The following is a 57,278-nucleotide window of genomic DNA, read 5'->3' as shown; positions in this document are numbered from 1 at the left end:
ATACGTCGTTAGACATAAAAAACTCCTTTCGATCTGATATGCGGTTGGTAGCCACTATTAGTATATCGAAAGGAGTTTTTTATCGCTAAAGCTATTTCGTCCACGCGTAGAAACGCGCGGTTTTTTTGTTTCGTACGCTACGCGAACGAAACTGACTAAAGTCAATAAATAAGAAAGATACCAACGGCAGCCCAAATGCTTGCCGTTGGTATCTTTTTTTCGATTCTTTAGAGAATGGCATGGGACTTGATATATTCAGTCAGCTTGATGGCATCTTCATTTGTACGGGAAATAACGGCTACTGTATCAAAGCCGGCGAGAGAACAAACTTTCTCAGGCATCGAAACTTCATCTAAAGCCGCTGCTAATAAAGGTGCATTGTCAGGGATCGTATTGATCAGCGTCATAAATTGAACACGATCCACTTTGGTGACGACATCTTCCAGCATATGGATCAGCCGTTGTTCTTCCGCTTTTTCATTTTCTTGAGTATTCATTCCTTGAAAGAGAACAAATTTTGTTTGTCCAGTCTCATCAGGCTGTTTGACGATTTTTAGATCACGGATATCGCGGGAGATCGTTGCCTGCGTAGCGGTTACTCCTTGTGCTTCGAGCAACTGCAGCAGTTCTTCTTGAGTTCCCACACTATGTTCTGCAATAATCTGTTTGATCAATAAATGCCGGTCGGATTTACGCATAAATAGACTCCTTTAATTGAATTCTTCAGCATTATCATAGCAGAAAAAGGATTAAAAACCTAGGCTTTAGTCAGACTGAACAGCCGTTGTTTGTAAGAAAAAAATGTGAAAGCAAATAGCTAGGTTTATGAGGAAAAGCAGTTGCAATTCTGTAGTAGCTACTGTATACTGTTTAAGGCGTGAGTTTTTTGACTCCGCAAATCCACATCTTGTTCCATCTGCGAAGCGGTGCTGATAATCAGTTCTTCGAAGAGCTAAAGAGCAAGAGAGGAAATCAAAAACCAAATTGGAGGAAACACATCATGGCAGTAATCTCAATGAAACAATTGCTAGAAGCCGGCGTACACTTTGGACACCAAACACGTCGCTGGAACCCAAAAATGAAGAAATATATCTTCACAGAAAGAAACGGTATCTACATCATCGACTTACAAAAAACTGTTAAGTTAGTAGATGCAGCATACGACTACATGAAAAACGTTGCTGAAGAAGGCGGAGTTGCTTTGTTCGTAGGAACAAAAAAACAAGCCCAAGAAGCAATCAAAGAAGAAGCAATCCGTTCAGGTCAATACTACGTAAACCATCGTTGGTTAGGTGGAACATTGACGAACTGGGAAACCATCCAAAAACGTGTTGCTCGCTTGAAACAAATCAACAAAATGGAAGAAGATGGCACATTTGATGTCCTTCCTAAAAAAGAAGTTGTTGGTTTGAACAAAGAACGCGAACGTCTTGAAAAATTCTTAGGCGGTATCGCTGATATGCCAAGAATTCCAGATGTAATGTACGTTGTTGACCCACGCAAAGAACGCATTGCGATCCAAGAAGCACGTAAATTAAATATCCCAATCGTAGCGATGGTTGATACAAACTGTGATCCAGATGAGATCGACGTAGTTATCCCATCAAACGATGATGCGATTCGTGCCGTTAAATTGATCACTGCTAAAATGGCAGATGCATTTATCGAAGGCAACCAAGGCGAAGACCAAGTAGTTGAAGAAGATTTTTCTGCTGAATCAACAGAAAATGCTACTTCAATCGAAGAAATCGTTGATGTTGTCGAAGGCGACAATGTATCAGCTGAATAAGAAATGATGGAGCTGTTTCAAAGGCTAGGCGCCAAGCCTCACTCTCCTTTGAAACAGCTTTTTTAAAAGGCAAGTTCAGGCTTGTTAAATGACATTTAGGAGGAAAACAAAAAATGGCAGAAGTAACAGCTAAATTAGTAAAAGAATTGCGCGACATGACTGGTGTAGGTATGATGGATGCAAAACGTGCCTTAGTTGAAGTCGAAGGAGATATCGAAAAAGCCGTTGATCTATTACGTGAAAAAGGAATGGCTAAAGCTGCAAAGAAAAATGATCGTATTGCTGCTGAAGGATTGGCATCTGTTGCTATCAACGGAAATGCTGCTGCAATCGTTGAAGTAAACTCTGAAACAGACTTCGTTTCTAAAAACGAAATGTTCCAAGATTTAGTTAAAGAAATCGCAGAAGTAATCGCTGCAAACAAACCTGCTGACATGGAAGCTGCTTTGCAGTTGGAAACATCAAAAGGTAAAATGGAAGCAGCATTGATCGAAGCAACTCAAGTTATCGGTGAAAAAATCAGCTTCCGTCGTTTTGAAGTTGTTGAAAAAGATGATAACTCTGCTTTCGGTGGCTACTTGCACATGGGCGGACGTATCGCTGTCTTGACTGTTCTTGAAGGAACAACAGACGAATCAGTTGCAAAAGATGTCGCTATGCACGTTGCTGCAATCAATCCTCGCTATGTGAATGAATCTCAAATCTCACAAGAAGAATTGGATCACGAAAAACAAGTTTTAACTGAACAAGCATTGAACGAAGGCAAACCAGCCAATATCGTTGAAAAAATGGTTGAAGGCCGTTTGAAAAAATTCAAAGCAGAAATCGCTTTGGTTGACCAACCATTCGTTAAAGATCCTGACATGACTGTTGAAAAATTTGTTGCTTCAAAAGGCGCAACAGTGAAATCATTTGTTCGTTTTGAAGTCGGCGAAGGTATCGAAAAACGCGAAGATAACTTTGTAGAAGAAGTTATGAGCCAAGTCAAAAAATAATTCTGTTCCTCGAACAGATGGGAACGCATGGAAGTGCGCTCCCTTTTTTTAAGCAAAAACCGATTTTCAAAAAAATTGCACAAATTCAAACAGAATGGCGCCAATATGCTACAATAGTATTGGAGAATGTACGGAGGAATCATCATGGGTAAACCAAAATATCAACGTGTTGTGTTAAAATTGAGCGGCGAAGCATTGGCAGGGGATGAAGGATTTGGTATCAAACCGCCAACGATCCAAGAAATCGTCAAAGAGATCAAAGAAGTCCATGAACTTGGTGTTGAAATGGCGATCGTAGTAGGTGGCGGTAACATTTGGCGTGGTCAGATCGGTGCACAAATGGGCATGGAACGAGCGCAAGCAGACTATATGGGAATGTTGGCAACTGTCATGAATGCATTGGCGTTGCAAGACACTCTTGAGAACGCTGGCGTACCGACTCGCGTCCAAACATCAATCGAAATGCGCCAAATCGCAGAACCTTATATTCGCCGTCGGGCAGAACGTCATCTAGAAAAAGGGCGTGTAGTGATCTTTGCTGGCGGCACAGGGAATCCTTATTTCTCAACAGATACGACGGCTGCCTTAAGAGCGGCTGAAATCAATGCAGATGTGATCTTGATGGCAAAAAATAACGTCGATGGTGTCTACTCAGCAGATCCAAAAATCGATCAAAGTGCAGTGAAGTTTGAAGAACTTACTCATCTAGAAGTGATTTCGAAAGGATTGCAAGTCATGGATTCCACTGCAAGCTCATTAAGCATGGATAATGATATTCCGTTAGTTGTCTTTAACTTAAATGAACAAGGAAATATTCGCCGTGCAATCTTAGGAGAACATATTGGAACGACAGTAAGGGGGAAATAGAATGGCTGACAAAATTTTAACAGAAGCAAAAGATAAAATGAAAAAAGCAGCAGAAAACTTGCAGCGCGAGTTAGGACAAATTCGTGCTGGCCGTGCGAACGCAAGTATTTTAGACCGTGTGATGGTAACCTACTATGGTGTTCCAACACCGCTAAATCAAATGGCATCAATCACGATTCCTGAAGCGCGTATTTTGATGATTACGCCTTTCGACAAAACAATGATCCAAGAAGTCGAAAAAGCGATCATGCAAAGCGATATCGGTATCACACCTGCTAATGATGGTACAGTAATCCGTTTAGTTATTCCGCAATTGACGGAAGAGCGCCGGAAAGAATTGGCAAAAGATGTGAAAAAAGAAGCGGAGAACGCGAAAATTGCTGTCCGTAATATCCGTCGTGATGCGATGGATGCTTACAAGAAGCAAGAAAAATCTGGCGATATCACGGTCGATGATTTGAGAGAATCAGAAAAAGAAGTTCAAACATTGACAGACAACAGTATCAAAGAAATCGATCAGATCGCAGCTGAAAAAGAACAAGAATTATTAGAAGTATAAGAAACAGGGGCGCACAAGCGCCCTTTTTTTATTCCTAACAAAGAGAAAATGTTTTTGTTTTTCTTTAATATAGATTTCTTTTTTTACTTTTCATAGGCAAGAAATATGATTATTGTTATAATGAAAAAGATGAATTTTACGAAATGGAAGAGGAGCGAATCATATGTTGCGTTTTTTTCCACAAAAAGACAAATATGTTAAGGAAGAAACTGAATACGAACTTGATCCGGCATTACCTGTGCCTCAGCATATCGCGATCATTATGGACGGAAATGGCCGCTGGGCACAGAATCGGCGTTTACCGCGAGTGGCAGGGCACAAAGAAGGGATGGAGACAGTGAAGACGATCACGACCCATGCCTCGCGGCTTGGAGTCAAAGTCTTGACATTGTACGCATTCTCAACGGAAAATTGGAAACGACCAAATGAAGAAGTCGATTACTTGATGCAATTACCAGTTGATTTTTTTGACACGTTTGTACCAGAGTTGATCAAAGAAAATGTGAAGGTCCATGTGATGGGCTTTACCGAATATTTGCCTGCTCACACTCAAGATGCTGTCAATCGTGCCATCGAACAGACCAAGGAGAATACAGGAATGGTCCTGAATTTCGCTTTGAACTATGGCAGTCGTGCTGAAATGCTGCAGGCGATCCAAAAGCTGTATGAAGAACTAGACCACACACAGGAGACGGTGGAAATCACCGAAGAAATGATGGATCAGCATCTCATGACTGGTTTCTTGCCTGCTGCACTTCGCGATCCTGAATTGGTGATTCGAACGAGTGGTGAAGAACGGATCAGTAATTTTCTTCTTTGGCAAATTGCTTATAGCGAGCTCTTTTTCACTAAAGCATTGTGGCCTGACTTTGATGCCCAATTGTTAGAAGCTGCCATCGGCAGTTTTCAACAGCGAAATCGGCGTTTTGGCGGGTTGAACAAGAAGGAGGACAAAAAGTGAAACAACGTGTGATCACCGCAGTGGTGGCATTAGCATTTTTTTTACCAGTTATTTATGTCGGTGGAATAGCCATCGAGTTGACGGCAGCTTTACTTGCCGGAATTGGTGTGTTTGAATTATTTCGAATGAAAGGACTAGCGGTTCTCAGTTTTGAAGGGGTTTTATCGATTCTTGGGGCTGTGATCTTAGTCTTACCTAAAGATCCTTGGTTTGCTTTCTTACCAGCAAATACAGATAAAAGTGCCTTGTTTTATCTGATTGTCTTGTTGTTGCTAGGGATCGCTGTCGTTTCCAAAAATATGTACACCATTGATGAGGCAGGTTTCCCCGTTTTAGTCAGTTTGTATGTGGGTGTCGGCTTTGAACGTTTCTTGACGGCTAGATTAGTACCAAACGGATTAGTTGTGCTGATTTTTGGCTTGTTTATTGTTTGGGCGACAGATATTGGTGCTTATATGGTTGGCCGCCGATTCGGCGCACATAAGCTATGGCCGGAGATCTCACCGAACAAGACCATTGAAGGGGCATTGGGCGGAATTGTGTCGGCAGTCGTTGTGGCAGCTCTTTATTTGTTGGCATTCCCAGGCAACGATTACTTTGGCCATGGAAGTCTGATCATGATCGTATTGACGATTATTTTTTCGATTGCTGGTCAGTTTGGTGACCTTGTCGAATCAGCTATCAAGCGGCACTATGGAGTAAAAGATTCAGGCAATATTTTGCCTGGTCACGGCGGGATTCTTGATCGTTTTGACAGTATGCTGTTTGTTTTTCCGATCATGTACTTATTAGGTGTTTTCTAAAGCAATCATTTAGTTAGCCTAGATAAACGAGCAATAATCACTTGCTTGACTAGATAAATGCTAGGTCATTAATTTGTTTGATCAGCTCCGCAGAAAGAAGACAATTTTTAACCTCATTTTAACCTTATTTCAACCTCTAAATGAAGCCTGTTTTCACGGGACTGAACATTTAGAGGTTTTTTAGTTCTCGACTATTTGGCGGTTGAGGCTTTTTTGACGGACCACTGTGAAGAATGCGAGGATAAGGAAAAAAGAACACTCTTCCTGTTAAGAAATGTGTTGTGAGAAAGAGCCACAGTCTTTTTATGCGTGTTAGAGTTTGGTTCTTTAAATTCTTGTTACAATAACGCCGGAAGTTCCTCATTAGGTGTGGGTGTGATAAAATAAAGAAAGGTTTCCCCTTTAGCAAGAGGGAACAGTGAAAGCGAGGAAACAGAATGAAAACGATTCTTGTGTTTATTATCATATTTTCTGTTGTGGTCGTAATCCACGAATTTGGACACTACTTCTTTGCCAAACGTGCAGGGATTTTAGTTCGGGAATTTGCCATTGGAATGGGTCCAAAGCTTTTTGCCCACCAAGGAAAAGATGGAACGACTTACACGATTCGAATGTTGCCATTAGGTGGCTATGTTCAAATGGCAGGCTGGGGTGAAGATGAGACAGAGCTGACGCCAGGTATGCCGATTTCACTTGTGCAAGACAAGGATGGAAAAGTCATCAAGATCAATACTAGCAAAAAGGTGCAGTTGCCTCATGCGATTCCGATGGAAGTGGTAGACTTTGATCTCGAAGAAAAGTTAACGATTGCAGGGTACATCAATGGAAATGAACAAGAAAAAGTTGCTTATGCGGTCGATCATGATGCAACCATTATTCATGAAGACGGTGTTGAAGTAAGGATTGCACCGAAAGATGTTCAATTTCAGTCAGCGAAACTTTGGCAGCGAATGTTGACCAATTTTGCTGGACCGATGAATAACTTCATCTTAGCTTTTGTTTTATTCACAGGGTTAGTGTTTGCACAGGGTGGTGTACAAGATGTGAATACGACCAGCATCTCTGGTATCCAAAGTGGTTCACCAGCCGCTGAGGCAGGCTTGAAAGATGGCGATGAGATCTTAGCAGTCAATGGCAAGACAGTATCCAACTGGCAGGAATTGAGCAGTGAGATCCAAAATTATCCTGACACGAAGATCCCCCTTGAAGTGAAGCGGGGAAGTGATACATTAACGATTGAAGCAACGCCAGAAGGGAAATCTTCTGAAGGAGAAAAAGTAGGATTTATGGGAATCAGTCCTGGCTTGAAAACAAGTCTTGGGGACAAGCTATTAGGTGGCTTGAAATTGACCTTCAACAATGCTTTACTGATTTTCCGAGCTGTCGGTAATTTGATCGTACAACCAGATCTGGACAAATTAGGCGGTCCGGTGGCCATTTTTCAATTGTCCTCACAAGCAGCCTCACAAGGGGTAGCCTCTGTCGTCATGATGATGGCGGCGATCTCCATCAACTTAGGAATCTTCAATTTGTTGCCTATTCCAGGGTTGGATGGCGGCAAACTCGTTTTGAACATTCTTGAAGGTGTCCGAGGTAAACCGATCAGTCAAGAAAAAGAAGGAATCATCACGTTAATTGGGTTTGGTTTTTTGATGTTGCTGATGGTGTTAGTGACTTGGAATGATATTCAGCGCTTTTTCTTTTGATTAGAGGAGCAACTGATATGGGCCAAGCAGGGTGTATGGTATAGCAAAGTGTTTGCAGCAAAGGAGAAAAAAATGAAGCAGTCGAAACTGTTTATTCCGACATTGCGGGAAATACCAAGTGATGCGGAAACATTGAGTCATCAACTTTTAGTTAGAGCCGGTTATATTCGGCAGGTGGCAGCAGGCATCTACATGTATTTGCCTTTAGCCCAGCGGGTGTTGGAGAAAATCAAAAAATTGATGCGGGAAGAATTAGCTAAAATTGATGCAGTAGAAATGACGATGCCAGTTTTATTGCCCTTGGAACTATGGCAAAGTACTGGGCGAGATGGGCTTTATGGACGCTCACTGTATCAGTTAACGGATCGAAACGAGCGGGAGTATGTGTTGGGGCCAACCCATGAAGAGCCTTTTACGGAATTGATCAAAAGTGAGATCTCTTCCTACAAACGTCTGCCGATCAGTTTGTATCAGATTCAGTCAAAATACCGAGACGAACAACGTCCGCGCTTCGGTTTGATTCGCAGTCGCGAATTCATCATGCAAGACGGCTACTCATTTCATGCCGATGCGTCAAGTTTAGATAGGACTTATCGCCGGTATGAAGCAGCCTATCACGCAATTTTGCAGCGTTGTGGGCTGGAGTATCGCGCAGTGATTGGTGATAACGGTCTGATGGGAGGCCATGATTCAAAAGAATTCATGGCGCTGTCGCAGATTGGAGAAGAACTGATTTGCTACTCAACGGAAAGCGACTACGTGGCGAATTGGAAAATGGCCACAAGTTTGTATGTATCAAAGAAATCTCACGAAACCTTTCTTGAGCGCGCAGAGTTGCAGGTTGATCCATCTTATTCTCTGGAAGAAGTAGCTGCAGCTTGTGAGAGTGACTTGACTAAGATCGTTCAGTCCTTTCTTTTGTTTGCTGATGGAGAACCGGTCATGGTTCTTCTTCGTGGCGATCATCAATTGAACGAAGCAAAAGTCAAAAATTTTCTAGAAGCCGATCAATTGAAAATAGCTACACCAGAAGAATTACGTTGCCATCTGCAAACTGAAGCAATCAGTCCAATTGCGCTGTCGGAAAATGTCCGCTTATATGCTGATCAGCATGTACAAGATTTAGCAAATGTGATCGTCTTTGGGAATCAACCGGGCCATTACTATCAAAACGCAAATGTAGGGCGAGATTTTTCCCCATTGGCATTTGCTGATTTTCGATTGGTGCAAGAAGGTGATCCTTCTCCAGATGGCAAAGGGGTCCTAACTTTCACACGAGGAATCGAAGTTGGCCACATTTTCAAGCTAGGAACCAAATACAGTGAAAGACTTGGTGCGACAGTTGTCGATGAGAACGGTCAGGAGACGCCAGTCATGATGGGGTGTTATGGCATCGGTGTATCTCGTCTTCTATCAACAATCGTTGAACAGCACGGCAATGAAGAGGGAATCGATTGGCCGAAAGAGATTGCACCCTATGATATCCATATTATTCAAACCACCATGGAAGACTCGTATCAAACTGCTTTGTGCGAGGAAGTAGAGCAAGCGATGCTTGCTGTCGGTTATGAAGTTTTAGTAGATGATCGGAACGAACGTGCTGGTGTCAAATTTGCGGATGCGGATTTGATAGGCTGTCCGATTCGATTGACTATCGGCAACAAAGCGACAGAAGGGATTGTCGAAATAAAAATCAAACACACAAATGCAACCGTTGAAGTTCGTAAAGAGGAAGTGGCTACGACATTAACGATCTTGTTGACTGCATCTGAATAATCCGTGACAAAAATCGAGGAAGGGGGAGCCCTTTCTCGATTTTTTAATGAAAGACAAAAGAAAAAGAGGTATACTAATTAATACTGAGAAAAAGGAGGATGGTCAATTGTCAAAAGAAAGAGAGACCTTTGAGATCTTATTAGAGCAAATCAATGCTGGTCCTAATTTACGCCAACATCCTTTGATACAGACCGCTCAAATCAAACAAGTCGTGGTCCATCGCCAGTCAAAAGCTTGGACATTTTACTTGCAGTTTGATGCATTGCTACCCGTTATGGTCTATCAATCGTTCAAACAACATTTGGAACTGGCCTTTAAGGAAATCGCTGCGGTGCGAATGATCATTGAAGCCAAGGATAATGCCTTCGATCAACAACTGATCCAAGAGTACTGGCCATTGGCACTCGCAAATCAAAACTGTGATCGTCCGCTAGTACAGCAAGTCATTAAGAATCAGCTACCGGTAGTGAATGAGAAAAAAGTGATCCTGCCTGTTACCAATGAAGCGGTAATCGCGATTTTGCAGCAACAATATTTACCAATCATTGAAGAAAACTATCAAACATTTGGTTTTCAAAAATTTCGTATCATTCCTGAAATGGATGCCGAACAAGCAGAAGAAGCTTTAAAAGAATTGGAAGCTCGTAAAGAAGAACAGACTGCTGCTTTCCAATTACAGGCTGCTGAGAACTTGATCGCCCATGAACAGCGGAAAAAAGAAGTGAAAGCTGTTGAATTTGACGGTCCGATTGCATTGGGAAGGAATATTCCAGCCGATGAACCCGTTACCCCAATGATTAACATCATTGAAGAAGAACGCCGTGTGACGATCCAAGGTTATGTCTTTGATAAAGAAGTTCGGGAATTACGTTCAAAGCGGAAGATCTTGATTCTGAAAATTACGGATTATACGTCATCTTTCAGTGTCAAAAAATTCTCCAACAATGAAAAAGATGAACAAATCTTTGAGGCAATCGCCAAAGGCAGCTGGGTAAAAGTTCGCGGAAGCGTGCAGGAAGATACCTTTATGCGAGATCTTGTTATGAATGCTCAAGACTTGATTGAGGTAAAACACGAGATTCGGAAAGACTATGCACCTGAAGGAGAAAAACGGGTGGAACTCCATCTTCATTCAAATATGAGTACGATGGATGCCACGAATAATATCAGTGATTTAGTCGCACAAGCTGGAAAATGGGGACATAAGGCGATCGCTATTACGGACCATGGTGGCGCGCAAGCTTTCCCAGATGCCCATCATGCGGGTGAAAAAGCTGGTGTTAAGATTTTATATGGGGTTGAAGCCAATATCGTTGATGATGGCGTTGCAGTAGCCTATAATCCTAAACCAGTTCCTTTGACGGATGCAACGTATATTGTGTTTGACGTGGAAACGACGGGGCTATCTGCTGTTTATGATACAATCATCGAATTAGCGGCTGTCCGCATGCATAAAGGCAATGTGGAAGGCTCATTTGATGAATTCATTGATCCAGGACACCCATTGTCTCGCACCACCGTAGAGCTTACAGGGATCACCGATGAAATGGTTCGCGGTTCTAAATCAGAAGAAGAAGTATTGCGACTCTTTAGAGAGTTTTCTGAAGGAGCAATCTTGGTTGCCCACAATGCTTCTTTCGATATGGGCTTTTTAAATACGAGTTATCGAAAATATGGGATTCCAGAAGCCGAAAATCCAGTTATTGATACATTGGAACTGGCACGTTACTTATATCCTGAGTTTAAACGTTTTGGTCTAGGCGTCTTATCTAAAAAATTCGGCGTCAGCTTAGAACAACATCACCGAGCAATCTATGATGCGGAAGCCACGGGCCATTTAGCTTGGATCTTTGTCAAAGAAGCGATGGAAAAGCATGACATGCTGCTGCATGAAGACTTGAACCGCCATGTGGGAGGAGAGAACTCTTTCAAAGCGGCGCGACCATTCCATGCGACGATCTTGGCGAAGACGCAAGCCGGATTAAAAAATTTATTTAAATTGATCTCGATGTCGAACGTGAAATATTTCCATGACAAAGTCCCGAGAATTCCTCGCTCGGAATTGGTGAAGCTGCGGGAAGGATTACTTGTAGGAACCGCCTGTGACAAGGGAGAAGTCTTTGTCGCAATGATGCAAAAAGGGGTGGATGCTGCCCGTAAATTATCAGAGTTCTACGATTATATTGAAGTCATGCCCAAAGAAGTATACGCTCATTTGATTGAAACCGAACTTGTTAAGAATGAATCAGACCTAGAAGACATTATTCGCAATCTGATCGAGATTGGGAACGAATTAGGCAAAGTGGTGGTAGCTACAGGGAATGTTCATTATTTGAATGAAGAAGATGCGATCTATCGTAAGATTTTGATCAATTCAATGGGGGGAGCCAATCCTCTGAATCGCCATAGTCTCCCAGCTGTTCACTTTCGGACGACAGATGAGATGCTGACCGCTTTTCAATTTTTAGGACCAGATACAGCCAAAGAAATCGTCGTGACGAACCCTAACAAAATTGCGGATATGTGTGAAAAGGTCATTCCAGTCAAGGATGATTTGTATACGCCAAAAATCCCAGGTTCCGAACAAGAAATCACAGATCTAAGTTACAATCGTGCCAAAGAATTATATGGGGATCCTTTGCCTGAGATCGTTGAAAAGCGATTGAAAAAAGAATTAGATTCCATTATCGGAAATGGCTTTTCCGTGATTTACCTGATCTCCCAAAAACTGGTACACAAGAGCAATGAAGATGGCTACTTGGTGGGCTCACGGGGATCTGTCGGTTCCAGTTTTGTCGCAACGATGACGGGGATCACTGAAGTGAATCCATTAGCCCCTCATTATTATTGTCCGGACTGTCAGTACTCGGAGTTTTATGAGGACGGGTCATATGGTTCTGGCTATGATATGCCAGAAAAAAAATGTCCTAAATGCGGCACACGTCTAAATAAAGATGGACATGATATCCCATTTGAAACGTTCTTAGGTTTCCATGGAGATAAGGTCCCCGATATCGATTTGAACTTCTCTGGGGAATACCAGCCCGAAGCGCACAATTATACGAAGGTTCTTTTCGGAGAAGATTATGTTTACCGTGCAGGAACGATCGGTACGGTAGCAGACAAAACCGCATTCGGTTTTGTAAAAGGGTTTGAGCGGGATCACAATCTTCATTATCGTGCAGCAGAAGTGGACCGGTTGGCCAAAGGAGCTACCGGAGTGAAGCGTACCACCGGACAGCATCCAGGGGGGATCATTGTAATCCCCGATTATATGGATGTCTATGATTTCACACCGATTCAATACCCAGCCGATGATATGAATTCTGAATGGAAGACGACACACTTTGATTTCCACTCGATCCATGACAACATTTTGAAACTGGATATTTTAGGACATGATGATCCGACAGTGATTCGGATGTTACAGGACTTATCTGGAATTGATCCAAAAACGATCCCTACCGATGATCCAGAAGTTATGCGTATTTTTGGCGGAACGGATGTTTTAGGTGTAACAGAAGAGCAAATTTATTCTAAAACTGGTACCTTAGGGATTCCTGAATTTGGGACCCGTTTCGTACGGGGGATGTTGGAACAGACCCATCCGTCCACCTTCGCAGAGTTGTTGCAGATTTCAGGACTTTCCCACGGAACGGATGTTTGGCTGGGAAATGCCGAGGAACTGATTCGGCGCGGTGATGCCAACTTGGCAGAAGTCATTGGTTGTCGGGATGACATCATGGTCTATCTGATCCATGCAGGATTAGATGACGGTATGGCTTTCAAAATCATGGAGACGGTTCGTAAAGGACAATGGAACAAGATCCCGGATGATTTGCGAGATACGTATCTGCAAGCGATGCGGGAAAATAATGTTCCTGAATGGTATATCGATTCTTGTTCTAAGATCAAGTATATGTTCCCAAAAGCCCATGCGGCAGCCTATGTATTGATGGCATTGCGGGTCGCTTACTTCAAAGTATATTTCCCAATTCTGTATTACTGTGCCTATTTCTCTGTTCGTGCGGACGACTTTGATTTGATCGCCATGTCAAAAGGCAAAGAAGCGGTAAAAGAGCGGATGCAAGAAATCAATGACAAAGGCATGGATGCATCGACAAAAGAAAAAAACTTGCTGACTGTTTTAGAATTGGCCAATGAAATGTTGGAAAGAGGCTATGAATTTGGCATGATCGATTTGTATAAATCGGATGCTGAGAATTTTGTGATCGATGGCAACAAGCTGATCGCACCATTTCGAGCTGTACCAAGTTTGGGTCTAAACGTAGCCAAACAAATCTGTGAAGCGCGTAAAGATGGTCCGTTCTTGTCCAAAGAAGATTTGGCCAACCGAGGAAAAGTTTCCAAAACATTGATCGAATATATGACAGACAATGGTGTCTTGAAAGATTTACCGGATGAAAATCAATTGTCGTTGTTTGATATGCTATAAGGAAGAAATATATTATTAACTATAAAAACGATTCGCAGGCACTATCTTTCTCAGAAATGATAGGTCCTGCGAATCGTTTTTTTGTTTTTATACATCGACACTTTTGCTGCATGTCATAATAAAACCATCAACAATAATGGAATGTAAATCATATAAATCAAAACGGAGTAGCCTAATGAAGAAGCAGCAAACTCTTCATCTCCTTGGTAATTTCTAACTAGGATCGGCACAGAATTTTGAACAGGCATCGATGCTTGGATGATAAAGACTTGCAGCATCAATGAAGGAACCTGTATCCATTGACCAATCAGCCACACGATCAATGGAGAGAGGAGAAAACGACCTGCGAGCACGCCGGCAAGATCCTTGGTCATACGTAAATTCTTGATACCACTATAGTAAACGATGATCCCAATAATGAACATGGAAAGAGGCGTAGTCAACTCAGAAAGATAGCCTCCTAGACCTGCAATAAATTTCGGTAAAGGAAAATCGAAGAGCATCCAGATCAATCCAATAATAAACCCAATCAATGCAGGAGAGAAGATTTTTTTCAACACAACTAAAGGGTGAAAGGAGACTTTTGCTTCTTCGAAACTAGGGCTATCTCGAGCGATTTCATAGATCCCAACCGTCCAAAACAAACTAGTGTTGACAATATAATAAAGCAAGACATAAGGCACAGCCTTTTCGCCAAAAATAGCCAGGTTGATCGGTAATCCAATAAAAATTGTATTGGAAAAAGTAAACATGGTGGAGAAGGATCCATGATGAGTGGGAGCTACTTGAAAGAAACGCTGCCAAAGTTTACTGATCCCATAAGTAATGACAATGGATAATAATGGAATGATCATTCCAGAAAACAATGAAAGGAATTCGTCGCGGGTAAAATTCTTGATGATATTCAAAAACATACTTGCCGGCAGCGAGAGATTCAAAACAAGTTTTGAAAAGGTATCTGCTGTACGATTTGAGAACCATTGTTTAAAAGACAACCAGTAGCCAATAAACATCAAACTAAAAATCACAAAAATATTGCTATATGCTTGGAACATGAACTCACCTCTCTTTCACTATAGCGAATCTTGATTCCATAATCAATTCAATCAGAAAAGAATACCCCAAAAAAGCAATCAAAAAAACTATGACCGAGAAGAGTCGGTCATAGTTCTAAATTTATTTTCGTTGTTGTTTGCCAGCATTACGGCCTTTTGCATTTTTATGATTCAAGTTTTTTGGCGTTGTAGGCTGCGTCTGCTGCGTAGGAGTGACATCTTTACGAGGCGTCACGACCGTTTTAGGCGGATTGGCTTTCATTTCCGCTTCAACTTGCGCACGAATCTTAGGTTTCATGATGACATTTGTAATAAAGGTTTGCAGGCAGCTGAAGACCCCGCCGACAACCCAGTACAACGTTACACCAGCAGGTGCACTTAGCGACATGAAGACGATCATTAATGGCGAAACGATCAACATTGTTTTCATCGTTTTTTTCTGTTCTTCTGGGATTCCAATGGTTGAAATATATCCTTGTATGAGATACGAAATACCAGCAATGGCTACAAATAGGAAACTTGGTTGTCCTAAGGAGATCCCAAAGAATTCCGAATTTTGAATCCCTTGTGTGTAACGAGCAGTAAAATACAAGGCTGAAAATATTGGCATCTGAATCAGCAGCGGCAAGCAACCGATTCCGCCAAACATGCTGACATTATTTTCAGAATAAATTTTTTGCATATCTGCTTGTGCTTGCATTTGTTCTTCACGAGTGGTCGCTTTTTTCAAGTTGGCTTGTGCGATATCTACCTGCGGTTTCAAGAACTGCATTTTTTCACTTTGGATCATCGTTTTCTTCGATTGATGGATCCCAAGCGGTAAGATAATGAGGCGTACAACGATTGTCACAGCGATAATTGCCCAACCATAAGACCAATCGAAGTTTTCTACCAGCATGGTGATCAAATTACCTAATGGTTTCACTAAGAAACGATAGATCATGCCGTTTTCATTCGGTGTTCCATCAGAGTTTGTGCTGACACATCCGGACAAAGTCAGTAAAAGTCCTAACAATCCAGACGAGAGCAGCCATTTATTCATTTTTGACATTCTTTTCTTCCTCTTCACTATAAATTTAGACAAAAATAACTATACTAAAAAAGACCGACTATTTCAATGTACAAAAGGAAATTCATTGAAAAATCAATCTTTCGTCGTAGATTTAGTAACCATATTCAACATCAAAACTTGTTCTTTCCTTAATAGAAGGATCTTCTTGGATCTTTGTACTTGTCACTTTACCAGAAGGAGACGGTGAATCTTTGACCGCTTCAACAAAAGCGTCTACCTGTTTCTCTTCGCCGATAGCTTCGATCGTTACTGAACCATCAGATTCATTTTTGACGGATCCTTGGATCCCCATCCGGTCCGCTAATAATTTTGTCGTGTAACGAAAACCGACTCCTTGGACTCGGCCTTGAACTTGAATGCGTATTTTTTTCATCAAATCATCCCTCGTTTCAGTCAACCTCTATGGTATATGATAGCGTTTTTCTAACGAAAGAACAAGTTTCATCCTTTGACTCATGCTATAATGAGGCGAGGTGAACAGGATGAGGGAAATTCTTTCAAAAAAAAATACATTGATCAAAGAGGTCAAAAAACTCGCACAAAAAAAATACCGCAATCAAACCAATACCTATATAATCGACGGTTGGCATTTGGTACAAGAAGCCATTGCAGCATCAGCAACGATCAATTATCTATTTGTTACTGATAAAGGAATCCAAGAAACCGGCGATCAGTTAAAAGACTATCAAGACAAAGTATTTCGTATCTCCGATGAAGTAGCTGCTTTTCTATCAGATTTACCAACACCCCAAGGGATCTTTGCAGTGATCGAAAAAGAGACGGTTCAAGAAACGATTCATGGAAATTGGCTGATTTTAGATAATGTCCAGGATCCAGGGAATGTTGGGACCATGATTCGTACAGCCGATGCTGCGGGTTTTGCTGGGGTCTTTTTAGGAACCGGCACAGCTGATCGTTACAACACAAAAGTCTTGCGTAGTATGCAAGGCAGCAACTTTCATTTACCGATCCTTGAAGGGGATGTGCCAGCATTCATCCAAAATTTAAAAGCCCAAGGGACTGCTATTTACGGGACTGAATTGAATAAAGAGGCGGTTTCTTATACGGATTTACCTAAGAAAGGCACAGCTGCGTTTATTTTAGGGAACGAAGGACAAGGCGTCCATCCAGATATTTTAGCGTTGACCGATCAAAATGTCTATATTCCTATCTATGGGCAGGCAGAATCACTGAATGTAGCTATTGCTGCTGGTATTTTGATGTACTTTTTTGTCAGTTAGACTTTTTTAAGGAACTGTTAAACTCAAAGCAACTCTTTGGATTCTCCTAGAATTCTGTCTGAGCAGATGCTATACTTCTATTTGTAAGAAATAAGCAGTATCAAAAAGGTGGCAGGCATAAATCTATGACAGAAAAATGGCAAGAAGATAGCGAGTATATGTCTTATGTATCAGATTTGTTAGAGACAGAAGCTGTAAAAAAATTAGCCAATTATGTTCAACATATGAGTTCCACACGTTTAGAACATTCGATCAGCGTTTCTTATTACAGTTATAAATTGGCAAAAAAATGGGGCGGCAATGCTCGTGCAACAGCTCGGGCTGGATTATTGCATGACCTTTTCTATTATGATTGGCGTACAACCAAATTCGATGAAGGAACACATGCCTATATGCATCCGCGAATTGCCGTTAAAAACGCAGAGAAAATTACTGAATTAAGTGATCTTGAGCGGGACATTATTTTGAAACATATGTGGGGAGCAACCATTGCACCACCCCGATATAAAGAAAGTTATATCGTAACTATGGTGGATAAGTATTGTGCGGTGAAGGAAGCATCAGAACCAATGACTCAAGCCATGAAAGCAAAATGGCAACAACGGTTTTGGCATAAACAACGACCAACACATCTCTAATAAAACAGGCAAGCGCCTAGAATCTGAAGTGATTTATCAGATTCCAGGCGCTTTTTTTGTATGGTGGTGAAACAATTGGATCGTGGTGCTCATGATTCCATTCAAAGGGCATACTTACGCTAGTTTCCAAAGAAAAATTCGAGAATAGTCATCAAAAAGATGATGCTTGCAATTCCGCCAATAGCTAACGCATGTCTTTTTTTGTGCATGAACAAAATGGCGATATATTCCCGTAAAAAAGCATTCGGCAAGTAATAGAAGGCTGTGTGTGAGCCAATCCCATCTGCTTTGACATGCGCTTGGTCGGCGTACATCCCTGCCCGGAAAATATGATAGTTATTGGAAGCAAAGATTGCGTGATATCCTTCTGGACGTAACGAATCCATAATTTCTTTGGAGAATTTCATATTTTCGTAAGTCGTTGTCGAATTGGCTTCCACTAAGATTTCACTTTCAGGGATTCCTTGAGAAACGGCATATTCTTTCATGGCCACTGCTTCAGGAATTTTTTCGTCGCTGCCTTGACCACCGGACATCAAAAGACGAGGGGCTGTTTTCTTCGCACGAAATTGAAGATGATAAAAAGCGATGGCTTTATCGATCCGTTGGGCTAATAATGGAGAAACTTTCTCGCCATTAAGGAGTCCTGCCCCTAAAACTATAATGAAGTCCTGGTCATAGCGGGGATGATTGAATTGATAAATAACCGAGATCGACAAAAAGTTAAGAAAAACAACAAAAAAATAAAGCAGCGATGCCGGGAAAATTGTAAATAAAACACTGACCCAACTTGGTAAGGCATGTAAAAAGGAATCCGATACCAACAAGATCGTTAAAACGATAGCTAAAACCAATGTCAGCAGGTTAGCCAATGAGTGGGATTCTCGGCGTAAAACGACGATTGAATTCCAATAGAGGAAAATAATCAATCCATACAAACCAAAAAGAAAAACGAATAGAAAGCCAACTAATGCAACAGCTAAAATCCCGCCGACTAAAATATCTTCTGTCCGATAAAGATTAACGAGCAAATAAATCCCAAAGGTCAAGATGAAGACATTAAAAAGCAAACCATTCACTAAACGATGCTTGTTTTTAAAATAGGAATATAAAAATAATCCGGCCAAACTAAGCGGGGCTAAGATAAAAAAACTGCCAGTACGTAATTCCGAAATGGACAAATAGGCCAATAAAGCGGCAATCGTCCAACAACACTCGAAGAAAAAGATATCTGGGTCATCTTTTTTCTTGCGGTACCAAAAAACAAAAATCGCTCCTAAGATATAAGCGATACTGAAAAGCCCAATTTGTGTAAAATCCATTCTTTTCACTCCTTTAAATCTAAGAACAGTATACCTAATTTTCGCAGAAAAAGCTTGCAGATGTGGTCAAAGTTGCTGAATTTTCTTGAATTCGCTACAATGGATAGAGAAGAAAGAAGGAGGCACAAGCATGGAATTAGGTGAAGTGATCCGAGTAACACTCCCAGCGTTTTATGTTGTCGGAAAAGAAGGGAAAGGTCTTGCTGAAGAAGGCCCTTCATGGGTTCCGGCACTATGGGATCTTGCAACGAAAGATTTTGAAGAAATCGAGTTTTTGCTAGCCGATCAAGAAGCGGAAGATCTGCAGTTCTGGGGATTGATGAGTGACGGAGAGAACTGGCTGGAACCATGGCAAGAAACAGGACGTTACCTTGCGGGTGTCCAAGTCACTACGGATAATTTTCCACCAGTAGATTGGGTCCGTTGGCAAATGCCAGAGATGGAATACATGGTCGTAAAAACAAATGAAGCCAATCTAAACATGATGACAGAGAAGATGTTGAGAAAAGTTCTTCCAGAAAATAATGTTCAACTGGCAGCAGCTATTCAGGAACGCTACCTGCCTAATTTTCAAGAAGGGGAAGTAGAACTGTATTTTCCTATTGAACCGATTGCGCCTGTTGTGACCAAAGAAGAGTTACTCTCTTAACAAAAAACTTCCAGTGTTTTAGTGATCACCGGTCTTACCGGTAACGCCAAACACTGGAAGTTTATTTTTGATTAAAAGAGATTTGTAAAGAAATTGGCAACTGATCGCCAGCCGATAACAAAAATATTTGCTTTTTCAACGGCTTTAGTAGTGATCAGCTCAGTAGTAGGGACTTCTTTGCTACCATCCATATAGCCTAATGTATCTGTAGGAATCGTTGCTGTTACTTTTCCTAAATCCGTTGCTTTGGCAACTGGTGCAGAGACGGTTTCTTCGTTTATTGTTTTGTTATAATCGATTGTTGTGGTGAAGTCTTTTGGATCCATATCTTTACGTACCCAAACAGAAAGATCATTTTTTACCGCTATGGGAACAGTAAGCTCTTTTCCGTTTTTAACAGCGACTGTTTTTGTATCTGCTAACTGATCACCAGCAGATAGAATAGGAACTTGTTCCCACGCATCAAATGAGTAATCCATCAGTTTGCCTGTTTCGGTGAAACGTACACTAGGATTCTCAGCATGACCGTTGACGTTCAACACTACGGTGATAATACGCTGGCCATCTCGCACAGCTGTTCCAACAAAGCAAGCACCTGCTAAATCAGTGGTTCCGGTTTTCAAACCGTCAACACCATCTTTGGCGTTGATAAAACCAGGTAGCATCCAATTCCAGTTGACCATCTCAACTGGTGAGTAGGAACCTTCACCAAATGTTTTGGTAACCGTGCTGGTGACTTCTAATACTTCTGGGAAGTCTTGGAGCAAATGTCTCGCTACGATGGCGACATCTTTTGCAGATAATTCATTTTCATCAGTGGAAGTGGAACCAGGGTAAAGGTTTTCTCCTAGATAGGTGTTATTCAGTCCGGAAGCATTGACGATCTTAGCGTCTGTGATTCCCCATTCAGTGAGTTTGTCTTTCATTTGATCGACAAACGCTGGCTCCGACCCGGCAATTTTCTCTGCGAGGGCAACGACCGCAGCATTAGCTGATTGAATGTAGCTCGCTTCATAAAGGTCTTTGACGGTGTATTGAACATCACGATGCAAAGGAACATTGGACAAATCAGGTGTGACACTGAGGTCGGCTGCATATTGTGAGATTTCAACAGGGTCTTCCCAAGTCAATTTGCCTTCCTTGACTTGTTCTGCTACTAGATACAGACTAATGATTTTTGTCACTGAGGCGATGCCCATCGGGGTTTCTCCCTCTTGGTCATATAAAATCTTGCCTGTATCGAAATCCACTGAAAAAGCAGCTTTTGCATCGATAGAAAAGTTTTTGATTTCTTCAGCGGTAAATGTAGTCTCCTCAGCGTGGGAGATCAATGGTATTCCGGCAATAAAAAAGAGGGTTGCTAGACCCGCAATCAATGAATACCAGATTTTGGATAATTTCTGCATAGGTAAACTCCTTCGTTTCTGTATCTAAATCAAAAGTTTAACAAAGAGTTTCCTGAGTTGCAATACTCTAACAGAAAGTTCAAAAATTCATAAGAACCAGCTTTTTTCTTCTTGCCGAATCACACCATTGATCGCTTTGTCTTGAAACAATAGTTATTTTTAGACACAAAAAAAAGCTTTTCTTTAACGAACAAAGAAAAGCAGTTTTTTTATCTAATAAAACTATCGGCGAATATGATTTCGGGGATCCTCACTTTGCACTTTTACAGGTACTTTCACTGCTCTTGTTTCTTGCTGCATCAATTGGCGAGCAAGAAACAGCGTTCCTCCAAGTAATGCGGCTAAACCAAAGATTGAAAAAAGTGAAACAAACGTCGCTAACATAGAAATCCCTTCTTTCTGTTTTTAATTAATGTGGAAGGTAGGAATCGAACCTACACCTTAAACTATGAACGATCATCTATCACTCAACGGAACACCTTGTTCAACCACTTCTTATTACTATCATAGCATGAACCGTCTAAAAATGCTGGTAGAAAGTCTGAGCATTTTCAGAGGAAATCAAGAATAAATAATGAAGAAACTTTGAAGAAATCATTCGATCTTTGTCAAAGGATATTGCCAATCTTCTGCTTCATCATAAAGGGTGAAGCGCTGGTCCTTTTGTTCGATGATCAAATGGTAACCCAATGTATCTAATAAAACCAATCTTGATGGGGTCAGCTCAACGATCACAGTAGGTGAATGTTTCCCATCAATTATCAGTGAATGCTCCTCCGTGATCTCAATGGATACAGTGTCTTTCATTTTTGAAGTGAACTGCCATTTCCCCACGAATTGTTGGCGGGGCTCAGTTTTTTGCTTTTCTTTTCTTAATATGAGCGAACTGGCAACACCGGTCAAAAGTGACAGACCAATCAACAGTGAACGTTTTTTCACATTTTCACATCCATTCCTACCTATGATGGAACTAGTATACCATGGGGAACAAAGAAATCCTCCTACTTTGGTCGGAACTTTAAAAGTTTTTTATTGACTACATAATCCATTTACCAAATCTTACAGTCCTCAGAATATACCAGAAAATTGCAGCGGCAGCAGATGGCGGCAGCAATGATGCTGACCCAAAGCATTGTTCCATAGCTTATGGTAAAATCAGATAGAAAGTTTTCTGCTTTCTCCTACTTTAATTGAAAGAGAGTCTTTCACTGAGCAATCAGAGCATCATCAATTACTAGATCAACTGATTTAGCGTTTATTTAAGGAAGTCCGGCTGTTTTAAGGCCGAGGTATTAATGGAGAGGGAAAAAGATGGAATATCCAAATAGTCACTTAGCGATATTTATTATTCGGGAAAATCGCTTTATTGCCCGCTGTCGATTGATGTCAGGGGAGGAAGTAATCGTTCACGTCAAAAATACTGGTCGAGGAAAAGAGGTACTTGTTGCTGGTGCGTTAGTCACTTTGCAATACTGGAATAGTCCAAAGAGAAAAACTAATTATGATTTGATCGCAGTAAAAAAGGGCGACCAATGGATCAATATCGACAGTCAAGTCCCAAACCGTTTGGCCTATGAATCCTTATTGGACGGAACGATTCTTTTACCGCAGATCACAGGTAATCTAACTTTACTAAAGAGAGAAGTGACGTATCACCGCTCAAAGTTTGATTTTTATTTTGAAACAGATGCCGGAGAAAAGGGCTTTATAGAAATCAAAGGGATGACTTTGGAAAACAAACGAGTGGGTGCTTTTCCAGATGCGCCCACCAGTCGCGGATTGAAACATGTAAGTGAACTGATAGATGCCAAGAAAGAAGGGTACTATGCCGCGGTATTGTTTGTCGTTCAATTTGAAGACATTGATGTCGCGACGATCCATCGTGCCATGCAACCAGAGCTAGCAAAAAAAATCGGACAAGCAATTGCAGACGGAATCCAAGTTTTCGCGTATAATTGTCTTGTGGATGAAACCAGCATTTCCATTAATAAAGCAGTACCTTTTGATCTTACGGCTGCTTTTGAAGACCCAAACTTATAAGAAAAGAGGGAATATGAATGATTCATTTAGGGATAATCGGTACAAATTGGATCACGGATCAATTTGTACAAGCTGCACATGAAACGGGACGCTACCAACTAACGGCTGTCTATTCTAGAAAACTGGCGACTGCTCAGTCTTTTGCAGAGAAATACGGAGAAGTAACTTGTGTAGATGATTTAACGGCTTTCTTTCAACTTGAAGAATTAGATACGGTATATATTGCATCTCCCAACAGTTTGCATTTTGAACAAGCAAAACAAGGAATTTTGTCAGGAAAAAATGTGATCGTCGAAAAACCTGCCTTTTCGACACCATCAGAAATGGCTGAGATCATTGAATTGGCCAATGAAAATCAAGTTTTATTTTTTGAAGCAGCGCGCAACATTCATGAGAAAAGTTTTGACACCATTGCGTCTGTTTTAACTGAACATGGCAATATCATTGGTGCAAACTTTACCTATATGAAATACTCTTCTCGGTATGATGCAGTGTTAGCAGGAGAGGAGCCAAATATTTTTTCTCCCCATTTTTCTGGCGGCGCATTGGTAGATCTGGGCGTTTATCCCGTTTATGCAGCACTAGCTTGGTTTGGCAGACCACAAAATGTTTATTATTTTGCCCGGAAAATCATGACAGGAGTCGATGGGATCGGTACGATCATTTTACGTTATGAAACTTTTGACGTAACCATTCAAACTGGAAAAATCGGCAACTCTGACTTGAAATCAGAAATATATTTTGAAAATGGAACACTGGAACTAAATGCAGTCAATGCCATTGAACAAGCGGTATTTTATGACCGTACAAATAATGAAACGGTATTACCGGTGACTGCGCAGGCAAATCCGATGGTCGAAGAAGCTGCAGATTTTGCAGAAGTCATCGAAAATAAAGCAGATCCCCAATTGGGTGCGCGCTATGAAGAATGGATCGAATTGGCCCGTGATGTCAATGAAGCGATCTATCTCATGAGAAAACACGCAGAAATCTCCTTTGACGCAGACAAAGAGTAAGGAATGGAATGTATGACAGCAACTTATTTAGCAGAAGTTTGGCAAGAAAAATGGCAAAGCAGCGGCTTTTCTGAGCCTTCACTGATTCAAGAACAAGTTTATCCGCTTTTGAAAGCAGGACAATCAGTAGTAGGCGTTTCGCCGACAGGTTCAGGGAAAACATTGGCCTATTTACTACCTTTATTGGAAACTGTAAAAGTTGGTGCAGGCAATCAGCTCCTGATTTTGACCTCTTCCCAAGAACTGGCCATGCAGGTCACACAGGTCGCACGAGAGTGGGCCCAGCTTTTAGATTTGCAGGTTTTACCACTGATTGGCGGCGCAAATACTAAGCGACAAATTGAAAAGTTGAAGACCAAACCAGAAGTTTTGGTGGGGACACCAGGACGAGTATTGGAATTGATCAAATTAAAAAAAGTCAAAACGCAACAGATCCATGGGATAGTCTTGGATGAAGTGGATCAATTACTGAAAGAGGGGGCCTTTGGGCTCGCTAGCAAAATCTTAACGCTTATTCCAAAACAGGCGACTCGCAGTTTCTTCTCTGCAACTGCCAATGAGGTTCTAAAAGAAATTCAAGAACTGGCTTTTGAAACACCACAGGTCATTGATGTGACAGAGGAAGACCGGAGCAAAGGGGTGATCCATCATTATTATTTGAATTACCCAAGTCGTAAACTAGTGGATGCTTTGCGCCGGTTGGCTTACTTACCAGATTTTCAGGGATTGATTTTTTTCAATGAATTAAGTGCATTAGGTAATGCTGAAGAAAAACTGCTCTTTCACGGTTTGCCAGTCGCCTCCCTTGCTTCAGACCAGAACAAACTGACCCGCCGTGCTTCGCTTGATGGGTTCCGTCAGGGAAAGATTTGTGAATTACTAACGACAGATGTTGCTGCCAGAGGATTGGATGTCGATCAGCTGGGGTATGTGGTCAACACCGAGGTTCCACAAGAGAAAGAATCTTATCTTCACCGAGCAGGTCGTGTGGGACGGATGGGAAATGAGGGCACAGTGATCACAATCGTCCAAGACCATACATTAAAGGACCTGAAGAAAATTGCCGCACAGCTGGATGTAACGCTGCAAGAAGTTTTCTTGCATGGAGGTGCGCTTCATACAGAGCGTCCGGAAGTTAAAAGTGAACCTAAAAAAGAGCAAAGTGTGCAGAAAAATTCCAGAAAAACTTCTGAAAAATTACACACTATGCCAAAGAAAACGAAGAAAAAGCAAAAAAACCAAAAAGATAAAGGCAAAAGACGCCATTGAGCGTCTTTTTGTGTTACCATTAACGGTGGTTAATTACTAGTGTGTAATATTGAGGAGGCATTTTCGTGAATTCAAGGAAAGAAGAAATCTTTCAGACGATCGAACTGCACAAACAAGGTTTGACAGCCTTAGAGGTTGCGGAGATTTTACAAATCGATCGCAGTAATGCAAGCCGTTATCTCAGTGAATTATTTAAAGAAAATAAAATCAGCAAGCGAGCTGGTCGGCCAGTAATCTATGAACCATTGAATGAGGAAGTTCATGTGGATGTGTCCTCCGAGGTTAGTTTTGAAAGTCTGGTGGGAGTTCAAGCTTCTTTGAAAGTTAGTATCCAACAGGCAAAAGCGGCCATTTTATATCCGCCCCGTGGACTGCATACCATTATATTCGGCGAAACCGGGACCGGGAAATCATTATTTGCGGAGTGTATGTATCATTTCGCTGTGGAATCAAAAATGCTGAAAAAAGATGCCCCATTTGTTGCGTTTAATTGTGCGGACTATGCGCAAAATCCCCAATTGCTATTTGGTCATATCTTTGGGATCCGCAAAGGAGCATACACTGGCGCTGCGGAAGATAGTCCCGGATTAATGGCGAAAGCCGATGGCGGTATTTTGTTTCTGGATGAGATTCATCGTTTGCCGCCGGAAGGCCAGGAAATGCTCTTTACCTTTATCGACAAGGGAGTCTATCGTCCTCTAGGTGAAAGCAATCAAGTGTACGAAGCTTCTGTGCAGATCATCGGTGCTACAACAGAATCTTCAGAAACATTTTTGACGACATTCAACCGAAGAATTCCAATGGCCATCACTTTGCCGAATGTGGAGAGTCGTTCACTGGATGAACGATATGAGATCATCTCCTTATTTATCAAGCAAGAAGCAACTCGGCTCAATCAACGGATCGATGTTGAGCGAGATGCGATTTTGGCCTTTATGCTGTATGAAGCAGAAGGCAATATCGGTCAAATCAAACGTGATTTGAAATTAGTCTGTGCCAAAGCATTCCTCCATTATCGGACCTACGGCAAAAAGCATTTATTGATTCGTAAAGAAGATTGTTCACTGCAAGTCCAAAAAGGATTATTGAAAATCAAAGAAATGTCGGAACGTCTCGATCGCTTTTTAGAAGGCAAAGGCGATTTTTTGAGTTTCGAGCCTGGGGATCAAGATGTTGTTTGGTCACAAGATCCTCAAAGAAATATGCAGGTTTATAATGAGATTGAAGAAAAAGTCAGCAGCTTGATCGAGACAGGTGTTGCAACGATCGATCTGGAAAATCTGATTTCCAAGGATGTGGATGCCTATTTTGAAATGTATGTAGAAGAGCTGACGCAAAATCCCGTCCACAAAGAGTTGATTCCAGAAGATATTTGGAAACTGACCAATCGCCTTTATGATATCGCTCAACAAAAATTGGATCGTACATACAATGAAAAAGCACGTTTTGCCTTTGCCCTTCATCTCCAAAGTACATTAGAACGCGTAAAAGAAGGCCACATGATCGTTCATCCAGACTTAAATACGATTCGGAAAAATCTGAAATCAGAGTTTCAGGTGGCGATGGATTTATCAACTATTATTGAAGAGGAACGACATGTGGAGATTCCCTTCGATGAAATTGGCTTTATTAGTATGTTTCTAGCTATTCAGGTGAAAAAACAGATCATGCCGCTTGAGAAGGTAGAAGTCGTCGTCTTGATGCATGGAAGAGCAACAGCTAGCAGCATGCTGGAAACCGCACAGGAGCTATTGGAAACCACTAGCGGTTATGCAATGAATATGTCATTGGATACAGAAGTGGGCGCAATGTATGAAAAGTTATTGGCCTATGTTTCTAAGAATAAAGATAAATTAAGTAATGGTCTATTGCTTCTCACTGATATGGGATCATTGAATTCTTTTGCAACACTTATTTATGAAGAAACGGGCATTCGGACGAAAGCAATCTCCATGTCCAGTACGATGATCGTGCTGGAAGCTTTGCGCATGGCAGAGAGCGGACGCAGTCTCGAGGATATCTATCAAAACATCCAACGTTCCTTTGAGACGATCGTTCAAGAACAATTCCGCACGGTTCGGGAAGCCAAAGGCAATAAAAAGGCAGTAATCGTTACGTGCTTTACGGGAGAAGGTGTCGCTGCCAAGCTGTATCAGCGAATCTATCCGGTCGTCGATCAAGAGAAGGTCGAAATTATTCAAATGCAATTTATTGAGAAAGAAACCTTTAAGAAACACATCGATGGGTTGCTAGAAGAATATGAGATCAAAGCCATCGCTGGCACAGTAGATATCGATTATCAAAACATTCCTTTCTTTTCGGCCTATGATGTCTTTGATGACGAACGGTTGAATGTGCTGAAGCGAATCGTTTCTGATGAAGTTCCCATTGAGAAAATTGTTCGCTCTCTTGAAAATACCCTTACGCATGTCGGGTCTGTCTACCATTTGATCGAGAGCTTGCAACGAATCGTCCATCAGGTTCAGAATCAGCTGCATGTGACACTAGAACCGACAGTAGATGCCGGGTTAGTGATCCATCTTGCTTTTCTTGTGGAGAGCAATTTGAAAAAGGAACCTTCCCGAGCATTTAAGGATCTAGCAAACTTCCAAAAGCGGTATCGGATCGAGACCGATGTGTTGCGAACGAACTTGCTGCAAATCGAAAAAAATTATCAAGTCAAGATCTCTGAAGATGAGATTGCGTACCTCACACAGATGTTCTTAGAAAATGAAATATAAAATCATCATGAATCCGCACACAATATTAGTGTGTAATGAGAAAAAGGAAAAGTGTGTAAGCGTTAAATTGGTGCAGACCATTGTTAAATCAAGGTTTGCACTTTTTTTATTTTGGCACGCTTCTTGCTTTATAGTTAAGTGTAAATAATAATTTAGAAAGGAGTGACAATGATGGCGAAAAAAACGATTATGCTCGTATGTTCTGCTGGCATGAGTACTAGTTTGTTGGTAACAAAAATGCAAAAAGCAGCTGAAGCAAAAGGAATGGACGCAGATATTTTTGCAGTATCCGCTTCAGAAGCAGACCAACATTTAGAATCAAAACCGGTGGATGTTCTATTGTTAGGCCCACAAGTACGTTTTATGAAATCACAGTTTGAACAAAAATTAGCACCTAAAGGGATTCCTTTAGAAGTCATCAACATGGCTGATTATGGCATGATGAATGGCGAAAAAGTTTTAGCACAAGCAGAAAGCTTAATGAAGTAGTGAAGTAAGAGGAGGATTTTTTGATGGACGAGCAAAATTTGGAAGCCATTATGGGTTTGATCATGTATGGCGGAAATGCGAAAAGTGATGCAATGGAGGCAATTGCGGCAGCCAAAGAAGGAAATTTTGAATTGGCAGACCAAAAGATTGCGGATGCTGAAGCATCTTTAGTAGAAGCACACCATTCACAAACTGGTTTGTTGACACAAGAAGCGCAAGGCAACCATATGACAGTGACCTTGTTGACGGTTCATTCGCAAGACCATCTAATGACATCAATCGCATTTACAGATCTAGCGAAAGAAATCATTGATATTTATCGACGTATGAGTAACGAATAATCTTTGAACGGATAGAAGTAGTTATTTGTTGATTTTATCTCTTAGAAAAATCTTCTTTGGCGAATAGAACTTATAGGAGGACATAAAAATGGATGGATTAACGAGTTGGATGGAGAAATACATTCTCCCCGTAGCAGCGAAGATCGGTGCTCAAAAGCACTTAGTAGCGTTGCGTGATGCGTTTATTGGAACAATGCCCGCGACAATGGCTGGTTCGATCGCTGTAATGATCAATGCGATCATTCGCGATCTGCCACCACAGTTTTGGCCTAGTTATGATGCAAGTACAATTCCAGTTATACGTGAAATTATTAGTATTAATGGGTTTGTTTGGAATGGTACACTAGCTGTAGCTGGATTGGTTTTTGCTTTTTCTTGGGGGTATAACTTAGCCCGAGCATACCGTGTCAATGACCTTGCCGGTGGGATCGTCGGAATGGCGACACTGATCCAAGGAATCGCTTTTTCATATAGCACATCTGTTGCGACGACAGTTCCTGCAAATTTGATGGATGAAATCAATGCTGGTACAGCAACAACTGGTTGGTCAGCAACAGCTGAAGGAATTACAGCTGGCGGCTGGGGCTGGTTGAATTTGAACCATCTAAATGGGAATGCATACTTTACTGTAATGATCATGGGAGCAATCTCAGTCATCATTTTCTGTAAATTAATGTTAGCCAATATTACAATCAAAATGCCAGATTCCGTTCCACCAGCAGTTTCGAAAGCTTTTGCCGCAATTTTACCGGCAACGATCGCTTTGTATGTTATTGCTATTATTAACTTTATTGTTGGACAATTGACGGATGGACAATTGATTATCGACCTTGTTCAGAAATATATTGCTGAACCATTCTTGGGTCTTTCTCAAGGAATAGGTGCAGTCCTGATCGTTACTGTTTTCGTGCAAATCTTCTGGTTCTTTGGTATCCATGGTCCAAACGTATTGGCACCAGTTTTGGAAGGTATCTGGGGACAAGCACAGTTGATCAATATTGATATTTTCCAAAAAGGATATGATGGAAAAACTGGAACAAGCGCGGTATTAGCAGCCATTGAAGATGGAAAAGCGTATATGTGGGTTCGTGGATCATTCGATGCATTTGCATGGTTTGGTGGTTCAGGTGGAACGATCGTTCTTTTGATCGCGATCTTAGTTTTCTCTAAACGTGCAGACTATCTGACAGTTGCCAAATTATCAATTGGACCTGGTATCTTCAATATCAACGAACCAGTCATGTTTGGTTTGCCAATCGTATTGAATGCGATCATGTTCATTCCTTTCATTGTTGCACCGCTTGTTGCTACAACAATTGGTTGGTTAGCTACTTACTGGGGATTAGTCTCACCAGTTTCTCAACAAGTAACTTGGGTTGTGCCGCCAATGTTATTATCATTCTTAGCAACCGGTGCAGACTGGCGCGCGCCAATCGTCACTTTAGTATGTATGGTGGTCACCTTCTTCATCTGGGCGCCATTTGTTATCTCAGCAAATAAAATTGATCCAAAATTAGGCGAATAGTCCTTTAATCGAGAGGAACTGCTATCGCTTCATAGTCGAAGTAGCAGTTCTTCTTTTCATTCATTTAGAATACAGTTAGAAAACAGCAGCAAGAAAACTGCTCAAGGAGGAATAAAAAATGATCTCAATCGCAAGTGCTATGCAACAAGATGCAATCAAAGAATTATTAGAAGGATACAATGAAGACGGTGTGTCTTACACATTTAAAGAAAAGCAAGGGATCAAATTGATTTTTACTACCACAGCTGACGATGCAGAAGCAGCAGCTAAAAAAGCAAAAGAATTGATCAAGGCACAACCATGGGGATCTGTACTATACTTTCAAGCAACCGCTGTTTGACGTCGTAATACAACTGATGTCAGGGACGATTAAATAGATAGGGATGAATCAAAATGATAAAAAACGGCTTATTTTTGTGCAGTATCGGGTTGCTTGTGATTTTGTATAGCATGAACCCAAGCAATATGCGTTTAGACATTTTCAGTTTTACAACTGGAATTGCTTTGCTGATAGGCGGCGGTTTGTTGTTTATGAAAGGCAAGAAAAAAGCTGATCAATCAAATGGAGGACAGTCTAAATGAAAATTGAAAAAACATTGAACGTTCCAAGTCCAGTCTTTTTCGATAAAATAATCGACTCAGTGATATTTGATATCCGCAAGGCAACAGGCAAAACGGTTTCCCGCAAACAGTTAGCCGGATATGAGTACGTCAAGGAATTTTCAGCTTCCAGCCGTGCAAAAATCAAAATTGAAGAAGTCATTGAGAATCAAGTCTATCAGTTTCGGACAGAGACAACCAAAAATGAGTTTGTCGTTCGCTATGAGCTGGAAACGATAAATGAAAAGCAGACAAAGGTAATTTATACGGAAACGATGAAGTCATTCGGTATTTTGCAACAAATGAATGATATGCTGCTTGGAACGATTCTAGGTTATTTTAAACGAAAACAATTCAAAAAAATGCTGGTTATGATGGAAGAATCATATTAAAGGGGTCCTGTGACGCCTTTTTTGTGTTTTCCAGGTAGGTAATAGGAGGAAATCGGATGAGTGATGTACGTAGAATGGATGAAGCAGGTCCACAAGAAGTTTTGGATTTAGTGGCTTATGCTTTCCAATGGGAATTAAGTGAGAAAAATAAGGAGCGTTATCGCTTACTAGCAGAGAATTCATGGAACTATGGTTCGTATGATGATCAAGGAAAGTTGGCTAGTCAAATCATGGCCACACCTTTCGCCATTGATTTTCATGGAACAAGCTATCCGATGGCAGGAATCGGTTTTGTTGCGTCATATCCAGAATATCGAAGTCAGGGAAGAATCGACCGCATCATGCGCCGCATCTTGGAAGATTGTTATGAGCAGGGAATTGTCCTTTCCTATTTAGCACCTTTTTCTTTTCCCTTTTATCGTCGCTATGGGTATGAATACGTCTTTGAACGTATGGTCTATGACGTTGCTGCTCATGAATGGGCCGATAGTCCCAAAGTAACAGGTTCGATTCAGCGTCTGCCATGGTCAGAGGCTAAACGTGTGATCCACGATATTTATCATGCTATGCCAAGACATAAAAAAGGCGGATTGCTGCGAGCAGATTGGTGGGAAACGATCAAATTTACGTATCGTAAGTCGTATACATTTGCCATTTACCGCGATGAAGCTGGGAATAATACCGGTTATCTAGTTTATACGATTCAAGAAGGCAAATTCATCATTGAAGAGTGGGGCTACTTAAACATTGAGGCTTATCACGGATTGAATCGATTGATTGTCTCTCATGCCGATTCTGTTGCCCGAATCATTTATCAACCAGGTTATGACAATGATATTCGCCAGGCAATTGCTGCCAAACCAATAGCACACTATCAGGTGAGACCGGATATGATGGCGCGAGTAGTCGATGTTCATCGCTTTTTGGCGCAATATCCCTTTACTTATCAGCTAAATGGAGCTTTTGCTATTGAGATCCAAGAAGATAAATATGCGCCTTGGAACAATGGAATTTATGAAATCTCTATCAAGGACGGTCAGCATTCAGTCGAAAAAGTAACGCAGACGCAACAACCAATAGTAAAAACAACCGTGCAACGTTTTGTCCAGTTATTTATGGGATACCAAACAGTTGATACAATGGTTTTCTTGGAACAATTAGTGGCAGATGATGTAGCAATAAACTGCATCAAGTCTAATCTTCCAATAGGAAAACCAATATTAGAAGACTATTTCTGATTTATCGAGTCGTCCAACCAGCAAAATACCTGATGGTCCCCTCGCGTTTTAGGTAGGAATCCTTTAAGAAATGAGAGCAGTGATACGGACAGCTGATGGACCAGATATGTTTTATCATCTTTGGTTTTAACTTGATTCTTAGACAAGTGTTCTGTTGCAGCTAAGAGTTTTTTATCTGATAAGCAAAAAAACTCTTGTCCAACAAGAGTTTAACAGGTTCTTTCAACGTTCCCTGCCGGAATCGAACCAGCAACTAATCCTTAGGAGGGACTTGTTATATCCATTTAACTAAGGGAACACAACAATCCCATTTTACCTGTAAATTCATCTTCCTGCAACCCTAAGTCATAGTTATTTTTGTTGCTGGATAAGGGAAGATGAGGAATAGAAACCCGATTTATGCAATCGTTTTGCTTTATGGATAAAAATAGGCATGGTACACTTTAGGTGTAACCGATCAAGTAGGAGGTAATGTTGAATGGTAAAATTTGGGAAAGCTTTTTTGTTGCAATTAACAACTGACGGAATCAATGGACCATTTGTCACGATCATGCTAAATACTCACGTAGGTCACCAAAATGTTGAGAAAGATCAAATCAAATTCAAAAATTTTGCTAAAGAAGCAAAACGCCGATTTGAGAAGAGATATCCCGACCACTCATGGAACAAATTCCAGGAAAAAATTGAGACCCTGCTTGCTGATCAGGCATTTTGGCGCAGCAGCACCAAAAGTGTGGCAGTGATCTTAACAGCAGAAGAAACATTGATCCATCGCTTGAGTATTACCGTGGATGATCAGTACTATGTCGGAGATACACCTTATCTGTTGGCGATCATCAAAAATGCCCAATTCAATTATGCCTTTTATTTACTTGCATTGAATCGGGATTCCATGAAAGTATACCGTGTTGAAAACAAGCAAGTCACTGAAGTGGCATTGCCTGAAGACGCTCCTGTTGACCTTGAGACTGCTCTTGGTGAAGAAATCAGCGGTGGTGGAGATTTCAATTATAGTGCACAAGGTGGACCAAACAGTTCTGGTGAAGGCGTTGCCTATCACGGCTTCAGTGCTAAAGACGAAGAGGTTGAGATCGATCATGTCAATTACTACCAAGCTGTAGACAATTATTTTAAAAATGAATTTCCAAATGAGGAAAATTTACCGCTTTATCTTTTTGCACTCCCTGAAAATCAAACATTATTTAAGAAGATTGCAAAAACAAGTTACTTCAAAAAAGATGCTTGTATTGCGTCATCACCTGCTTCATTATCCCCACAACAAATTGCTGAGTGTGCGCAAAAATTGATGGACGATCTGATGCAGAATGAAGTAGCTTCTTACAACAAACTGCTTGACCGCAAATTTATAGATCAATTAGTGGACATTGTACCAGCAGCAAAAGAAGGACGGATCGCGCAGCTCTTTATCGCCACTTCAAATTTAGTGGATGGCTTCGGAGAAGACCCGGATACTGAGTATGATCGTCGGCAAGTGCTGAATACATTGGCCAAAAATGTGTTGGAAAACAGTGGAGAAGTCTCTATATTGGAGCAAAAAGATGCGCCGGATGAGAAAAGTTTGACCGCGATCTTGCGGTACTAGTCTCCTAGATATCCGTAAAGCACCAGTTGAATAAATTAGCCTGTGACATAAACAACAAGAAGAATAATCTGAACGATTTACCAGGATTGCGTATCCCTTGGATAGTTGCTACTAGGACTTACAAACTGTAGGAGCAATCGTAGGATTCTTCGGATTAGTCCCTTTGTTGTAGAACATATGTCACAGGCTTTTTCTCTAAAAAAGTGCCTGATCTATGGAGAAAGTTAAGAAATAATTGCGTTTTCATTTTTTTTAAGTTTGCGATAGTCAGGAAGCAAAAACTGTGCTATAATACGAAGTGTAGTTTTTGTTACGGTAATTTATGGTAGCTTGTTTCATTTTAAAACATCTCCCACATTTTCACCATATACAAGTAATTGCAAAATATGTGTTTTAACACAAGGAGGATTTTTATTATGGAAACAGGTACAGTAAAATGGTTTAACTCAGACAAAGGTTTTGGTTTCATCACTGCAGAAAACGGAAACGACGTATTCGTTCACTTTTCAGCTATCCAAGGTGAAGGCTTCAAAACTTTAGAAGAAGGTCAAGCTGTTACTTTCGATATCGAAGACGGACAACGTGGACCACAAGCTACTAACGTAAACAAAGCTTAATTCTTGCCTATCAGAGCAGCCTAGCTGCTCTTTTTTTGTGCTTTCATTCAAAAGAGGGTAGAGTCTAAATTTGTTTGCATTTTCTGTATTTGTTATACTTGAAAAAAGAGGGACTCAGGATGGGACTGAATGAATTTATTTTAGGACTGGCGAATTTGGAAAAGATTCAACGGGCACCGGGGTTCTTTAAGTTTACAGAACATAGCGTCGCAGCGCATTCTTTTCGAGTCGCAATGATCGCCCAGACATTGGCTGATATTGAAGAGCAGGCGGGAAATACGATCGATTGGCAGATTCTCTATGAAAAAGCATTAAATCATGATTATACTGAACGGTTCATTGGAGACATCAAAACACCTGTCAAATATGCAAATAAAGAATTGCGGCAAATGCTTTCGACAGTAGAAGAAAAGATGACAGATACATTCATCGAAGAGGAGATTCCAGAATCATTTCAGCCGATTTATCGTCGTAGATTAGCAGATGGCAAAGATGATTCCCTGGAAGGCCAATTGTTGGCGATCGCAGATAAAATTGATTTGCTTTATGAATCTTTTGAAGAAATTTCAAAAAGCAATCCAGATAAAGTCTACAAAGAAATGTTTCGCGAAGCAGTAATGACGGTCAAGAATTTTAATCACCGTCCTAGTGTGTCTTACTTCTTTGAAGCGGTCTTTCCAGAACTATTGAATGCAGATTTCTATGGAAAAGAAAATTTTCTAGAAGAAATCGCTAACCTAATCAAAAATTGAAATGGTCTGTGAAACAAGTTTACCTATGAAAAAAACATACTAAGAGTAGAGGAGAAACTCATCCGTCGATAAGTTCCTCCTCTACTCTTAGTATGTTTTTGAAGACTTGTTTCACAGGCTATTTTTATTATAACAATGATTCTGCTCCATCAACATAGACTTCTGTACCCGAAATGTTTCCTGCATCTTCAGAGGAAAGAAACAGCACGAGGTTAGCTACTTGTTCCGGAATACCAGTCTCCTGACGCAAAGGACGTTCCCGTTCCGGAAAGACGATTGGGATTTTGATTTTTTCAACAGCCTCTTCGATAGCCGTATTCTCATCAATATTGGTTGAAATCGCTCCTGGACAAATCGCATTGACTCGGATGTTGTAGCCGGAAAGCTCGAGTGCCGCCATTTTCATGAAAGCAACTTGACCAGCTTTTGATGTGCTGTAGGCACTGGCACCGAAATTTTTGAAAATTCGGTTGCCGTTGACCGAACTTGTGATCACGATACTGCCGCCGTTGATTTTTAAAAACGGAATTGCTGCTTTAACTGTGACAAAAGTACTGCGAAGATTCGTTGTAATGGTCGTATCCCAATCATCTAGTGAAAGCTCTTCGATAGGGGTCCAGGTTCCATTGATCCCTGCATTAACGTGGAGAATATCGATACCACCCAACTCTTGTGCCAACGCTGTGACTGCCTGTAAGAGCTCTTCTCCTTTTGATACATCAACCACACGATAAATCGATTGACCTTCGGTGGCTTCTACAAATGCCTTCAATTCTGTTTCATCAATGTCTAATAGACCAACGACTGCTCCTTGATCCAGAAATTGCTGGGCAACTGCTTTGCCAATGCCGGAAGCTGCACCCGTCACGATAACCTTTTTATTTTCAAACCGTTTCATTTAAACGCCTCCTTCTTAATTAAATTATAAAAAAGTTCCTGACCTTTGTCGAAAGATACGGATGGTCCATTGATTTTTGATAGGATGAACGTATGAGGACTTTAGTCCTAAAATCAAGCTTCTCGTCTGATTGATTTCAAAATTTGATTTCCTCGTTATTGGCTAAAACAGATGTAAGGGGCAAAGATTTTGTAGTATAATGCAAGGAGTGCGTAAGGAGGAAGCGAAATGAAACCCATATACGCTGTGGTCGACCTTGAAACAACGGGGACTGATCCTGCCATTGATCGAATCATCCAATTTGGCTGTGTCTTGATCCAAGATGGTCAGGTCATTAATCGATTTGCGACAGATATCAATCCGGATCGAAGAATATCAAAGCAGATCCAGAATTTGACTCATATCACCAATCAACAAGTGAAACGAGCACCGTATTTCGAAGATGTTGCTCATACGATTTATAATTTATTAACACAAACAGTCTTTGTGGCGCATAATATTTATTTTGACTATCATTTCTTAAGTCAAGAATTAATCCGATGCGGGATGCCGCCCCTTGAGATTCCAGGAATCGATACCGTGGAATTGGCACAAGTTTTTTTGCCAACAGAAAGCAGCTTTCGTTTGGGAGATCTGGCTGAAAGTATCGGATTTGTTCATGAGAAACCACATCAGGCGGATAGCGATGCGGAAGTGACCGCGGCATTATTGCTGTACATCGAATCGATCATGCGTGAACTGCCATGGGTGACTTTAAAGCAAATCGCCCAGTTGAGCGGTCAAATGGGGATGCAGACCAGTCAATATATTCAGCGGATCGTCAGTGAACGTACCGAAGAGCCGCTTCCTGAACATTTGGAAGAAATCGATGGATTGGTTCTGCGAAAAAAGAGCGTACCATTGTTTGAATCAAGCTATTTTCAAGGAGAGTATCCTAAAGTTAAAGCGGATAAGATCAAATGCTTTGATGGCCGCCTCAGTTATCGAAAACAACAAGCGCGGTTGATGAATGCAGTTTATGATCACTTTTCTCATGAAGAAAAAAATCTGATCATTGAGGCAGAAACCGGCATGGGAAAAACCATCGGGTACTTATTTCCTGCAAGCTACTTAGCTACTCCAGAAAATCCATTAATCGTCAGTACCACGTCGATTTTGCTACAGAATCAGATATTGGCTAAAGACATCCCATTAGTCAATCAAGTACTGGAACAACCGTTACAAGCAACTGTTGTGAAAAGTCATCAACACTACATTGATCTCCAGCGGTTCAAAGCAACATTAGAACAACCGCTTGAACAAAAACAGTATGCCCAGTATCAGATGGGACTTTTAGTTTGGCTGACCAAAACTGAGACCGGAGATTTTGATGAATTGAATCTTGTGCGTCTTGATCATCCGCTATTTTTGGAAATTCGTCATCGAGGGGTGGATTTTTTGGCAAAGAATCAAGCTTTTTATGAGCAGGATTTTGTGCGCCATCTCTATAAAAAGATGGCACAGAGCAATGTGCTAATTGTCAACCATGCATTTTTGATGCAGGAAAATCGACGACAGTATCCACTACTGCCAACGAGTGACTTTCTGCTGATCGATGAAGTCCAGCATTTACCGGAGATTGCCGAAAGATATTCGCAAAGTTCCTTTGATTCCCAACAGTTCAAACGACAATTTTTGCAATTGAATGAAGAAGGCTTGTTTGAAGAGATCAAGCAACTCGTCGCTGAAGAATTCGATCTTTCCCATTTATTCTCATTGTATATCGATGCCATCAAATTGATTATCGATACGCTAGAAGCCTATTTTGAAACACTCGTGATCGATGGGGAAGAACTGACACTTGTCCAACGAAAGGACCTTTATGATGGCAGCTTGCAGCAAGATCGTCTCCATCAAAAAATTCATTTGTATTATAAAGAAATTTTAGAAATCCAACAGCGATTGCAGACAACATTCATGGCGACAGAAGAACGGCGATTGGCTCGGGAACGCATCCTGATTGCCCGCTTGTTTGATTATTTCCATGATATGGAGGTACAGGCAGCGACGGTTCAATCGTGGCTGATGAATTGGCAACCTCGGTATGTCCATTGGATCAAGAAAAAAGCAGGGACTGCTGCAGCGATTATTGAAGTGGCAGATCTGCGGGGAAATCAAATTATCGAAAGCAAATGGTATTCAAGGTACAAACATATTCTTTATTTAGGCGGTACATTGAAAATTCCTGGTAACAAATCTTACTTTGCTCACCGATTAGGCATTCCTGAAGTGACAGTCAAAACGATTCCGGCATTCTATGATTATGAAAAGCAGGCACGTCTGTTTATTGTCAAACAAGGAATCTCGATTCAGCAAGCAACGAATGAAGAATACGCTCAATACTTGGCCGATGCATTAACACCGTTGCTATTTGAAAATTTGCAACCAACACTTGTATTGTTCACTGCTCATGACACATTGAAACGGGTCTATGAAAAACTGCATAAAAAAGCCTTGGAACAAGGACGAGAACTTGCAGCACAGGGGACTGGTGGTAGTCGCGAGAAAATCATCAAGCGTTTTTTACTGGCGGAAAATGGGATTCTTTTTGGAACAGATAGTTTTTGGGAAGGCATCGATTTACCCGGTCAAGCGCTCAAAATCGCGGTTGTGACGCGCTTACCATTTGAGAATCCCAAACGGCCGCTTGTTCAAGCACGTCATGCTTTTTTAGCATCGGAAGGTATTGATCCTTTCAAGGAAGATGCATTGCCAAAAGCAATTATTCGGATGCGTCAGGCGTTGGGACGTCTGATTCGGTCGGAAAATGATCAAGGAGTAATGGTGGTTCTTGATCGTCGGATTCTTTCTACGAAGTATGGCAAGCGAATACTTAAAGGTTTGCCAAAAAATCTGCCGGTCAAAGAAGCTACACCACAAGAAATGACCGAGGACATACGGGAGTTTTTTGATTCTGAAGCAGAAGAAACACCAAAAAAACATTTTTCTTAAAAGATAGCTGAAATCTGCTATAATAGAGCATATTATTTTTATGGAGGATAACGAGTGAAAACGAAAGACAAAGAACAACGCCGTGTGATGATTTTACTGGGTGCGATCGTTTTTTTATTGATCGTTATCATATTCTCATCGATTTTCTACATCCGTTCGACTCGTCCGATGCGACAGGCACGCAATGAAGCAATTGAAATTGCTCAAAAGTATACGGATTTGAAAGAGGTCGATCAATTTTATTGGTTTAATCGCCAAGCTTCTTCTTTTAGTTTAGTTGGTACAGATGATAAAGAAAATAAAATCGTCGTCATCATTCCTAAAAGCGGTGAAAAAGTGTCAGTTTTTAAACAATCAGATGGTCTAACGGAAGAAGCCGCTCGTCAATTGGTTGCCGAAAAACATCCAGAAGAAACGATCCAGAAAGCTACTTTAGGATTGTTTAAAGAGCAAGCTGCTTGGGAAATCATGACGAAAGATGCTTCTGGGGAACTTCAGTATTATTTGCTAGGTTTTAAAGACGGCAAGGAAATCAATGCCATCAATAATATTTGATTTAGAGAAAGGATGGTTGACATGACACTCTCCAAACGAGCGTATCAAGTAGAGCCCTCAGTTACATTAGCTGCAGCTGCCAAGGCTAAGGCGTTAAAAGCGCAAGGCGTTGACGTATTGAGTTTGACGGTAGGAGAACCCGACTTTATTACTCCTGAGAATATTCGTCAAGCCGCTATCCAAGCCATTGAAAATGGGAAGGCAAGTTTTTACACCCCGACAGCAGGGATCCCTGAGCTAAAAGAAGCCATCCTACGCTATCTGCAGGAGTTTTATGGCGTAACGTATGACACCAACCAAGTGATCGTAACAGATGGCGCTAAATTTGCGCTTTATGCGTTGTTTCAAGCAGTGATCGATCCAGCAGATGAGGTGATTATTCCTGTGCCATATTGGGTTAGCTATGCAGAGCAAGTGAAACTAGCAGGAGGGCAACCTGTCTTCGTCTATGCTGCGGAAACCGAACAATTTAAAGTAACGGTTTCTCAACTAGAAGCTGTTAGAACAGCCAAGACTAAAGCCATTATTTTGAATTCGCCCTCCAATCCAACGGGGGCAATTTATTCGAAAGAAGAACTACAGGCTATCGGAGAGTGGGCAGTTGAACATCATATTTTGATTGTTTCTGATGATATCTATGGTCGTCTGATTTACAATGGGCACTCCTTTACGCCGATTGCTAGCTTGTCTGAGGCTATTCGTAAGCAAACGATCATCATTAATGGTGTCTCAAAAACATATGCCATGACTGGTTGGCGGATTGGATTTGCCGTTGGCGATCAGACGATCATTCAAGCGATGACGGATATTGCTTCTCAAGCAACCAGCAATCCCACAGCTGTCAGTCAATATGCTGCTGTTGAAGCATTGTCAGGGAATCAAGACTCCATTGAAATCATGCGTCAGCAATTCGAAGACCGATTAAATAAAATCTATCCGATCGTTGCAGCCATTCCAGGATTTCAATTAGTAAAACCGCAAGGCGCTTTTTACCTTTTCCCAAATGTCAGGGAAGCAATGAATATGTGCGGATATGAAGACATCAATGATTTTGTGGAAGCAATTCTGGAAGAGACCGGAGTAGCAGTCGTTACTGGTGCTGGGTTCGGTGCACCAGACAATTTACGGATCAGCTATGCAACCGATTGGGCAACCTTGGAAGAAGCCGCAAAACGTTTGCAGGATTTTGTTGAAAAGAAAAGCCGAAAAGCTTAAAATGCTTTATGGAACCCTTATTATCAGATTGGAGAGAAACGTGTGGAATCTATTCAAATTTTAGATGCAAAAAAACATGTTGGCGAAACAGTACAGATTGGTGCTTGGGTCGCAAACAAACGATCAAGTGGAAAAATTGCCTTTCTGCAATTACGTGACGGTACCGCATATTTTCAAGGTATCGTGGTAAAAACTGAAGTGGGCGAAGAAGTCTTTCAGCTTGCCAAAAACTTAAATCAAGAAACGGCAGTTCTAGTAACTGGTGAGATTCGTGAAGATAGCCGTTCGAAATTTGGCTACGAAATCGGTATCAGTGGCATTGAAGTAGTGGGCGAAAGCCATGAATACCCAATCACACCGAAAGAACACGGCACCGACTTCTTGATGGATCATCGCCATTTATGGCTACGTTCTTCAAAACAACATGCCATCATGCAGATCCGTAACGAAGTGATTCGTGCTACCTATGAATTTTTCAATAATAATGGCTTTATCAAAATTGATCCACCAATTTTGACAGGGTCTGCACCAGAAGGAACAACGGATCTTTTTGAAACCAACTATTTTGATCAAAAAGCATATCTATCTCAATCTGGTCAATTATATATGGAAGCTGCAGCTATGGCGTTTGGTAAAGTCTTTTCATTCGGACCGACTTTCCGTGCAGAAAAGTCTAAAACGCGTCGTCATCTAATCGAATTCTGGATGATCGAGCCGGAAATGGCTTTCATGCATCAAGAAGAAAGCTTGGAAGTACAAGAACAATACGTTGCTTTCCTTGTACAAAGCGTTTTGGACAACTGTGATTATGCATTAGATGTTTTAGGCAGAGATCGTGCCATCCTTGAAAAGTATACGAAATTACCATTCCCTCGTATTTCTTATGATGATGCCGTAGAACTATTGCAAAAAAATGGCTTTGAGGACATTCAATGGGGAGACGATTTTGGTTCGCCACACGAAACATTTATTGCGAACTCATTTGATCAACCAGTCTTTATTCTTAACTATCCAAAAGCTATCAAACCTTTCTATATGAAACCACATCCAACAAGAGATGATGTAGTGATCTGTGCAGATATGATTGCACCAGAAGGCTATGGGGAAATCATCGGTGGGTCAGAACGGGCCACAGATTATGAATTCTTGCTAGAACAAATCCGTAACCACGGATTAGATGAAAATGAATACTCTTGGTATTTAGATCTTCGCAAGTATGGCTCAGTTCCACATACCGGTTTTGGTCTAGGTCTTGAACGAACCGTTACATGGTTATCAGGTATCGAACACGTGCGTGAGGCCATTCCATTCCCACGCTTATTGAATCGTATTTATCCATAGGGGATATTAAAATTGCATGAATATCTCACTAAGAGTAGACAGATCCAGCTAGAAATTTTATCTAGCTGGTTTTTTCTCGAATTAAGAGTAGATGAAAAGACAAATCATTTTAGCCACCTTTAAGAATTGAATATTCAAGTTTCTGTCTATGAAAGCAATGAAAAAGGAGTTTTTAAAATATGTTTTTCTTTGCAGGTGTCACTTATTTTGACCTATCTTTTTTTAACTCGAGGGATATGTTATAATAATCCACTGACTAGCATTTTAAATACTATTAGAAATAAGGACAATTCAAAAATGGACAAAACAATCATCAGTATTGTAACTCATAATAGCCGCGATATTTTTAAGACGCTAGATCAGCTAGGTATTGCCATAGCTGATGATCCGCGCTTCGAGGTGAAAATATTCGATAATGGCTCTGATTCAGAATATATTGCCAAACTACAACAGTATTCATTTGTTACTGTTGTTCAAGCTTCTGATAACTTAGGGTTTGGGCATGGACACAATCAATTATTGATGCATGCGACTGAAAAATATGGAATTATTTGTAATCCTGATATTCTTGTGTCAAAAAATTCCTTAGATGGCTTATTAAAAAGAATTCAAAATAATGATGCAGCAATAGTTGTGCCTCAAGTTCTAAATGAAGATGGTACCATTCAGCATCTTGTAAGAGAACGATTGGCTGTATTTGACTATTTTTTGCGTTTTGTCCCATTATCTTGGGTAAAGAAAGTTTTCAGAAAACGTCTATTTAATTATGAATGCCAAAATCTTCCCCAAGACAAAACAAGTTATATTCGCATGGGATCCGGTTGTTTCATGCTAATTGACATTGAGAAATTTAAAGAGATTGGTGGATTTGATGAACGCTTTTTTATGTACTTTGAAGACAATGATTTATGTCTAAGATATGAAAAAGCTGGTTATCGAATTTTATACACTCCTTTTGAAAAAGTTGTTCATCTGTATGGAAAAGGAGCGCACAGAAGCTTTAAACTTTTCTGTGTCTTTATGCAGTCAATGACGAAGTTTTTTAATAAATGGGGTTGGAGGTTTTTTTAATGAATCGATTGTTTGTGACAGTCGTTTTGTACGAAAAAAAATGGCAAGAAGTACTCGCTGCACCGCTGTTAGAAAACGCAATTTACAATAAAAAAATTCAGCTATTGATATATGATAATAGCAAAAAAAAACAAGAAGACGATTTTTTTTGTCATTCAGAAGTGACCTATGTACATGATAAAACTAATTCTGGGCTAGCAGAAGCTTACAACAAAGGGTTTTCTTTAGCAAAAGAGGATGATCTACTCCTTCTCTTGGATCAGGATACGGTTTTTACTGAGGCGTATTTGGAGCTGTTACTTAACCAACCTCTAGATGCTACAATAGGAGCAATCGTTCCTTTGGTTTTTAGCCAAGGGAAACAAATTTCGCCAGTCATGTCTGATCGTTATATCAATAGAAAGTTAGTCTATCCAGGCGTAGGCAGAAAAACAGTCCGTCTAATGGCAATAAATTCTGGAACTGCATTGTCTATAAAAGCTCTAAGAAAAATAAACGGTTTTAACCGAAATTTTCCACTTGATTTTTTAGATCACTGGTTATTTTATCGCCTTTATCAAGAAGAGTACGCTATTTTAGTGACAGAAGAAATAATAGAACATGATTTATCTGTGATGCATTATCAATCGATGACAAAAGAAAGATATGACCAAATCCTTAAGAGTGAAACTTACTTCTATCGTGAGTATGATAAAGATAAACAAAAGGATCATCAGAAACAATTATTTTTTCGCACGATCAATCAACTTTTGTCAGTAAAAAAACGTCCATTTTATCGCAGAACATGGGCGGAATATCGCTCATTTAGAAAGGGTCAATCATGATTTCAGTTTGTGTTGCCACTTATAATGGGGAAAAATATCTAAAAGAACAATTAGACAGCATTTTACAACAACTATCAGAGACAGATGAGTTGATTATTTCAGATGATCGATCCTGCGATAACACCAAAAAAATTCTTGAAAGTTTCCACACAGATAAAAGGATCAAAATAATCGATGGTCCTCAAAAAGGTGTTATTAAAAACTTTGAGAATGCAATTCTACATGCAAAAGGGGACATTATTTTTTTGGCAGACCAAGATGATGTTTGGTTTCCCAATAAAGTGGCTCAGACAAAAAAAATATTTGAAGAGGATAAAAACTCTTTAGTGGTTATTTCGGATTTGGTTATTGTTGATAAGGATCTTGTACCAGTTGAAGATTCTTACTTTGCGTATCGAAATGTTCAAACTGGTTTTTTTAAGAATATTTTAAAAAACAAATACATTGGTGCTGGTATGGCTTTTCGTAAGGAACTCAAATCAGCTATTCTGCCATTTCCCAAGGCAATCCCTATGCATGATATGTGGATCGGAGTGATGGCTGGAAATCGGGTTAAATTACTTCATGAACCATTGACGTTGTATCGCAGACATGGAGAGAATACGAGTGAAATAAGTACAACTGCTTCATTCAAACAACAATTTCGCTGGCGATGGGCACTAATTTCTAGTATAGTAAAAAGGAAAATTTTCGGTAAATAAAAATTACATTTTTGTTTCATTATTTTGAATCAAATGACAAAGTATTGTAGAAATGAGATAATGCTTTGGTGGGAAAATCAGTAAATATTTAAATAAGGAGAGTTCATTATGAAAGGGATAATTTTAGCAGGTGGTTCAGGAACACGCCTTTACCCATTAACAAAAGCAACTTCTAAGCAATTGATGCCAATTTATGACAAACCAATGATTTATTACCCAATGTCTACATTGATGTTAGCAGGCATTAAGGAGATTCTGATTATTTCAACTCCGCAAGACACCCCTCGGTTTCAAGAATTATTTGGCGATGGAAAGGATCTTGGCTTACAAATTGAGTATGCTGTCCAACCTAGTCCTGACGGCTTAGCACAAGCTTTTATCATCGGAGAAAAATTTATCGGAAATGATAGTGTCTGTCTAGTTTTAGGCGACAACATTTATTATGGTGGCGGACTATCTAAAATGCTTCAACGTGCGGCAAGCAAAGAAACAGGAGCTACCGTATTTGGTTATCATGTCAATGATCCAGAACGTTTTGGAGTAGTTGAATTTGACGAAGACATGCATGCATTATCAATTGAAGAAAAGCCAATGCAACCTAAATCGAATTATGCAGTGACTGGGTTATATTTTTATGACAACGATGTAGTTGAAATCGCCAAAAATATTAAACCTTCCGACCGTGGAGAATTAGAAATCACTGATATTAATAAGGTTTACCTTGAGAGAAATAAATTATCTGTTGAAGTCATGGGAAGAGGATTTGCTTGGCTAGATACAGGTACCCATGAAACTTTACTCGAAGCATCCACATTTATTGAAACGATCGAAAAACGTCAAAATCTTAAAGTTGCCTGTTTGGAAGAAATTTCCTTCCGTATGGGCTACATTACCAAAGATCAATTGCTTGCTTTAGCTGAGCCATTGAAAAAAAATCAGTATGGACAATATTTATTACGACTAGCCGCTGAATAAAAGGAGCAACTTAGATGAAAGTAATGGATACAAATTTAACAGATGTAAAATTGATTGAAATGGACGTGTTTGGAGACCATCGTGGCTTCTTTACAGAAAGCTATTCAAAAGAGAAATTTGCGGAGCAAGGAATTGATTATGAATTTGTACAAGACAATCATTCTTTATCAGCGGAAGCTGGTGTGTTAAGAGGATTGCATTTTCAAAAAGGAGAAGCTGCTCAGACGAAATTGATTCGTGTAGTAACTGGAGCTGTTTTGGATGTAATCGTAGATATTCGTAAGGGAAGTCCTACCTATGGTAAATGGGAAGGTTACTTATTAACGGAGCATAATCACCGACAATTGTTAGTTCCAAAAGGGTATGCTCACGGTTTTGTAACTTTGACACCCAATGTGAATTTCATGTATAAGTGTGATAACTATTACAATGCTCCTGCAGATGGGGGAATTGCATTTGATGATCCAGATTTGGCGATTGATTGGCCAATCGACGTTAAAAAAGCGATTTTATCAGAAAAAGATACAAAGCATCCAACTTTAAAAGAGTTTGAGTCAGAAAATCCCTTTGTTTATGGTGAAATCTAAGGAGTGAACGCTATGAAAAAAATCGTTGTAACTGGTGGAGCTGGGTTTATCGGTTCCAACTTCGTACATTATGTGATCAATAATCATCCTGACGTCTATGTGACAGTTCTAGATAAATTAACTTATGCGGGAAATGAAAACAACTTAAGCGGATTACCAAAAGAACGGTTTGAGTTAGTTGTAGGAGATATCTCGGATCATGATTTAGTAGACAAACTTGTGCAAGATACCGACGCCGTTGTTCACTATGCAGCAGAGTCTCACAATGATAATTCATTAAAGGATCCGTTTCCTTTTGTTCAGACAAATATCATTGGCACCTATACATTGATTGAAGCGTGTCGCAAATACAATGTAAGGTATCATCATGTTTCAACAGATGAAGTGTATGGGGACCTTCCGTTGAGAGAAGATCTTCCTGGCCATGGAGAAGGGGAAGGAGAAAAATTTACAGATAAAACACCGTATAACCCTTCAAGTCCATACTCATCGACTAAAGCTGGCTCTGATTTGTTAGTGAAAGCATGGGTACGCTCTTTTGGCTTACAAGCAACTATTTCAAACTGCTCAAATAATTATGGACCTTATCAGCATATAGAGAAGTTTATCCCTCGTCAAATTACTAATATTTTGAGTGGAATCAGACCTAAACTTTACGGAGAAGGTAAAAATGTCCGGGATTGGATTCATACGAATGACCATTCATCAGCAGTTTGGGCGATTTTAACCAAAGGACGAATTGGTGAGACTTACCTAATTGGCGCGGATGGTGAAGAAGATAATAAAACAGTGATTGAATTGATTTTAGAATTGATGGGTCAGCCAGCTGATGCTTATGATCATGTTAAGGATCGTCCTGGACATGATTTGAGATACGCAATTGACTCAACCAAATTAAGAAAAGAACTTGGGTGGCAACCTGAATTTACCAATTTCCGAGACGGTCTAGCCGACACAATTAACTGGTACCGGAATAATGAAGATTGGTGGATGACTGAAAAAGAAGCAGTCGAAAAGAATTATGCCGCAAATGGTCAATAATGATAAGCAGGGCAACCTGCTTTTTTTGAAGGGATGGATATATTTATGATATTACTAACTGGTGGAAATGGACAACTTGGTACTGAGTTGCGACATTTATTAGATGAAAAAGGTATTTCTTATATTTCAACAGATGCTCAAGAAATGGATATCACGGATGAAAAAGCAACACTTTCATTTATTCAAAAACTAAAACCAACACTCATTTACCATTGTGCAGCTTATACAGCCGTTGATAAAGCGGAAGATGAAGGTAAGGATCTTGATGAAAAAATCAACGTAGATGGCACAATAAACGTTGCTAAAGCAGCAAAATCTGTGGGGGCAAAACTAGTCTATATCAGCACTGACTATGTTTTTGACGGGACAAAAAAAGATGGTGTTTATAAAGAAAATGATACACCAAATCCTCAAAATGAATATGGACGTACAAAACTTTTAGGAGAACAAGCTGTTGAAAGTATTTTAGACGAATATTATATTATTCGAACATCATGGGTGTTTGGAAAATATGGACACAATTTTGTATTCACGATGAAACGTTTAGCAGAAACACATCCAAAGCTGACAGTTGTTAATGATCAATTTGGTCGTCCTACATGGACTAGGACTTTAGCCGAGTTCATGGTGTATATTGTTGAAAAAGACGCTGATTATGGCGTTTATCATTTGTCAAACGACAATAGCTGTTCTTGGTATGAATTTGCCAAAGAGATTCTTAAAGAAACTGAAGTTGAAGTTGTACCAGTTACTTCAGATGAATATCCACAAAAAGCAAAACGACCACAATATTCAGTAATGGATCTTACTAAAGCTAAAAATACAGGTTTTGTGATTCCTACATGGGAAGAGGCATTGTCTGAAATGGTTGCATCTATAGATAAACAAGAAAACTAGAAAAAGAGGGATCACGATGAAAGTTTCTGTTTTTGGTTTAGGGTATGTAGGATTAGCAAATGCCTTATTGTTGGCACAAAACGAAGAAGTAGTTGCTTATGATATCGTTGATGATAAGATTGACCAATTACAAAAAAGAATATCCCCCCTTGAGGACAAAGAAATCCATGAGTTTCTGGCTAGAACAGATTTGGAAGTTGACTTCACTAAAGATATTAACAAAGCTGTTTTGTTTGGTGATGTTTTGATTATCGCTACACCGACAGACTACGATGAACATAAAAATTATTTTGACACGTCAACTGTGGAAACAGTCATCGAAAAAGCTTTGGAATTACGTCCAGAAGCCGTGTTCATTATCAAATCTACTGTGCCTGTGGGGTATACTTTAGATGTTCAAAAACGATTTAATACAAAGAATATCCTGTTTTCACCAGAATTTTTACGTGAAGGGAAAGCATTGTATGATAATTTGCATCCTTCACGAATTGTTGTGGGGGAACGCAGTGATCGAGCAAAAGACATTGCAGATATGTTTAAAAGAAATGCACGGGAAAACAGTGTTTCAGTGCTTTTAACGAATCCAACAGAAGCTGAAGCAATCAAATTGTTTTCGAATACGTACTTAGCATTACGGGTTGCCTACTTTAACGAGCTGGACACGTATGCAGAAGTAAGAGGACTAGATTCACGACAAATTATTGAAGGTGTCGGTTTAGACCCTAGAATTGGTTCCCACTACAATAATCCGTCTTTCGGCTATGGTGGCTATTGTTTGCCTAAAGATACGAAACAATTGCTTGCTAACTATGATAAAGTTCCTAATAACATTATTCAGGCAATCGTGGATGCTAATACCACCCGTAAAGACTTCATTGCGGAACAAATCCTTGATCGCCAGCCAAAAGTTGTAGGAATCTATCGATTGACAATGAAAGCCCACTCAGACAATTTCCGCTATTCTTCTATTCAAGGAATTATGAAACGTATCAAAGCACATGGAATCAAAGTTGTTGTATACGAGCCTTCTTTAAAAGAGAAAACCTTCTATAACTCTGAAGTGATTGATGACTTTGACTCATTTAAAAGTATTTCAGATGTGATTGTAGCAAACCGTATGGAAGATGTGCTGCATGATGTAGAAGATAAAGTATACACAAGAGATTTGTTTGAAAGAGATTAAAACTTGGAGAAAAAGGAGGCCAAATTTCATTTGTTGAATGCGGCTTTCTTTTTTGTCTTGAGGGTCATTTTAAAAATTAAATTTTTTTCTCAATTCTTGAAATGGTCCGGTAGAGGTTGAGAAAGACTTTAATGTCGAGTATACTTTTTAAGGATAGCTTTGAAAAGTTTTACCGTAAAAAAGACTAGTGGAACTTTAAAGGAGAAAATGATGTTCGAGCGTAGAAATAGAATTTTATTGAAAGAATTAGTTAAAACAGATTTTAAATTAAGATATCAAGGAAGCATCATGGGCTATGTATGGTCGGTATTAAAGCCATTAATGTTGTTTACAGTAATGTATGTGGTCTTTGTGCGTTTTCTTAAATTTGGACAAGATGTACCACATTTTGAAGTTGCATTACTACTAGGAACAGTTTTGTGGAGTTTTTTTAGTGAAACGACAAATTTAGGAATGTCCTCAATCGTTACCCGAGGTGACTTGCTTAGGAAGTTAAGTTTTCCCACGCATATAATTGTGATTGCTGTATCGATCAATGCATTGATTAATTTGGTGATCAGCTTAGTTATCGTCTTATTGTTTGCTCTTATCAATGGAGCAGATATTTCAATCTATGCTTTTTTAGCACCGTTTCTTTTGATTGAGTTATATGCCTTTTCTTTAGGTGTTTCTTTTATTTTGGCAACTATCTATGTTCGCTTTAGGGATATTGGACCAATTTGGGAAGTTGTGCTACAAGCTGGATTCTACATCACACCGTTAATTTATCCAGTGACATTAGTTATGAATATGGACGTTAGGATTGCAAAATTATTGATGATGAATCCCATGGCTCAAATTATTCAAGATATGCGACATATTTTAACGAGCCCAAGTAATATAACGGTTTGGCAGCTAGTCAATACGAGTTGGATTGTCGCCATCCCATACATCCTGCCATGGATAGTTTTAGTTGCAGGATACTTGATTTTTAACAAAAATTCGAAAAAATTTGCGGAGATTATTTAATATGAATAATGAAATAGCGGTTAAAGTAGATCATATAGGAAAATCGTTTCGCCTTCCCACAGAGAGCACAACGAGTCTAAAAAGAACTATTGTTAATTATTTTAAGGGAATCAAGGGATATAACGAACAGAGAGTATTGAGAGATATTTCCTTTGAGGTAAATAAGGGAGACTTCTTTGGTATTGTAGGAAGAAATGGTAGTGGTAAATCCACACTATTAAAAATCATTTCCCAAATTTACACACCTGAGAAAGGATCAGTTGAAGTCAACGGAAAACTTGTATCTTTCATTGAGTTAGGTGTAGGGTTCAATCCGGAGCTTACAGGAAGAGAAAATGTTTATTTAAATGGAGCAATGCTTGGTTTCTCTGAAAAAGAAGTAGATGAAATGTATTCCGATATTGTTGAATTTGCGGAATTATCGGAATTCATGAATCAAAAGTTAAAGAATTATTCCAGTGGCATGCAAGTCCGACTGGCATTTTCTGTAGCTATTCAGGCAAAAAGTGATATTCTCGTATTAGATGAGGTACTGGCTGTTGGAGATGAAGCATTTCAAAGAAAATGCAATGACTATTTCATGAAAGCCAAAGATGAAAAAAAGACCATTATTCTAGTTACTCACTCTATGGAATCAGTCCGTAAATATTGCAATAAAGCAATGATGATTGATAAAGGCGAAGTGAAAATTATCGGTACTCCAGATGATGTTGCCAATCAATATTCTTTAGATAATGTAACTCAAACTGGGGCATCTACAGTTATTGAAAAAGAAGAGGTTGTTGAAGAAGTAAATGAGGTTGAAGCAGAAAGCAAAGAAGCAGAACCAATCCAAAATTTCACAGTAGAATTGCTATCTGATGAAATGCTTACTGATAATAATAGAGAAGTAGAATTTTTGATTTCTTATGAAGTTCTACAAGATATGGAGACGTACGTAGCATTTTCTTTGACGGATATTGATCGTAATATATGGATGTACAATGATAATTCATATGATGAGATGACTAAAGGCATTGGGGAAAAGACATTTAAATATTCGTGTAACTTAAATCACATCAATGAATGTAAATTACGCTTAGGCGTTTCGATCAGAAATTCTTCAGATGAGCCATTTGCTTTTTCTGATCATGAAAATTCGCCGATAATTATTGTATCTCCAAGAAAAAATCGATCAAAGAGTGAGCGCATTGCTTCTAGCGGTATTTTAACAAGTAATGGAAAATGGCAACATCTTGGTCAATGAGAAAAAACTACTTAAAGAAAAAGGTGAATCGTTTTGGACCCATTAGTTTCTGTGATTGTAACTTGCTATAATCATGATAAATATGTTAGACAATGTCTGGCAAGTGTGTCTTCCCAAACGTATAAAAATTTAGAATTATTGATCATAAATGATGGGTCGACAGATAACTCCGATCATATTATCAAAAATTTTTTAGCTCAAGTTTCATTGAAGTACAATTATCTTGTGCAAGATAACAGTGGTGTTTGTGTGACAAGAAACAAAGGCCTTGAAAGAGCATCAGGGGATTACATTTTATTTGTTGATAGTGATAACTATCTTGACAATGATTATATTGAAAAGCTAGTTGAGGTTGCTGAAAAAGAAAAAGCAGATATTGTTTACACAGACCTCGTTAATGTTGACAATGGTGAAATTTTCATGGAAGCTAAGCCTTTTCAAGTAGAGGATTTTTTGGCTAGTAATTTCATTGATAATTGTTCATTGATTCGAAAAAAAATTGTTGGAGACTTAACCTATGATCTAGCTTTAAACAGAAAGAAATTAGTTGATTATGACTTTTTTATGAGATTAATTCTTACTAACCACGCAAAGGCTGTGAAATGTCAGTCTACTAAACTTAATTATCGTGTATTGGAAAAGTCAATTTCCAGAAAAGGACAGCACGGAACTGAAAAGTTTTATTATGAGATTTATTTGTATCTTTTGAGTAAACATCAATTGCAATACCCTGATTTGGTTATGTCGGCAATTAAGAAAAACATTATGCAAATAGAAGATCGATATGATGAGTTGCTCAATCATTTGGGTGATTTGACTGAATATATTCATAATCAAAATAAGGATAACGAATTTTTGATATCAGAAATTTACGAGATAAAAAAATCTTTTGAAAAAAAAGCCCATGAAAATCAAATGCTAGCTGAGCAATTAAATGAAGAGACTCTTGAGAAAAATGAGTTGAAAAACCAAAATGCTTCTATGACACAATTAGTTCAATTATTGGAAGCGGACAAGCAAGCAATCATCTCTTCAAAATCTTATAAAATTGGTAATTTTTTTGTGAAACCATTTAGTTACGGATTAAAATTAATAAAGAACCCTAGAAAAGGTAAGGTTCTTATTGTTAAAGTCAAACAAAAGATTCTCTTGAAACTAAGGAAAATACCTAGTTTGAAGTTCTTATTTTTGTCCAATAAAAGAAAACTAGCTCGAAAAAAAAATAACTACGAGAATCCTAAAAGAGCTTTGATTTATGTCATTTATGAAAGTCAAACTCACTTGCAAGACTATAAAACTATCTTCCTTTCTTCATTAGCGCAACTATCTGAGAAAGTATTAATCGTGGTGAATGGGGAACTACCTGACTCTGATTTAGAAAGACTACGTCAATTCGGCGAAGTTAGTCTTCGGTCTAATGAAGGATATGATACAGCTGCCTTCAAACATGGTATTAAGTATCTAGGAGAAAAGGAATTAAAGAAATATGATGAATTGTTGTTAGTGAATGACACGAATGTTGGTCCTATATCAGATTTATCAAGTGCTTTAAAAAAAATGGCTACCAAAAATCTTGATTTTTGGGGAATCTCATATGGCGAAGAGCAACCTGATTTTACCAAATTTAACAAGTACGGATATATTCCGCTTCATTTACAGTCCTATTTTTTAGTGATTGAGAAATCATTGTTTCATGATCCTTCTTTTTATGACTATTGGGAAAATCTTGGCGACACAAACTCAAGAGAAAAAGCAATCGGAAAACATGAAACGGTTTTTACAAAATATTTTAGCGATCTAGGATTTAAGCATGGTGCGTTAACTGAAAATAATACGGACAGTCCAATGTATATCCACCCGTTACAAATGGTTAAAGAGGGAGTACCCATTATTAAATATACCGCGTTTGCGAATTATACAGATGAAAAATTTGCATGGCAAGGACTAAAGCGAAAAACAGAAATACCAGAACTAATCGAGTATATAAAAAGTGAAACAGATTATCCTATCACAGTTATCAACCAAATTATGGAGGATGTCAAAAATAAAAAGCATAAAGAGCATATCCTTATAATAGACGGTGTCGAAAACGCTATACCGCAGTTAACCAAGTATCGTGTACAAAATAAGGTAGAACAACTAATAAACTTAGGTTTTGATGTCTGGCATGTTAACCTATCTACTTTTCAGATGGGTTTGGCGGAACACGCAAGCCATATTATTATTTATCGCGCACCTTACGATGATCGATTAGTAGAATTAATTCGTTTAGCAAGAAAGTACCATAAGCCTGTTTTATACGATATAGATGATTTAGTGATTGATACGAAATATACGGATCAGCTTACCTATGTCCAAAATCTTTCTAAAGTAGAGAAGAACAACTATGATAGTGGAGTTATTAGTTATAAAAAAATGATGCTATTATGTGATGGAGCTATTGCGTCAACAGGAAGTCTGAAAAATGAGTTGTTCAACTATCAAAAAACCGTTTTACTTAACCGTAATCTTGCAAATCAAGAGTTAGTAAAACTGAGTCAAGCAGCGATAAAAAACAAAACACACAATAATGAGAAAGTAAAAATTGGGTATTTTTCTGGATCAATCACTCATAATGAAAATTTTGAGTTAATAAAACCAGCTATTTTAAAAATTTTAGAAATATATCCTCAAGTAGAATTGCATTTAGTTGGACATTTAGACATTCCAAAAGAAATGGAAAAATTTGATTCTCAGCTTGTTATTCATCCATTTGTTGATTGGAAAGAACTGCCCAAATTGATTTCAGAAATAAATGTGAATTTAGCTCCTCTAGTCCAATCTGTTTTTAATGAAGCAAAATCAGAGATCAAATGGCTGGAAGCAGCTTTGGTTCAAGTGCCTACTTTAGCAAGTGACATCGGAGCTTTTAAAGAGATGATTATAGATCATGAAACTGGATTTTTAGCAAAAGATAATGAATGGTTTGAGAAGCTGGAAAGAATGATAAATGATACTTCTTTCAGAGAACAAATCGGTAAAGCGGCATATGAATTTGTCTTGAAGAATTGTTCAACGGAAGGTCAGGAAGATGAATTGAGTATGTTTTTAAGGAGAAAGTGTTAATGTCAATATTAAAGAAAAATTTTATTGAACTAAAGAAAAATACTAAACTGGTTCTTTTATTTCTTTTTATTCTCTTAATGGCCCAGTTTTTATTGCAGTATAAAGAGACAATTTGGCCTAAGACGTATATGCTTATCGGAAGTATAGCGGGATTATTTTTACTAACTTTCTCACGATTGAGAAATGAAAAAAAGATAGCATTCAATGCTTTTTTACTAATTTTTATCATTGGAACATTGAATGCTATTATTTTACCCGTTAGGCAAAATTTAGATGAAAATACTCATTATTATCATGCTCTTGAAGTTGCTGATGGAAAGATTAGAAACCAGACAGACGAAAAAAATTTCCTTATGATATCTCCTGATTTTTTAGGAATAACAAAATTACCAAGTAAACCAGAATATGGAAATGATATAAATACTAATATTTATAATGAAGAATTTATGAAGATGGAATCTATTTCTTCCACCTATAAAGATGAATGGTTAAAAAAAAGTGGCTTTAATAATCCAGCATACTTACCGAGTGCCTTAGGAATCACAATTGGTCGATTGTTCTCAAATAGAGTTTCTATTCATTATTATATGGGTCGTATTTTTAATGTTTTGTTTTATGCTTTATTGGCTTTTTTTGCAATAAAAATAAGTAAAAGGTATAAATTGGCCCTTTTTGTGGTAGCCACTACACCTTTCGCTGTATGGATTTCGTCAGGTTTTACTTACGACAACCTATATTACGGTCTAGTATTGTTAATTCTCGCTCAGTTTACTAATTTTTTTGTAGCTGAAGGAATAATTAAGTTGAAAAAAATTGCATTATACATGCTAACATGTTTTGGCTTGATTTTTTGTAAGGCCCCTGTCATTTTATTAGCTGCGTTGCCAATATTTATTCCATTAAAGTATTATGATAAGAAAAATGATAAAATATATACTGTTGTAGCAACTTTTCTATGTTTCTTATGTGGCTTTCTATGGTTAATCAATGGGAAAGTATTTCAAGTATTCACCGGTACAATTTCGGCGAGTGTTAGTAATTCAGAAGGTAGCGAGAATGTTCTTTCGTATTTATTAACTCATATCGAATATACAGTAACATTATTTCTAAGGTCTTTTTCTGATGTCATTGCTTCAATAGGTTACTTCTTAAAAAATCCCCAACCATTTTTGATGGCTAGTGAAACAACGGGGTTTATAAATTTTATTGTTTTTACAGTTTTGATAATATTGTCATCAATGCTTGTGAAAATTTCTTTGCCCAAAGTAACAGTTAGACTTTCTTTAGCAACTTTCTTTGTTATTCTAGTAGGCACGATTTTTGCAATTACTGGAGACCCGAGAGTTTTTTCATTGGGTGATTTAAGAGTGCCTGGTGTTCAAGGAAGATATCATTTTTATCTGTTAGCTTTCTTGCCATTGCTCTTATCCCCGCTTATTAATAAACTAGAGTTTAAAAAAGTGGATTTGATAAGCAATAGATTGGAGACGCAAATAACAATTTTTTGTATGAAAGCTGTTTATATAATTGCATTTTTGAATTCTTGTGTAGCTATATATGGCTATTTATAAAAAGGAGAAATTAATGAAAAATGTTATGTTCATTTCACCAACAGGCACGATGGACAATGGGGCAGAGATCTCAATATTTAACTTAATGAAATACTTGTCAGACCAAGGAAATCAAGTTGTGAATATCGCGCCAGTTTCTGGTGTTGTCTCT

The 57,278-nt window shown here is 39.4% G+C and carries 52 protein-coding genes and 1 tRNA gene (1 of these 53 only partly in view); 43 read left to right on the top strand and 10 right to left on the bottom strand.

Going from position 1 to position 57,278, the window contains the following annotated elements:
- Window positions 1–227: 227 nt before the first annotated feature.
- Entirely contained in the window at window positions 228–698 is a 471-nt protein-coding gene (locus EG2_RS10260) for an arginine repressor (RefSeq protein WP_003126866.1), read from the bottom strand.
- A gap of 302 nt (window positions 699–1,000) precedes the next feature.
- Here EG2_RS10260 and rpsB point away from each other — a divergent pair, with 302 nt between their 5' ends.
- From rpsB to EG2_RS10215, 9 genes are all read left to right on the top strand, one after another.
- Window positions 1,001–1,789: a 30S ribosomal protein S2 gene (gene rpsB / locus EG2_RS10255; protein ID WP_003126867.1), complete on the top strand. Its 789-nt coding sequence runs from the start codon at window positions 1,001–1,003 to the stop codon at window positions 1,787–1,789.
- 113 nt (window positions 1,790–1,902) lie between these two features.
- Window positions 1,903–2,784, top strand: a complete 882-nt coding sequence (gene tsf / locus EG2_RS10250) for a translation elongation factor Ts (RefSeq protein WP_005472197.1) — start codon at window positions 1,903–1,905, stop codon at window positions 2,782–2,784.
- Window positions 2,785–2,928: 144 nt separating this feature from the next.
- Window positions 2,929–3,651 (top strand): UMP kinase, encoded by a 723-nt coding sequence (gene pyrH / locus EG2_RS10245; protein WP_003126869.1) that lies wholly within the window; start codon window positions 2,929–2,931, stop codon window positions 3,649–3,651.
- A gap of 1 nt (window position 3,652) precedes the next feature.
- Window positions 3,653–4,210, top strand: a complete 558-nt coding sequence (gene frr, locus EG2_RS10240; RefSeq protein WP_003126870.1) for a ribosome recycling factor — start codon at window positions 3,653–3,655, stop codon at window positions 4,208–4,210.
- Between the two features lie 163 nt (window positions 4,211–4,373).
- Window positions 4,374–5,171: an isoprenyl transferase gene (locus tag EG2_RS10235; RefSeq protein WP_003126871.1), complete on the top strand. Its 798-nt coding sequence runs from the start codon at window positions 4,374–4,376 to the stop codon at window positions 5,169–5,171.
- Window positions 5,168–5,974 (top strand): phosphatidate cytidylyltransferase, encoded by an 807-nt coding sequence (locus EG2_RS10230; RefSeq protein WP_060814675.1) that lies wholly within the window; start codon window positions 5,168–5,170, stop codon window positions 5,972–5,974. Before EG2_RS10235 ends, EG2_RS10230 begins: the two co-directional genes overlap by 4 nt.
- A gap of 437 nt (window positions 5,975–6,411) precedes the next feature.
- Entirely contained in the window at window positions 6,412–7,680 is a 1,269-nt protein-coding gene (gene rseP, locus EG2_RS10225; RefSeq protein ID WP_060814674.1) for an RIP metalloprotease RseP, read from the top strand.
- A 72-nt stretch (window positions 7,681–7,752) separates the two neighbouring features.
- Complete coding sequence (locus EG2_RS10220) at window positions 7,753–9,456, top strand: proline--tRNA ligase (protein ID WP_060814673.1); 1,704 nt, start codon at window positions 7,753–7,755, stop codon at window positions 9,454–9,456.
- Between the two features lie 106 nt (window positions 9,457–9,562).
- Window positions 9,563–13,912 carry a PolC-type DNA polymerase III gene (locus tag EG2_RS10215; RefSeq protein WP_060814672.1) on the top strand — a complete coding sequence of 1,450 codons (4,350 nt, stop codon included), beginning with the start codon at window positions 9,563–9,565 and terminating at the stop codon, window positions 13,910–13,912.
- Window positions 13,913–14,025: 113 nt separating this feature from the next.
- Here EG2_RS10215 and EG2_RS10210 read toward each other — a convergent pair whose 3' ends face one another.
- The 3 genes from EG2_RS10210 to EG2_RS10200 form a co-directional block, all read right to left on the bottom strand.
- Window positions 14,026–14,967, bottom strand: a complete 942-nt coding sequence (locus EG2_RS10210; protein ID WP_060814671.1) for an AEC family transporter — start codon at window positions 14,965–14,967, stop codon at window positions 14,026–14,028.
- Window positions 14,968–15,088: 121 nt separating this feature from the next.
- Complete coding sequence (gene yidC / locus EG2_RS10205; protein WP_005472205.1) at window positions 15,089–16,018, bottom strand: membrane protein insertase YidC; 930 nt, start codon at window positions 16,016–16,018, stop codon at window positions 15,089–15,091.
- 112 nt (window positions 16,019–16,130) lie between these two features.
- Window positions 16,131–16,412: an acylphosphatase gene (locus EG2_RS10200; protein ID WP_005472207.1), complete on the bottom strand. Its 282-nt coding sequence runs from the start codon at window positions 16,410–16,412 to the stop codon at window positions 16,131–16,133.
- Window positions 16,413–16,521: 109 nt separating this feature from the next.
- Here EG2_RS10200 and EG2_RS10195 point away from each other — a divergent pair, with 109 nt between their 5' ends.
- Together EG2_RS10195 and EG2_RS10190 are read left to right on the top strand one after the other, a co-directional pair.
- Window positions 16,522–17,280: a TrmH family RNA methyltransferase gene (locus tag EG2_RS10195; RefSeq protein WP_060814670.1), complete on the top strand. Its 759-nt coding sequence runs from the start codon at window positions 16,522–16,524 to the stop codon at window positions 17,278–17,280.
- A 125-nt stretch (window positions 17,281–17,405) separates the two neighbouring features.
- Window positions 17,406–17,918 carry an HD domain-containing protein gene (locus EG2_RS10190; protein ID WP_060814669.1) on the top strand — a complete coding sequence of 171 codons (513 nt, stop codon included), beginning with the start codon at window positions 17,406–17,408 and terminating at the stop codon, window positions 17,916–17,918.
- A gap of 119 nt (window positions 17,919–18,037) precedes the next feature.
- On the opposite strand, the gene EG2_RS10185 is transcribed toward EG2_RS10190, so the two are convergent.
- Window positions 18,038–19,240 carry a YdcF family protein gene (locus tag EG2_RS10185; protein WP_060814668.1) on the bottom strand — a complete coding sequence of 401 codons (1,203 nt, stop codon included), beginning with the start codon at window positions 19,238–19,240 and terminating at the stop codon, window positions 18,038–18,040.
- A gap of 130 nt (window positions 19,241–19,370) precedes the next feature.
- On the opposite strand from EG2_RS10185, the gene EG2_RS10180 reads away from it, so the two are divergent.
- Complete coding sequence (locus tag EG2_RS10180) at window positions 19,371–19,889, top strand: GyrI-like domain-containing protein (RefSeq protein ID WP_060814667.1); 519 nt, start codon at window positions 19,371–19,373, stop codon at window positions 19,887–19,889.
- Window positions 19,890–19,960: 71 nt separating this feature from the next.
- On the opposite strand, the gene EG2_RS10175 is transcribed toward EG2_RS10180, so the two are convergent.
- From EG2_RS10175 to EG2_RS10170, 3 genes are all read right to left on the bottom strand, one after another.
- Window positions 19,961–21,295, bottom strand: coding sequence for a serine hydrolase (locus EG2_RS10175; RefSeq protein WP_060814666.1), 1,335 nt, complete (start codon window positions 21,293–21,295; stop codon window positions 19,961–19,963).
- Window positions 21,296–21,517: 222 nt separating this feature from the next.
- Window positions 21,518–21,679 carry a hypothetical protein gene (locus EG2_RS19150; protein ID WP_003126893.1) on the bottom strand — a complete coding sequence of 54 codons (162 nt, stop codon included), beginning with the start codon at window positions 21,677–21,679 and terminating at the stop codon, window positions 21,518–21,520.
- Between the two features lie 210 nt (window positions 21,680–21,889).
- Window positions 21,890–22,234, bottom strand: a complete 345-nt coding sequence (locus tag EG2_RS10170; protein WP_060814665.1) for a DUF4828 domain-containing protein — start codon at window positions 22,232–22,234, stop codon at window positions 21,890–21,892.
- A 372-nt stretch (window positions 22,235–22,606) separates the two neighbouring features.
- Between EG2_RS10170 and sfsA the strand changes: the two genes are divergently transcribed.
- From sfsA to EG2_RS10115, 11 genes are all read left to right on the top strand, one after another.
- Window positions 22,607–23,335: a DNA/RNA nuclease SfsA gene (sfsA, locus tag EG2_RS10165; protein ID WP_060814664.1), complete on the top strand. Its 729-nt coding sequence runs from the start codon at window positions 22,607–22,609 to the stop codon at window positions 23,333–23,335.
- 17 nt (window positions 23,336–23,352) lie between these two features.
- Complete coding sequence (locus tag EG2_RS10160; RefSeq protein WP_060814663.1) at window positions 23,353–24,351, top strand: Gfo/Idh/MocA family protein; 999 nt, start codon at window positions 23,353–23,355, stop codon at window positions 24,349–24,351.
- Window positions 24,352–24,363: 12 nt separating this feature from the next.
- A complete protein-coding gene (locus EG2_RS10155) occupies window positions 24,364–25,620 on the top strand; it encodes a DEAD/DEAH box helicase (protein WP_228159774.1) in 1,257 nt (418 codons plus the stop codon).
- Window positions 25,621–25,685: 65 nt separating this feature from the next.
- Window positions 25,686–28,361 carry a sigma 54-interacting transcriptional regulator gene (locus EG2_RS10150; RefSeq protein ID WP_060814661.1) on the top strand — a complete coding sequence of 892 codons (2,676 nt, stop codon included), beginning with the start codon at window positions 25,686–25,688 and terminating at the stop codon, window positions 28,359–28,361.
- Window positions 28,362–28,532: 171 nt separating this feature from the next.
- Complete coding sequence (locus EG2_RS10145) at window positions 28,533–28,850, top strand: PTS sugar transporter subunit IIB (RefSeq protein WP_003126900.1); 318 nt, start codon at window positions 28,533–28,535, stop codon at window positions 28,848–28,850.
- A 23-nt stretch (window positions 28,851–28,873) separates the two neighbouring features.
- Window positions 28,874–29,191, top strand: a complete 318-nt coding sequence (locus tag EG2_RS10140; protein ID WP_003126901.1) for a PTS lactose/cellobiose transporter subunit IIA — start codon at window positions 28,874–28,876, stop codon at window positions 29,189–29,191.
- 88 nt (window positions 29,192–29,279) lie between these two features.
- Entirely contained in the window at window positions 29,280–30,716 is a 1,437-nt protein-coding gene (locus EG2_RS10135; protein ID WP_060814660.1) for a PTS sugar transporter subunit IIC, read from the top strand.
- Window positions 30,717–30,834: 118 nt separating this feature from the next.
- Window positions 30,835–31,056, top strand: coding sequence for a hypothetical protein (locus tag EG2_RS10130; RefSeq protein WP_003126906.1), 222 nt, complete (start codon window positions 30,835–30,837; stop codon window positions 31,054–31,056).
- A gap of 53 nt (window positions 31,057–31,109) precedes the next feature.
- Window positions 31,110–31,298: a DUF3188 domain-containing protein gene (locus tag EG2_RS10125; protein WP_003126909.1), complete on the top strand. Its 189-nt coding sequence runs from the start codon at window positions 31,110–31,112 to the stop codon at window positions 31,296–31,298.
- Entirely contained in the window at window positions 31,295–31,708 is a 414-nt protein-coding gene (locus EG2_RS10120) for a DUF3284 domain-containing protein (protein WP_003126911.1), read from the top strand. Before EG2_RS10125 ends, EG2_RS10120 begins: the two co-directional genes overlap by 4 nt.
- 56 nt (window positions 31,709–31,764) lie before the next feature.
- Entirely contained in the window at window positions 31,765–32,946 is a 1,182-nt protein-coding gene (locus EG2_RS10115) for a GNAT family N-acetyltransferase (RefSeq protein ID WP_060814659.1), read from the top strand.
- Window positions 32,947–33,172: 226 nt separating this feature from the next.
- Here EG2_RS10115 and EG2_RS10110 read toward each other — a convergent pair.
- Window positions 33,173–33,244: transfer RNA gene (locus EG2_RS10110), tRNA-Arg, on the bottom strand.
- Between the two features lie 180 nt (window positions 33,245–33,424).
- On the opposite strand from EG2_RS10110, the gene EG2_RS10105 reads away from it, so the two are divergent.
- From EG2_RS10105 to EG2_RS10095, 3 genes are all read left to right on the top strand, one after another.
- A complete protein-coding gene (locus EG2_RS10105) occupies window positions 33,425–34,549 on the top strand; it encodes a baeRF6 domain-containing protein (protein WP_060814658.1) in 1,125 nt (374 codons plus the stop codon).
- 416 nt (window positions 34,550–34,965) lie between these two features.
- Window positions 34,966–35,166, top strand: coding sequence for a cold-shock protein (locus EG2_RS10100; protein ID WP_003126918.1), 201 nt, complete (start codon window positions 34,966–34,968; stop codon window positions 35,164–35,166).
- Between the two features lie 119 nt (window positions 35,167–35,285).
- Window positions 35,286–35,918: an HD domain-containing protein gene (locus EG2_RS10095; protein WP_005472230.1), complete on the top strand. Its 633-nt coding sequence runs from the start codon at window positions 35,286–35,288 to the stop codon at window positions 35,916–35,918.
- A 127-nt stretch (window positions 35,919–36,045) separates the two neighbouring features.
- Here EG2_RS10095 and EG2_RS10090 read toward each other — a convergent pair whose 3' ends face one another.
- Window positions 36,046–36,816, bottom strand: a complete 771-nt coding sequence (locus EG2_RS10090) for an SDR family oxidoreductase (protein ID WP_060814657.1) — start codon at window positions 36,814–36,816, stop codon at window positions 36,046–36,048.
- A gap of 228 nt (window positions 36,817–37,044) precedes the next feature.
- On the opposite strand from EG2_RS10090, the gene EG2_RS10085 reads away from it, so the two are divergent.
- The 17 genes from EG2_RS10085 to EG2_RS10005 form a co-directional block, all read left to right on the top strand.
- Entirely contained in the window at window positions 37,045–39,807 is a 2,763-nt protein-coding gene (locus tag EG2_RS10085) for a helicase C-terminal domain-containing protein (protein ID WP_060814656.1), read from the top strand.
- A gap of 54 nt (window positions 39,808–39,861) precedes the next feature.
- Entirely contained in the window at window positions 39,862–40,362 is a 501-nt protein-coding gene (locus tag EG2_RS10080; RefSeq protein ID WP_060814655.1) for a cell wall elongation regulator TseB-like domain-containing protein, read from the top strand.
- A 21-nt stretch (window positions 40,363–40,383) separates the two neighbouring features.
- A complete protein-coding gene (locus EG2_RS10075; RefSeq protein WP_060814654.1) occupies window positions 40,384–41,577 on the top strand; it encodes a pyridoxal phosphate-dependent aminotransferase in 1,194 nt (397 codons plus the stop codon).
- A gap of 42 nt (window positions 41,578–41,619) precedes the next feature.
- On the top strand, window positions 41,620–42,918 hold the full coding sequence (asnS, locus tag EG2_RS10070; protein ID WP_005472233.1) for an asparagine--tRNA ligase: 1,299 nt from the start codon (window positions 41,620–41,622) through the stop codon (window positions 42,916–42,918).
- A gap of 297 nt (window positions 42,919–43,215) precedes the next feature.
- On the top strand, window positions 43,216–43,989 hold the full coding sequence (locus tag EG2_RS10065; RefSeq protein WP_060814653.1) for a glycosyltransferase family 2 protein: 774 nt from the start codon (window positions 43,216–43,218) through the stop codon (window positions 43,987–43,989).
- Window positions 43,989–44,813 (top strand): glycosyltransferase, encoded by an 825-nt coding sequence (locus tag EG2_RS10060; RefSeq protein ID WP_060814651.1) that lies wholly within the window; start codon window positions 43,989–43,991, stop codon window positions 44,811–44,813. Before EG2_RS10065 ends, EG2_RS10060 begins: the two co-directional genes overlap by 1 nt.
- Window positions 44,810–45,514, top strand: a complete 705-nt coding sequence (locus EG2_RS10055; RefSeq protein WP_060814649.1) for a glycosyltransferase family 2 protein — start codon at window positions 44,810–44,812, stop codon at window positions 45,512–45,514. The genes EG2_RS10060 and EG2_RS10055 overlap by 4 nt, the downstream gene beginning before the upstream one ends.
- 108 nt (window positions 45,515–45,622) lie before the next feature.
- Window positions 45,623–46,489, top strand: a complete 867-nt coding sequence (rfbA, locus tag EG2_RS10050; protein ID WP_060814647.1) for a glucose-1-phosphate thymidylyltransferase RfbA — start codon at window positions 45,623–45,625, stop codon at window positions 46,487–46,489.
- A gap of 14 nt (window positions 46,490–46,503) precedes the next feature.
- Window positions 46,504–47,076, top strand: coding sequence for a dTDP-4-dehydrorhamnose 3,5-epimerase (rfbC, locus tag EG2_RS10045; RefSeq protein ID WP_029487002.1), 573 nt, complete (start codon window positions 46,504–46,506; stop codon window positions 47,074–47,076).
- 12 nt (window positions 47,077–47,088) lie between these two features.
- Window positions 47,089–48,117, top strand: coding sequence for a dTDP-glucose 4,6-dehydratase (rfbB, locus tag EG2_RS10040; protein WP_060814645.1), 1,029 nt, complete (start codon window positions 47,089–47,091; stop codon window positions 48,115–48,117).
- Window positions 48,118–48,162: 45 nt separating this feature from the next.
- Complete coding sequence (rfbD, locus tag EG2_RS10035; RefSeq protein ID WP_060814643.1) at window positions 48,163–49,014, top strand: dTDP-4-dehydrorhamnose reductase; 852 nt, start codon at window positions 48,163–48,165, stop codon at window positions 49,012–49,014.
- 16 nt (window positions 49,015–49,030) lie between these two features.
- A complete protein-coding gene (locus EG2_RS10030) occupies window positions 49,031–50,197 on the top strand; it encodes a nucleotide sugar dehydrogenase (protein ID WP_060814641.1) in 1,167 nt (388 codons plus the stop codon).
- 207 nt (window positions 50,198–50,404) lie between these two features.
- On the top strand, window positions 50,405–51,205 hold the full coding sequence (locus EG2_RS10025; protein ID WP_060814640.1) for an ABC transporter permease: 801 nt from the start codon (window positions 50,405–50,407) through the stop codon (window positions 51,203–51,205).
- 1 nt (window position 51,206) lies between these two features.
- Window positions 51,207–52,451: an ABC transporter ATP-binding protein gene (locus EG2_RS10020; protein WP_060814637.1), complete on the top strand. Its 1,245-nt coding sequence runs from the start codon at window positions 51,207–51,209 to the stop codon at window positions 52,449–52,451.
- Window positions 52,452–52,484: 33 nt separating this feature from the next.
- Window positions 52,485–55,556 (top strand): rhamnan synthesis F family protein, encoded by a 3,072-nt coding sequence (locus EG2_RS10015; protein ID WP_060814635.1) that lies wholly within the window; start codon window positions 52,485–52,487, stop codon window positions 55,554–55,556.
- Entirely contained in the window at window positions 55,556–57,127 is a 1,572-nt protein-coding gene (locus tag EG2_RS10010; protein ID WP_082709551.1) for a DUF2142 domain-containing protein, read from the top strand. Before EG2_RS10015 ends, EG2_RS10010 begins: the two co-directional genes overlap by 1 nt.
- A gap of 13 nt (window positions 57,128–57,140) precedes the next feature.
- Window positions 57,141–57,278, top strand: partial view of a glycosyltransferase family 4 protein gene (locus EG2_RS10005; RefSeq protein WP_060814634.1) — the start only. It continues 1,107 nt past the right edge of the window; 138 of the gene's 1,245 nt are visible here — the first part of the coding sequence; its start codon is at window positions 57,141–57,143; the stop codon falls past the right edge of the window.

Origin of the sequence: Enterococcus gallinarum NBRC 100675 (genome assembly GCF_001544275.1) — a bacterium.
GTDB lineage: Bacteria > Bacillota > Bacilli > Lactobacillales > Enterococcaceae > Enterococcus_D > Enterococcus_D gallinarum.
The sequence above is the reverse complement of the archived record's forward strand: the minus strand, read 5'-3'. Positions and strand labels throughout refer to the sequence as shown.

Bases quoted from the DNA above. Each gene is read 5' to 3' on its own strand.
- EG2_RS10260 (WP_003126866.1), bottom strand. From the start codon at position 698: ATGCGTAAATCCGACCGGCATTTATTGATCAAACAGATTATTGCAGAA.
- rpsB (WP_003126867.1), top strand. From the start codon at position 1,001: ATGGCAGTAATCTCAATGAAACAATTGCTAGAAGCCGGCGTACACTTT.
- tsf (WP_005472197.1), top strand. From the start codon at position 1,903: ATGGCAGAAGTAACAGCTAAATTAGTAAAAGAATTGCGCGACATGACT.
- pyrH (WP_003126869.1), top strand. From the start codon at position 2,929: ATGGGTAAACCAAAATATCAACGTGTTGTGTTAAAATTGAGCGGCGAA.
- frr (WP_003126870.1), top strand. From the start codon at position 3,653: ATGGCTGACAAAATTTTAACAGAAGCAAAAGATAAAATGAAAAAAGCA.
- EG2_RS10235 (WP_003126871.1), top strand. From the start codon at position 4,374: ATGTTGCGTTTTTTTCCACAAAAAGACAAATATGTTAAGGAAGAAACT.
- rseP (WP_060814674.1), top strand. From the start codon at position 6,412: ATGAAAACGATTCTTGTGTTTATTATCATATTTTCTGTTGTGGTCGTA.
- EG2_RS10220 (WP_060814673.1), top strand. From the start codon at position 7,753: ATGAAGCAGTCGAAACTGTTTATTCCGACATTGCGGGAAATACCAAGT.
- EG2_RS10210 (WP_060814671.1), bottom strand. From the start codon at position 14,967: ATGTTCCAAGCATATAGCAATATTTTTGTGATTTTTAGTTTGATGTTT.
- yidC (WP_005472205.1), bottom strand. From the start codon at position 16,018: ATGTCAAAAATGAATAAATGGCTGCTCTCGTCTGGATTGTTAGGACTT.
- EG2_RS10200 (WP_005472207.1), bottom strand. From the start codon at position 16,412: ATGAAAAAAATACGCATTCAAGTTCAAGGCCGAGTCCAAGGAGTCGGT.
- EG2_RS10195 (WP_060814670.1), top strand. From the start codon at position 16,522: ATGAGGGAAATTCTTTCAAAAAAAAATACATTGATCAAAGAGGTCAAA.
- EG2_RS10190 (WP_060814669.1), top strand. From the start codon at position 17,406: ATGACAGAAAAATGGCAAGAAGATAGCGAGTATATGTCTTATGTATCA.
- EG2_RS10185 (WP_060814668.1), bottom strand. From the start codon at position 19,240: ATGGATTTTACACAAATTGGGCTTTTCAGTATCGCTTATATCTTAGGA.
- EG2_RS10180 (WP_060814667.1), top strand. From the start codon at position 19,371: ATGGAATTAGGTGAAGTGATCCGAGTAACACTCCCAGCGTTTTATGTT.
- EG2_RS10175 (WP_060814666.1), bottom strand. From the start codon at position 21,295: ATGCAGAAATTATCCAAAATCTGGTATTCATTGATTGCGGGTCTAGCA.
- EG2_RS19150 (WP_003126893.1), bottom strand. From the start codon at position 21,679: ATGTTAGCGACGTTTGTTTCACTTTTTTCAATCTTTGGTTTAGCCGCA.
- sfsA (WP_060814664.1), top strand. From the start codon at position 22,607: ATGGAATATCCAAATAGTCACTTAGCGATATTTATTATTCGGGAAAAT.
- EG2_RS10160 (WP_060814663.1), top strand. From the start codon at position 23,353: ATGATTCATTTAGGGATAATCGGTACAAATTGGATCACGGATCAATTT.
- EG2_RS10155 (WP_228159774.1), top strand. From the start codon at position 24,364: ATGACAGCAACTTATTTAGCAGAAGTTTGGCAAGAAAAATGGCAAAGC.
- EG2_RS10145 (WP_003126900.1), top strand. From the start codon at position 28,533: ATGGCGAAAAAAACGATTATGCTCGTATGTTCTGCTGGCATGAGTACT.
- EG2_RS10140 (WP_003126901.1), top strand. From the start codon at position 28,874: ATGGACGAGCAAAATTTGGAAGCCATTATGGGTTTGATCATGTATGGC.
- EG2_RS10135 (WP_060814660.1), top strand. From the start codon at position 29,280: ATGGATGGATTAACGAGTTGGATGGAGAAATACATTCTCCCCGTAGCA.
- EG2_RS10130 (WP_003126906.1), top strand. From the start codon at position 30,835: ATGATCTCAATCGCAAGTGCTATGCAACAAGATGCAATCAAAGAATTA.
- EG2_RS10125 (WP_003126909.1), top strand. From the start codon at position 31,110: ATGATAAAAAACGGCTTATTTTTGTGCAGTATCGGGTTGCTTGTGATT.
- EG2_RS10120 (WP_003126911.1), top strand. From the start codon at position 31,295: ATGAAAATTGAAAAAACATTGAACGTTCCAAGTCCAGTCTTTTTCGAT.
- EG2_RS10115 (WP_060814659.1), top strand. From the start codon at position 31,765: ATGAGTGATGTACGTAGAATGGATGAAGCAGGTCCACAAGAAGTTTTG.
- EG2_RS10105 (WP_060814658.1), top strand. From the start codon at position 33,425: ATGGTAAAATTTGGGAAAGCTTTTTTGTTGCAATTAACAACTGACGGA.
- EG2_RS10100 (WP_003126918.1), top strand. From the start codon at position 34,966: ATGGAAACAGGTACAGTAAAATGGTTTAACTCAGACAAAGGTTTTGGT.
- EG2_RS10095 (WP_005472230.1), top strand. From the start codon at position 35,286: ATGGGACTGAATGAATTTATTTTAGGACTGGCGAATTTGGAAAAGATT.
- EG2_RS10090 (WP_060814657.1), bottom strand. From the start codon at position 36,816: ATGAAACGGTTTGAAAATAAAAAGGTTATCGTGACGGGTGCAGCTTCC.
- EG2_RS10085 (WP_060814656.1), top strand. From the start codon at position 37,045: ATGAAACCCATATACGCTGTGGTCGACCTTGAAACAACGGGGACTGAT.
- EG2_RS10075 (WP_060814654.1), top strand. From the start codon at position 40,384: ATGACACTCTCCAAACGAGCGTATCAAGTAGAGCCCTCAGTTACATTA.
- EG2_RS10065 (WP_060814653.1), top strand. From the start codon at position 43,216: ATGGACAAAACAATCATCAGTATTGTAACTCATAATAGCCGCGATATT.
- EG2_RS10060 (WP_060814651.1), top strand. From the start codon at position 43,989: ATGAATCGATTGTTTGTGACAGTCGTTTTGTACGAAAAAAAATGGCAA.
- EG2_RS10055 (WP_060814649.1), top strand. From the start codon at position 44,810: ATGATTTCAGTTTGTGTTGCCACTTATAATGGGGAAAAATATCTAAAA.
- rfbA (WP_060814647.1), top strand. From the start codon at position 45,623: ATGAAAGGGATAATTTTAGCAGGTGGTTCAGGAACACGCCTTTACCCA.
- rfbC (WP_029487002.1), top strand. From the start codon at position 46,504: ATGAAAGTAATGGATACAAATTTAACAGATGTAAAATTGATTGAAATG.
- rfbB (WP_060814645.1), top strand. From the start codon at position 47,089: ATGAAAAAAATCGTTGTAACTGGTGGAGCTGGGTTTATCGGTTCCAAC.
- rfbD (WP_060814643.1), top strand. From the start codon at position 48,163: ATGATATTACTAACTGGTGGAAATGGACAACTTGGTACTGAGTTGCGA.
- EG2_RS10030 (WP_060814641.1), top strand. From the start codon at position 49,031: ATGAAAGTTTCTGTTTTTGGTTTAGGGTATGTAGGATTAGCAAATGCC.
- EG2_RS10025 (WP_060814640.1), top strand. From the start codon at position 50,405: ATGATGTTCGAGCGTAGAAATAGAATTTTATTGAAAGAATTAGTTAAA.
- EG2_RS10020 (WP_060814637.1), top strand. From the start codon at position 51,207: ATGAATAATGAAATAGCGGTTAAAGTAGATCATATAGGAAAATCGTTT.
- EG2_RS10010 (WP_082709551.1), top strand. From the start codon at position 55,556: ATGTCAATATTAAAGAAAAATTTTATTGAACTAAAGAAAAATACTAAA.